45 protein-coding genes and 5 pseudogenes (1 of these 50 running past the window's edge) are annotated in these 41,114 nt (G+C 62.0%); 27 read left to right on the plus strand and 23 right to left on the minus strand.

The annotated features are described in order from the left end of the window. The 10 genes in view from AAIO73_RS15550 to AAIO73_RS15595 are tightly spaced (at most 28 nt apart) and all read left to right on the plus strand, a layout consistent with a single transcriptional unit that may run on beyond the window. Positions 1-81, plus strand: the final stretch of a protein-coding gene (locus AAIO73_RS15550) for a TerD family protein (protein WP_345879103.1). Its footprint begins 1,080 nt before the window's first position; the window shows 81 of its 1,161 coding nt (coding positions 1,081-1,161); its start codon lies off the left edge, out of view; it ends in the stop codon at positions 79-81. 28 nt (positions 82-109) lie between these two features. Further along, entirely contained in the window at positions 110-1,219 is a 1,110-nt protein-coding gene (locus tag AAIO73_RS15555) for a DUF475 domain-containing protein (protein WP_345879104.1), read from the plus strand. A 15-nt stretch (positions 1,220-1,234) separates the two neighbouring features. Beyond that, entirely contained in the window at positions 1,235-1,813 is a 579-nt protein-coding gene (locus AAIO73_RS15560; RefSeq protein ID WP_345879105.1) for a TerD family protein, read from the plus strand. Between the two features lie 25 nt (positions 1,814-1,838). Continuing rightward, positions 1,839-2,414, plus strand: a complete 576-nt coding sequence (locus tag AAIO73_RS15565; RefSeq protein ID WP_345879106.1) for a TerD family protein — start codon at positions 1,839-1,841, stop codon at positions 2,412-2,414. A 24-nt stretch (positions 2,415-2,438) separates the two neighbouring features. Continuing rightward, complete coding sequence (locus AAIO73_RS15570) at positions 2,439-3,590, plus strand: trypsin-like peptidase domain-containing protein (protein WP_345879107.1); 1,152 nt, start codon at positions 2,439-2,441, stop codon at positions 3,588-3,590. After that, on the plus strand, positions 3,584-4,687 hold the full coding sequence (locus tag AAIO73_RS15575) for a phosphoribosyltransferase domain-containing protein (RefSeq protein ID WP_345879108.1): 1,104 nt from the start codon (positions 3,584-3,586) through the stop codon (positions 4,685-4,687). The genes AAIO73_RS15570 and AAIO73_RS15575 overlap by 7 nt, the downstream gene beginning before the upstream one ends. Further along, complete coding sequence (locus AAIO73_RS15580; RefSeq protein ID WP_345879109.1) at positions 4,684-5,433, plus strand: HAD family hydrolase; 750 nt, start codon at positions 4,684-4,686, stop codon at positions 5,431-5,433. The genes AAIO73_RS15575 and AAIO73_RS15580 overlap by 4 nt, the downstream gene beginning before the upstream one ends. Next, on the plus strand, positions 5,423-6,511 hold the full coding sequence (locus AAIO73_RS15585; RefSeq protein ID WP_345879110.1) for a cysteine protease StiP domain-containing protein: 1,089 nt from the start codon (positions 5,423-5,425) through the stop codon (positions 6,509-6,511). Before AAIO73_RS15580 ends, AAIO73_RS15585 begins: the two co-directional genes overlap by 11 nt. Next, a complete protein-coding gene (locus AAIO73_RS15590) occupies positions 6,508-7,452 on the plus strand; it encodes an HpcH/HpaI aldolase/citrate lyase family protein (protein ID WP_345879111.1) in 945 nt (314 codons plus the stop codon). The genes AAIO73_RS15585 and AAIO73_RS15590 overlap by 4 nt, the downstream gene beginning before the upstream one ends. Further along, a complete protein-coding gene (locus tag AAIO73_RS15595; RefSeq protein WP_345879112.1) occupies positions 7,449-8,240 on the plus strand; it encodes an AIM24 family protein in 792 nt (263 codons plus the stop codon). The genes AAIO73_RS15590 and AAIO73_RS15595 overlap by 4 nt, the downstream gene beginning before the upstream one ends. On the opposite strand, the gene AAIO73_RS15600 is transcribed toward AAIO73_RS15595, so the two are convergent. From AAIO73_RS15600 to AAIO73_RS15610, 3 genes are all read right to left on the minus strand, one after another. Next, positions 8,237-8,695 (minus strand): hypothetical protein, encoded by a 459-nt coding sequence (locus tag AAIO73_RS15600; RefSeq protein ID WP_345879113.1) that lies wholly within the window; start codon positions 8,693-8,695, stop codon positions 8,237-8,239. The genes AAIO73_RS15595 and AAIO73_RS15600 overlap by 4 nt on opposite strands. 75 nt (positions 8,696-8,770) lie before the next feature. Beyond that, positions 8,771-9,586, minus strand: a complete 816-nt coding sequence (locus AAIO73_RS15605; RefSeq protein WP_345879114.1) for a hypothetical protein — start codon at positions 9,584-9,586, stop codon at positions 8,771-8,773. After that, the gene (locus AAIO73_RS15610; protein ID WP_345879115.1) at positions 9,544-10,158 is read right to left on the minus strand and encodes a hypothetical protein; all 615 of its coding nucleotides are present in this window, start codon (positions 10,156-10,158) and stop codon (positions 9,544-9,546) included. The genes AAIO73_RS15605 and AAIO73_RS15610 overlap by 43 nt, the downstream gene beginning before the upstream one ends. Positions 10,159-10,169: 11 nt before the next feature. Between AAIO73_RS15610 and AAIO73_RS15615 the strand changes: the two genes are divergently transcribed. From AAIO73_RS15615 to AAIO73_RS15640, 6 genes are all read left to right on the plus strand, one after another. Beyond that, complete coding sequence (locus tag AAIO73_RS15615; protein ID WP_345879116.1) at positions 10,170-10,331, plus strand: hypothetical protein; 162 nt, start codon at positions 10,170-10,172, stop codon at positions 10,329-10,331. Positions 10,332-10,956: 625 nt separating this feature from the next. Further along, positions 10,957-12,528 (plus strand): recombinase family protein, encoded by a 1,572-nt coding sequence (locus AAIO73_RS15620; RefSeq protein ID WP_345879117.1) that lies wholly within the window; start codon positions 10,957-10,959, stop codon positions 12,526-12,528. Next, on the plus strand, positions 12,525-13,418 hold the full coding sequence (locus tag AAIO73_RS15625; RefSeq protein ID WP_345879118.1) for a plasmid partitioning protein RepB C-terminal domain-containing protein: 894 nt from the start codon (positions 12,525-12,527) through the stop codon (positions 13,416-13,418). Before AAIO73_RS15620 ends, AAIO73_RS15625 begins: the two co-directional genes overlap by 4 nt. Continuing rightward, positions 13,415-14,308, plus strand: coding sequence for a plasmid partitioning protein RepB C-terminal domain-containing protein (locus tag AAIO73_RS15630; RefSeq protein ID WP_345879119.1), 894 nt, complete (start codon positions 13,415-13,417; stop codon positions 14,306-14,308). Before AAIO73_RS15625 ends, AAIO73_RS15630 begins: the two co-directional genes overlap by 4 nt. Before the next feature lie 53 nt (positions 14,309-14,361). Further along, positions 14,362-14,868 carry a hypothetical protein gene (locus AAIO73_RS15635; protein ID WP_345879120.1) on the plus strand — a complete coding sequence of 169 codons (507 nt, stop codon included), beginning with the start codon at positions 14,362-14,364 and terminating at the stop codon, positions 14,866-14,868. After that, entirely contained in the window at positions 14,868-15,701 is an 834-nt protein-coding gene (locus AAIO73_RS15640) for an NYN domain-containing protein (protein WP_345879121.1), read from the plus strand. The genes AAIO73_RS15635 and AAIO73_RS15640 overlap by 1 nt, the downstream gene beginning before the upstream one ends. A gap of 19 nt (positions 15,702-15,720) precedes the next feature. Here AAIO73_RS15640 and AAIO73_RS15645 read toward each other — a convergent pair whose 3' ends face one another. Further along, positions 15,721-16,368 carry a hypothetical protein gene (locus tag AAIO73_RS15645; protein WP_345879122.1) on the minus strand — a complete coding sequence of 216 codons (648 nt, stop codon included), beginning with the start codon at positions 16,366-16,368 and terminating at the stop codon, positions 15,721-15,723. Between the two features lie 236 nt (positions 16,369-16,604). Between AAIO73_RS15645 and AAIO73_RS15650 the strand changes: the two genes are divergently transcribed. The 3 genes from AAIO73_RS15650 (at position 16,605) to AAIO73_RS15660 (ending at position 18,476) form a co-directional block, all read left to right on the plus strand. Continuing rightward, positions 16,605-17,216, plus strand: coding sequence for a hypothetical protein (locus AAIO73_RS15650; RefSeq protein WP_345879123.1), 612 nt, complete (start codon positions 16,605-16,607; stop codon positions 17,214-17,216). Between the two features lie 8 nt (positions 17,217-17,224). After that, positions 17,225-17,890, plus strand: coding sequence for a hypothetical protein (locus tag AAIO73_RS15655; RefSeq protein ID WP_345879124.1), 666 nt, complete (start codon positions 17,225-17,227; stop codon positions 17,888-17,890). A 235-nt stretch (positions 17,891-18,125) separates the two neighbouring features. Then, a complete protein-coding gene (locus AAIO73_RS15660) occupies positions 18,126-18,476 on the plus strand; it encodes a hypothetical protein (protein ID WP_345879125.1) in 351 nt (116 codons plus the stop codon). 237 nt (positions 18,477-18,713) lie between these two features. Here the strand turns inward: AAIO73_RS15660 and AAIO73_RS15665 are convergent, their stop codons facing one another. The 6 genes from AAIO73_RS15665 to AAIO73_RS15690 form a co-directional block, all read right to left on the minus strand. Further along, positions 18,714-18,890, minus strand: coding sequence for a P-loop NTPase family protein (locus tag AAIO73_RS15665; RefSeq protein WP_345879126.1), 177 nt, complete (start codon positions 18,888-18,890; stop codon positions 18,714-18,716). Between the two features lie 324 nt (positions 18,891-19,214). After that, positions 19,215-19,919 (minus strand): hypothetical protein, encoded by a 705-nt coding sequence (locus tag AAIO73_RS15670; protein ID WP_345879127.1) that lies wholly within the window; start codon positions 19,917-19,919, stop codon positions 19,215-19,217. Positions 19,920-20,083: 164 nt separating this feature from the next. Next, entirely contained in the window at positions 20,084-20,578 is a 495-nt protein-coding gene (locus AAIO73_RS15675) for a hypothetical protein (RefSeq protein ID WP_345879128.1), read from the minus strand. 67 nt (positions 20,579-20,645) lie between these two features. After that, positions 20,646-20,882, minus strand: coding sequence for a hypothetical protein (locus AAIO73_RS15680; RefSeq protein WP_345879129.1), 237 nt, complete (start codon positions 20,880-20,882; stop codon positions 20,646-20,648). Then, positions 20,879-21,409, minus strand: coding sequence for a hypothetical protein (locus tag AAIO73_RS15685; protein WP_345879130.1), 531 nt, complete (start codon positions 21,407-21,409; stop codon positions 20,879-20,881). The genes AAIO73_RS15680 and AAIO73_RS15685 overlap by 4 nt, the downstream gene beginning before the upstream one ends. Before the next feature lie 176 nt (positions 21,410-21,585). Continuing rightward, positions 21,586-22,245 carry a hypothetical protein gene (locus tag AAIO73_RS15690; RefSeq protein ID WP_345879131.1) on the minus strand — a complete coding sequence of 220 codons (660 nt, stop codon included), beginning with the start codon at positions 22,243-22,245 and terminating at the stop codon, positions 21,586-21,588. Between the two features lie 117 nt (positions 22,246-22,362). On the opposite strand from AAIO73_RS15690, the gene AAIO73_RS15695 reads away from it, so the two are divergent. From AAIO73_RS15695 to AAIO73_RS15705, 3 genes are all read left to right on the plus strand, one after another. After that, on the plus strand, positions 22,363-22,887 hold the full coding sequence (locus AAIO73_RS15695; RefSeq protein WP_345879132.1) for a hypothetical protein: 525 nt from the start codon (positions 22,363-22,365) through the stop codon (positions 22,885-22,887). A 274-nt stretch (positions 22,888-23,161) separates the two neighbouring features. Beyond that, entirely contained in the window at positions 23,162-23,908 is a 747-nt protein-coding gene (locus tag AAIO73_RS15700; protein ID WP_345879133.1) for a PDDEXK family nuclease, read from the plus strand. A 205-nt stretch (positions 23,909-24,113) separates the two neighbouring features. Next, positions 24,114-25,193: a tyrosine-type recombinase/integrase gene (locus tag AAIO73_RS15705; protein ID WP_345879134.1), complete on the plus strand. Its 1,080-nt coding sequence runs from the start codon at positions 24,114-24,116 to the stop codon at positions 25,191-25,193. A 298-nt stretch (positions 25,194-25,491) separates the two neighbouring features. Here AAIO73_RS15705 and AAIO73_RS15710 read toward each other — a convergent pair whose 3' ends face one another. Then, positions 25,492-26,616 carry a DUF4062 domain-containing protein gene (locus AAIO73_RS15710; RefSeq protein ID WP_345879135.1) on the minus strand — a complete coding sequence of 375 codons (1,125 nt, stop codon included), beginning with the start codon at positions 26,614-26,616 and terminating at the stop codon, positions 25,492-25,494. Positions 26,617-27,010: 394 nt separating this feature from the next. On the opposite strand from AAIO73_RS15710, the gene AAIO73_RS15715 reads away from it, so the two are divergent. From AAIO73_RS15715 to AAIO73_RS15725, 3 genes and pseudogenes are all read left to right on the plus strand, one after another. Further along, positions 27,011-27,385: a hypothetical protein gene (locus AAIO73_RS15715; protein WP_345879136.1), complete on the plus strand. Its 375-nt coding sequence runs from the start codon at positions 27,011-27,013 to the stop codon at positions 27,383-27,385. After that, the gene (locus AAIO73_RS15720; RefSeq protein ID WP_345879137.1) at positions 27,364-28,698 is read left to right on the plus strand and encodes an ImmA/IrrE family metallo-endopeptidase; all 1,335 of its coding nucleotides are present in this window, start codon (positions 27,364-27,366) and stop codon (positions 28,696-28,698) included. Before AAIO73_RS15715 ends, AAIO73_RS15720 begins: the two co-directional genes overlap by 22 nt. A gap of 283 nt (positions 28,699-28,981) precedes the next feature. Then, positions 28,982-29,918: pseudogene (locus AAIO73_RS15725) on the plus strand (IS630 family transposase). Between the two features lie 29 nt (positions 29,919-29,947). Here AAIO73_RS15725 and AAIO73_RS15730 read toward each other — a convergent pair. The 6 genes and pseudogenes from AAIO73_RS15730 to adh form a co-directional block, all read right to left on the minus strand. After that, positions 29,948-30,699 (minus strand): annotated as a pseudogene (locus tag AAIO73_RS15730) (IS5 family transposase). A gap of 237 nt (positions 30,700-30,936) precedes the next feature. Further along, positions 30,937-32,141 (minus strand): annotated as a pseudogene (locus AAIO73_RS15735) (IS701 family transposase); the annotation flags it as partial. A 140-nt stretch (positions 32,142-32,281) separates the two neighbouring features. After that, positions 32,282-33,225 (minus strand): IS630 family transposase gene (locus AAIO73_RS15740; protein WP_345879176.1). Its coding sequence is split into 2 segments (ribosomal slippage): positions 32,282-32,887 and positions 32,890-33,225, totalling 942 coding nucleotides; the frame shifts between segments, so codons are not numbered across the junction. Between the two features lie 533 nt (positions 33,226-33,758). Then, the gene (locus AAIO73_RS15745; RefSeq protein WP_345879139.1) at positions 33,759-34,190 is read right to left on the minus strand and encodes a hypothetical protein; all 432 of its coding nucleotides are present in this window, start codon (positions 34,188-34,190) and stop codon (positions 33,759-33,761) included. Between the two features lie 464 nt (positions 34,191-34,654). Continuing rightward, positions 34,655-35,479, minus strand: a pseudogene (locus tag AAIO73_RS15750) (zinc-dependent alcohol dehydrogenase); the annotation flags it as partial. Between the two features lie 68 nt (positions 35,480-35,547). Further along, positions 35,548-37,059 (minus strand): aldehyde dehydrogenase, encoded by a 1,512-nt coding sequence (gene adh / locus AAIO73_RS15755; protein WP_345879140.1) that lies wholly within the window; start codon positions 37,057-37,059, stop codon positions 35,548-35,550. A 149-nt stretch (positions 37,060-37,208) separates the two neighbouring features. Here adh and AAIO73_RS15760 point away from each other — a divergent pair, with 149 nt between their 5' ends. Further along, a complete protein-coding gene (locus tag AAIO73_RS15760) occupies positions 37,209-38,282 on the plus strand; it encodes a sigma-54-dependent Fis family transcriptional regulator (RefSeq protein WP_345879141.1) in 1,074 nt (357 codons plus the stop codon). Positions 38,283-38,516: 234 nt separating this feature from the next. Here the strand turns inward: AAIO73_RS15760 and AAIO73_RS15765 are convergent, their stop codons facing one another. The 5 genes and pseudogenes from AAIO73_RS15765 to AAIO73_RS15780 all read right to left on the minus strand — a co-directional run bounded on the left by AAIO73_RS15765 (position 38,517) and on the right by AAIO73_RS15780 (position 39,945). After that, positions 38,517-38,720: an alpha/beta fold hydrolase gene (locus AAIO73_RS15765; protein ID WP_345879142.1), complete on the minus strand. Its 204-nt coding sequence runs from the start codon at positions 38,718-38,720 to the stop codon at positions 38,517-38,519. A gap of 92 nt (positions 38,721-38,812) precedes the next feature. Continuing rightward, a pseudogene (locus AAIO73_RS20315) lies at positions 38,813-39,115 on the minus strand (alpha/beta fold hydrolase); the annotation flags it as partial. Beyond that, the gene (locus AAIO73_RS15770; RefSeq protein WP_345879143.1) at positions 39,085-39,447 is read right to left on the minus strand and encodes an alpha/beta fold hydrolase; all 363 of its coding nucleotides are present in this window, start codon (positions 39,445-39,447) and stop codon (positions 39,085-39,087) included. The gene AAIO73_RS15770 and the pseudogene AAIO73_RS20315, both read right to left, overlap by 31 nt. 1 nt (position 39,448) lies before the next feature. Beyond that, the gene (locus AAIO73_RS15775) at positions 39,449-39,652 is read right to left on the minus strand and encodes a helix-turn-helix transcriptional regulator (protein ID WP_345879144.1); all 204 of its coding nucleotides are present in this window, start codon (positions 39,650-39,652) and stop codon (positions 39,449-39,451) included. Continuing rightward, positions 39,649-39,945 carry a hypothetical protein gene (locus tag AAIO73_RS15780; protein WP_345879145.1) on the minus strand — a complete coding sequence of 99 codons (297 nt, stop codon included), beginning with the start codon at positions 39,943-39,945 and terminating at the stop codon, positions 39,649-39,651. Before AAIO73_RS15780 ends, AAIO73_RS15775 begins: the two co-directional genes overlap by 4 nt. Before the next feature lie 205 nt (positions 39,946-40,150). Between AAIO73_RS15780 and AAIO73_RS15785 the strand changes: the two genes are divergently transcribed. Then, the gene (locus AAIO73_RS15785) at positions 40,151-40,666 is read left to right on the plus strand and encodes a hypothetical protein (RefSeq protein ID WP_345879146.1); all 516 of its coding nucleotides are present in this window, start codon (positions 40,151-40,153) and stop codon (positions 40,664-40,666) included. Positions 40,667-40,870: 204 nt separating this feature from the next. On the opposite strand, the gene AAIO73_RS15790 is transcribed toward AAIO73_RS15785, so the two are convergent. After that, positions 40,871-41,114: alpha/beta hydrolase (locus tag AAIO73_RS15790; protein ID WP_526023813.1), on the minus strand; the 244-nt coding region annotated here is incomplete at its 5' end.

Consider the following 41,114-nt stretch of genomic DNA (forward strand, 5'->3'; position numbering starts at 1 on the left):
GTCGATTACGTCCGTGACCAGCAGGTGCTGGACGAAAAGTTGGGCTGGGGGCTGCGCTGGGTAGCCGGTCGCAAGGATTGAGCCGGCAACGGACGCAGGGGGAATTGGAGTGCTGAAATACTACAAGGGATCGTTCCTGTTCACCGGTCTATGCCTGCTGCTCGGCGCGTGGCTGGGCTGGTCGAGCACACAGACGGTTATCGGGACGCTCGGAATTTTATGGATCATCGCCGTGCTCGGCGTACTCGAGGTATCGCTGTCCTTCGACAACGCCGTAGTCAACGCTACCGTATTACGCGACATGGACCCGGTGTGGCGCCGCCGGTTCCTGACGTGGGGCATCCTGATCGCGGTGTTCGGGATGCGGATCGTCTTCCCGCTCGCGATCGTCGCCATCGCCGCGAAGCTGGGACCGATCGACGCGGTGAAACTTGCTGCGACTGATCCAGTCACCTATGAGCGGATCATCACCGGCGCGCATGTCGGCATATCCGGGTTTGGTGGCGCGTTCCTGGCGATGGTTGGGTTGACCTTCTTCCTCGACGAATCCAAGGACTCGCACTGGATCGCTCTCGTCGAAAAGCCCTTCGCCGCGCTGTCGCGCGTTTCGGGCCTGGCGATCGGCGTCGTGTTGGTCGGGCTGTATGTGATTTCCCGTATGATCGGTCCCGAGGAGGCGATGACCTTCATAGTCTCGGGCATCTTCGGCCTACTTGCCTATATCGGCGTACAGGCAGTCGGCGCGCTGCTGGAGCGGGAGGAGGAGACGAATCCGGGTACCGCCACGACGGTTGTCGTTGCCAAATCGGGCTTGGCGAGTTTCCTATATCTGGAAGTCCTGGATGCCTCCTTCTCGTTCGATGGGGTGATCGGCGCGTTCGCACTGTCGAACAACCTCTTCATCATTGCGCTCGGCCTAGGCATCGGTGCGATGTTCGTCCGATCGATGACGATCATGCTGGTCGATCGTGGCACGCTGACTGAGTACCGTTATCTGGAACACGGCGCCTTCTACGCGATCATCGCGCTTGCCGCGATCATGCTGCTGTCGGTCCGGTTCGAGATTCCGGAAACGGTAACCGGGTTGATCGGCGCCGGGTTCATCGGCCTCGCCTTCCTCGCTTCAGTCCGCAGCAATCGCGCCGATGGCGGCGGAGAGTCGGATCTCAGCGAAGCCGATCCAGTCGCGCCCACCGGCGAACACCTCAACCGCGCATAATTAGGGAGCGCATCCATGTCGGTAAGCCTGTCCAAGGGCGGAAACGTCAGTCTGTCAAAAGAAGAACCGAACTTAACGAAGATCCTCATCGGCCTAGGCTGGGATACCAGGACGACCGACGGGACCGATTTCGATCTTGATGCCAGCGCCTTCCTGCTGACTTCAAGCGACAAAGTCCGTGCCGATGGCGACTTCATCTTTTACAACAACCTGCGGTCTAGCGACGGCGCTGTCGAGCATACCGGCGACAACCGCACTGGGGAGGGTGAAGGTGACGACGAGGCGCTGAAGGTCGAACTGACCCGCGTGCCGCCCGACGTTCAGAAGATCGCGATAGCGGTGACGATCCACGAAGGCGAAAGCCGTCGCCAGAGCTTCGGCATGGTCTCCAACGCCTTCATCCGGATCGTCAACGACGCGACCGGACGTGAGATTTCGCGCTACGACCTCGCCGAGGACGCCTCGACTGAGACTGCGATGATCTTCGGCGAAGTGTATCGCCATAACGGCGAATGGAAATTCCGCGCTGTCGGGCAAGGCTATAAGGGCGGCTTGGCCCCAATGGCTCGCAACTACGGCGTCAATATCGGCTGAACGCGGCCACAACGGGAGAATTTACATGGCAGTTTCGCTTTCCAAGGGCGGCAACGTCAGCCTGAGCAAGGAGGCTCCGGGCCTGAAGGCCGTGCGCGTTGGGCTAGGCTGGGATACGCGTGTCACCGACGGCAGCGCGTTCGATCTGGACGCCAGCGTATTTCTGCTGGGCGATACCGGGAAGGTTCGCTCCGATGCCGACTTCGTGTTCTACAACAACAAGAACGGCGGCAACGGATCGGTCGTCCACCAAGGCGACAACCTGACGGGTGAAGGCAGCGGCGACGACGAGGTCGTGGCGGTCACGCTCGACCAGCTGCCCGCCGACATCCAGAAGCTGAGCTTCGCTGTCACGATCCATGAGGCCGACGGACGGCGCCAGAATTTCGGCATGGTGTCCAATGCATTCATCCGCGTGCTGAATGCTGATGGCGGCACCGAGATTGCACGCTACGACCTGTCTGAGGATGCCTCAACCGAGACCGCGATGATCTTCGGCGAGCTTTATCGTCATAATGGGGAGTGGAAGTTCAAGGCGATCGGGCAAGGCTTTAACGGTGGCCTCGGGCCGTTGGCGCAGTCGTTCGGCGTCAATATCTGATCGTCCCGATCGGATCGCCCGCACATGCATGACTTGATCGCGGGCGAACGGGCCGCCATTGCCGGCGGGCAGACGTTCGTTCTTACCGGCGATGGCGGTGATCCGCCACTTCTGACGCTTTTAGGCCTAGGCACGGATCGTCGCACCGCACCGACTTTCGCGCCGATCGACAGCTGGACGCGGGAACTCCGTCCTGCGGTAAAGGTCGAGACGGAAACGACGATGCGGATCGATCTAGCTGCGATGCCGGCGGACGTTGATCGGCTCGTGCTCGTCGCGTTCGATCCCGGCAATCGACCGCTCGCGCGTAGACTTGCCGTCGCTACGGACGCGCTGCGCTTCTCGGTCGACCTGCGCGACCGAGCCGATGCCGCGGTGATCCTGATCGAATGCTATCGCCATCAGGGTGCCTGGCGGCTGGCGGCGAACGGACAGGGCTTCGCCACCGGACTATCCGCGATCGCGGTTGCCTATGGCATCGATCCTGCCTGGGCTGCGCGCTTCAATCCGCGACTGGGTGGCGACACGCAGGACGATATCCCTCCGCGTAACGGATCAGGGAGCGGCAGCGGCGTTGCCGTCGAGCGTAATCATATCCTGACCAACGCGCATGTCGTCGAAGAAGCGCGAGCGGTCAGCGTCCATGTCGGCGGTCGGTCGTGCGTCGGCGAAGTTGTATTTGCCGATCCGCGCAACGACTTGGCGTTGCTCCATGTGGCTACGACGCTGCCCGGGGTCGCACAATTCCGCTCGCAGGTCGGGCTCCATCTGGGTGAAGATATCGTCGCGCTCGGCTTCCCGCTTCAGGGATTGCTCGGCACGGGGCCACAGGCGAGCGCAGGCAACATCGCCGCGCTGACGGGAATCGGCAACGACAGCAGCCTGTTTCAGTTCAATGCGCCCATCGCCAGCGGGAACAGCGGCGGACCGATACTAGACATGGCCGGTCATCTTGTCGGCGTCGTGTGTTCGTCGCTCAATCTCGACCGCATCCGACAATCGGGGGCGAACGGGGAAAACATCAATTTTGGGATCAGGGGCGCGATGATGCTCAGTTTCCTCGATGCGTTCGGCATTGAGCCGCACATGGCGCGGGCGACTGACCAGGCGATCGGGCGCGCAGCGGTCGTTCGTAAGGCTCGCGACGTGATCGCGCGGATCACCGTCGAATGTTGATTAAGCCCGATATTGGAGAAAGGTCGATCACGCTGCCGACCGGGCGGCTCGACATCGCCGTCGAGGAAGCCGCTTGGCCGCTCGACGCCCTATGCGATTTCGCCGCGAGGGAAAATCCGAAGCGCGGCTTCCTCGTCGTCTCGCGGGTGCTTGGCCGTCACCTTCCGGCTACGCCACAAATGATGAGACGGAGCGTTCGCGATCTCGCCGCCCGCCTGCCGACCGATCTTCCCGGTCCGGTAATGGTGGTCGGCCTAGCCGAGACTGCGGTGTGCTTGGGGCAGACATTGCATGAGGAGCTTCGCGCGGCGACGGCCCGCGACGACATCTATTTCGTTCACTCAACACGGCAGCGCCTGGACCATCCTCTACTGTGCCGGTTCGAAGAACCGCACAGCCATGCGTCGGCGCATCTCATCTACCGTCCGAACCTGGTATCACCGCGGTCGCTGATTTTGGTCGATGACGAGATTTCGACGGGGACGACGCTCGTCAATCTGGCTGAAGCACTAATAGGCGCTTGGCCGAGCGTCGAGGCGATCCTCGTGGCGACGCTGACCGACTGGTCGGCGGGCAGGGACTGGAGGACGCGGATGCCACGGTCGGCCACGACCGTGTCGTTGCTGCGCGGCCGGCTGGAGTGGATCCAAGGGACGCGAACTACCTGCGATGCAACATTCGATACGGTGGCGACTTCGCTAGGGCAGATGGCGGCGCACCGCAATTTCGGTCGTCTGGGCATAGTCGCACCTCTTGCGCCGCAGCCGACCACCGCGCTGCCCGATATCACAGCACCGCTCCGCATCGTTGGGACGGGCGAGTTCACATATTTGCCGTTCCGCCTCGCCGAGACACTGGTCGAGGCAGGGCACGATGTCGTCGTCCAAGCGACCAGCCGCAGTCCGGCTCGGCTTGGGGCGGCGATGAAGAACAAACTGTGCTTCTCGGACAACTACGGAACAGGTGTGCCGAACTATCTCTACAACGCCGTGCGGGACGGACGCGCGACTTGGATCGCGCATGAAACCGGTACCGCAACGATCGATCCTGCGCTGGTCGCCGAACTCGACGCCACTCTGATCGGCTGGGCGGCATGACTCGCGCCATCGCGCTCGTCGACCTCGACGACACCTTGTTCCAGACGTTGCGGAAATGCCCCGAGGACGTGGCGGTAAAATATTTGACCCCGCTCGGCTTCGCTCGCGACGGATCGCCACTAAGCTACGCAACGCCACGGCAGATGTCGTTTCTGAATTGGCTGGTCGATACCACGCATCTCGTCCCCGTGACGGCGCGAAGCCTCGATGCGCTGCGCCGGGCGCACATTCCGTTTCGCGCGGCGATCTGCGCGCATGGCGGCGTGGTGCTGGGCGAAGACGGCGAAGTCGACCGCGCATGGGAGGCGACGATAGCCCATCGGGCGCAGGGCTATGCCACACCGCTTGCGACGCTTTCGCAGGCCATTGCCGATACGGCCGATGGGCGGGGCGTCGCGATCAACGTGCGGGTGCTGACCGAGGGTGCCTTGCCGCTCTACGTACTGGCGAAACATGCCGATGCGGACGCGGCGACTCTTAACGCCGTGGTCGACGCAGCCGTGCGGAACCTGCCGGAAGGGTGGACCGATCACCGCAACGGTAACAATATCGCGTTGATGCCGCCCTATCTGGGCAAGGCGCATGCGGTCGCACACATTCTCCCTGGTCTACGTGCCAGATTTCCGAACGCGCCGGTGATCGGCATCGGGGACAGCCTGACCGACGGACCGTTCATGGCGAGGTGCGACTTCGCGATGCTGCCGACGCGCTCGCAACTGGCCGACAGGTTCCTCGATGTTCAGTAGTCGGGGCTTTTCGGGAAGCTATGAGCCGTCCGACGTCACCTTTTTACTGAAGCCGGTGTCGATCGCCGCTACGGCCATCGACATCAAGGAAGCCGCCATCCAGTCAGGTCGGCGGCACTATTCCGAAATGATCGCGCCGGAAGCGGTGCCGTCGGCAATCTATCTCGACCTGTATCACGCTGCGCTCGCCCGCAACGGCGCTCGGCTTGCTGAGGATGTGGCCAGCCTGGCTGCCCATTTGGCGCAGCGCAGACCGGGGCGCGAGGTTGTGATCGTCTCACTCGCGCGTGCTGGTACGCCGATCGGCGTGCTGCTCACTCGGACGCTGCGCGCCTGGGGGCACGTCGCGCACCATTATTCGATCAGCATCATCCGAGACCGCGGCATCGACCAAGTGGCACTCCGCCATATTGCTGAACTTCACGACACGGCGGATGTGGTGTTCGTCGACGGCTGGACGGGCAAGGGGGCCATCGCGGGCGAACTTCGTGCAGCACTGGCCGACCGGCCGTTCGGCTTCGCTCCGGAATTGGTCGTCGTCGCCGACCCGGCGGGACAGGCGGATATCGCGGCGACTGCCGATGACTACCTGATCGCATCCGGCCTGCTGAACGGGGTCGTTTCAGGTCTGGTCAGCCGCTCGATCCTGAACGCTGATGTCGTAGGTCCCGGCGACTTCCATGCCTGCGTCACATATCCGGAACATGCGGCCGCAGACATGTCGCGCGCCTTCGTCGACACGATAGCGCCGCTCGCGGCGGCTGCCGCGCCGCGTCCGATCGACGGCCAGGACGGACGGCAGGCTGAACTTCGCGCCACCTGCGATGCCATGCTGGAGGAGCTGTTGGAGCGCAGCGGAACGCGAGACCGTAACCGTATCAAGCCCGGCATCGCCGAGGCGACCCGCGCGTTGTTGCGCCGGATGCCGGAGCGACTGTTGGTGAGGGACGGCAACGACGCGGACGTGGCGCATCTGCTCCACCTCGCGACCGAGCACGCGATTCCCGTCGAGCCGCTGGGCGAGGCGTCTCATTATCGCGCGGTTGCTATCATCCGTAGTCTGGGAGACGATGTATGACCGACCGACCGCTCTCTGCGCTCGAGCTCGGCGCGACGCTCTATCTGCCCTGCACGCGCGAGGACTTGGTCCCGGTGCTGCTGGGACAGCGACGGATCGCCGGGCTACGATCGGCGGTCCTGTGCCTCGAAGATGCGGTCCTGGAGCGAGATTTGCCCGTCGCATTGGCACGGCTGTCGGCGTTCCTACGCGCACTGGTCGCAAGGCAGTGTACTCCGGGCGATCCCTTCGTCTTTGTCCGGCCGCGCGACGCTTCGATGCTCGACCATATCCTGCATATGCCGGGCGCCGAGCAGCTCGACGGTTTCGTGCTTCCGAAGGCACATGCCGACACCATGCCCGCCTATCTTGCGCTTCCGTTCGTCGATCGGCATCGCCTGATGCCGACTTTGGAAACCCGCGAGGCATGCGATGCGCACGACATGCGTAGGCTGCGCGACCAGCTTTTGGGGGTCCAGGACCGTATTCTGGCGTTGCGCATCGGTGGCAACGATTTGTTGCGATCGATGGGCCTGCGACGTGCCGCCGGCCGAACGGCCTATGATGGGCCGCTCGGTCAGGTCATAGGCTCGCTCGTCGCCGGTTTTGCGCCATGGGGTTTCGCGCTCAGTGCGCCGGTGCTCGAGCAGTTCGCCGACCCCACGCTCCTTCGCGCCGAAGTAGCGCGCGATATCGAGCACGGATTGCTGACCAAGACCGCGATTCATCCCGATCAAGTGGCGGTGATCCAGTCCGCGCTGGCCGTCTCGGCGGCCGAGTTCGAGGATGCGCGCTTGATTCTCGCCGACGATGCGCCCGCCGTATTCGCGCGCGATGGCACGATGTGCGAGCCTGCGACCCACCGCGCCTGGGCAGAGCTGTTGCTTGACCGTGCCGCGATCCACGGCATCGTCGGTACTGGTTCAACTGCGCTGCGTCTTATTTCAGGAGCCGATCTATGAGCGATTTCCGGACCAAAATCGACGAACAGCAGGGCGCCGGCGTCCGTTTTGAGGTTCATCAATGCTTACGCAAGAGCCATGCGCTCGCGAAGCCGCTGGTCGTGCCGGCGGCAGGCGGAACGGCAAACGCACCGGCCATCCATGTTCACGTGCCGCACCCAGCAAGCGCACGGCAGGTCCGCATCGTCCTGGACGGCGGTGCTGCGCTGCTGGAACCCGGCGCATTGCAATATGCCCGGGGGCGTTTCGATGTTGAGATACAGAAGAACGCTGGGGCCGGTGGTTTCTTTCAGCGTGCGATGACATCGGCCGGCACTGGCGAAAGCGCCTATGCGACGCGCTATTCCGGTCGGGGCGAGATCTGGACCGAAGTCACGACCAAGCATTTCATCCTTGCGGCAATGGACGGTCCACAAGACTCATTGATACTTGATGACGGCGCCTTCTATGCTTGCGACGCGAACATCGCGGTGTCGACGCACGTGCATCGTTCGGTCCAAGGTATTCTGTCTGGGAACGGGCTGATGCAACCGAAGCTGACCGGGGCCGGGGCGTTCGTGGTCGAAGCGCCGGTTCCGGTCGACGAGATCGAGGTAGTGGAACTTGACGGGCAGGACGACCTGCTCGTGGATGGCGATCTGATGCTGATGTACTCGGCCGGGCTGCAGGTCGAGTTGCGACCGTTGGTTCGTGGGCTGCGTAATGCGCTGCGCAGCGGGGAGGGGCTGGTCTATCGGTTCACCGGCCGCGGCACGGTATGGCTGACGCCGACGATGCGGCTCGGCTAGGGTTCGCGTAGCGGATCATGGTCGCCGTAGCGTTGCTCTATGAAGCGTAAATTATCGGCGAAGCTGTCGATATCCTCTTGCGCAAGATCGCGCGACAAGAACTCGAGGCGCGCGATCATTTTCTCAAATGCCTGATTAAGGTTGTAGCTTGCCGACCGACCCGTCCGGCGAAAAATCTCCGCGCGATGAGAAGCCGGAATTTCGGCGTAGCTTTCGATCAGCCGCGGCAAGTGAGTGTCACGCATCTGGCGAACCTCGGTCAGAGCAGATACCATGAGAGCGTCGTCTTTCGTCCGCGCCTCGATATCGGTAGCGAGCAGAAGCAGGTGGGCGACCAACGGTCGGGAGGTATCCGGCAGACGCCCGTCCTCGGCCGACACCGAAGGCCCGGTTGGCGACGGCAAGTTGGCTTGTACAGGCTCGGTCGAAGCGATTCCGCCCAGCCAGCGCGCCAATTTCTCAAATAATGTTACCACCATCGCTTCCAGAAGTCCTCAGGTCAGATGGTATGTCGGCGATGACCCATCGCGCTAGAGGGGAGACGGCCATCTGCTTTCGGCAATGTCGATTTCGAGGCGCGCCTCGCGCAAGGCCTGCTGCAAATCGGCTCCCACTTCCCGCGCTGAGGTAGCCTCCTTCGGTGAAGCGTCGATGAAGCGCTCAATCTTTTCTGATCGGCGTGGCAGCTCCGTTGCATCATCGACGCTACGCCGGGCGGCCATGGTCGTGCGAAGCGCTGCGATCGAGATGTCGCGCGCACGTATTATGGCACGGTTCAAGACATTCTGACTATCGGCCAGAATCTGCAGTGTCAGGATGGCTTGTTGAGTTATTGCAATCTGCATCAGGATATCTCGCTCGCGCTCCTGCAAGCGCGGGGTGACGACGTGACGAAAAAAGTCGGCACGGTCTGGACGATCGATGGATATCTCGCGCGCTGCTGCCGCGACGGCAATTGTACAAGCGACGATAACGGTTCGGCTATTCTGGAGCGCAGCCTCTGCTTCCTTGACCTTTGCGGTGGTGCTATTCAGTTCGATCGCCGACAGGGTTAGGATATCGAACTCGCGGCTAAGATTCTCGACCAGTTTGCTAACGCGCTTCGCTAAACTAGCGGTACCCGAAGTTGTGCGCTTGAAGAACCCTTTACCAACCTCTTGCGACGACATCGACAGGTCTGCAGCTAATTCGTCAAGCGCTGCCAGTGCCGTATTGGTGATTTGCTTGCAGGACACTCGATCCAGACGGATGCAGGACTCCGCAGCATGACCTATCGACTTGGCACCAATTCTGTGGACGACGGCTAGAACATCGTCCTCATCATCATTAACCCACTGCCGGACCATTTGACGAGCGTCGTTGCGGAATTGCCTTTCAAGATTCGACAACCTGCTTCGCCTTCGAAATCAGATCGCTGACAAGCAACAGCGATACCTGCCCGATGGGTTAGCGAGTGATTCGCCCTTCTGGAAGAACGTCGTTCGGGAATAGGCACGGAAAAGTGGAGAGTCCCCTTGAGGTGACAGGCGAGATCGATGCCGAAGTAGCGATGGTTCGCGAAGGAGCTATAGCACGAGGCGGTATGGCCGATTGCAACCAGCGGAGGCGCGTAGGCCGAGACATCGAAAGACTTGTCCGTCGGTTTGTCGACGCTGGCGTGCTGATCGGACGTAACCTGATCGTCTGGTAGATACGCTCGATCACCGGCGCAGGAGGATATGTTTGCCAAGTTGACGCTTCTTCGGTGGGAGAACGAGATCGTCCGGCAGGATCGTGACATATTGAAGCGGGCAACTGCTTTGTTCGTCCGGGAAGAAGATTGATGAGGTTCCAGTTCATCGATCGGGTGAGGAAGGGTTTCCCGGTCCACCGCCTTTGCAGGATGTTCGGCGTCAGCCGGAGCAGCTACGCGATGCATCGCGATGAAGGATGACCGGGCGCTGTGAGGCACGGTTGCAAGATGGCCGGATGCACCTTGCCGTCGGTGACGGTTCTCGCCACTGGACCGTCGGCGCCATGGAGGTCTCGACCGAGACCTGCGGAAGGGAGGTCGGGCAGGGGCCGGAATACGTCGAGGCAGCAGGCGCGTAGGAGCTGACTGAGAACGGACGTAGCGGATTCTGGCAAGGGCGCATCAGCTGTAGAACTTTATGCCGCGTTCGTGCCCGCGCAATTAGCTACGCTCGGCGTAAAACAGCCTGCTTCGCTTCATCTGGATCAAGACTTTGCAATTGTAGGCAAGCCTTCCGACGGGTCTTATCCTGATGAAAGGCTCCAGCTATGGCCCCAGAGTGCGCTGGCGCTTGAGTATCTCCAAGGCACCCACGGCCTTCGCCAATGCCACCTCCGCGGCATGGATATCCGCCAGAAGCGTCATTTCGGCGCGGTCGCTCAGTGCGAGCAACGTGCAGAGGACGGAATCCGACTCACGCGCGAGGCAGACGAGATGGTAGCCGCTAGGTCCGGCCGACCCACTCATCCAGTTGCGTGCCGTCCGTTCCGACGCCCCTGTCCATCGCATGATGGTCTTCGTGGCTGCGCCCGATCCGCCCACCTCTTCCCGAAGTGCATCGCGTATCCTCGTAAGATATTCCGCTTCGCTAGGGGGCGTTCTTGCGGGGGGCAGTCTTCTGCCGGTTTTCGGAAACATGTTGCCGACCCTTTCCGACTATAGAGTAGGAGCAGCATAGAGGGCTGCCAGGGCGATCTTCAGGCCATGATGGTAATTAAGTGGAACGAGCCCGTCAAAGCACAACCGCCGCCGGTGAGGACAAGGGCGGCGCAGTACGTGCGCATGTCGACGGACCAGCAGCAGTTCTCGACTGACAATCAGGCGGCGGCGATCGCCTACTACGCCGAGCGTCACGGTTACGAGATCGTCCGCACCTATGCGGACGAAGGCAAGAGCGGCCTGAACCTCGGCGGGAGATCAGGCCTCCAGCAAGTACTTGCCGATGCGGAACACGGCAAGGCCGACTATGCGGCGCTCCTTGTATACGACGTCAGTCGTCTTGGTCGGTTTCAGGATCCCGACGAGGCGGCCACGTACGAACTCAGGCTGCGACGTGCGGGAGTCGCGGTCGAATACTGTTCCGAGCAGTTCGAGAACGACGGCAGCATGGGGTCTTCGATCGTGAAGACCGTCAAGCGTGCGATGGCCGGCGAGTACAGTCGCGAGCTGTCGGTCAAGGTCTTCGCCGGGCAAGCGAACCTGATACGCCTCGGCTATCGGCAAGGCGGTGCTGCTGGCTATGGGCTGCGGCGGCTGCTCGTCGATCAGAGCGGCTCGCCTAAGGGTCGGCTTGATCGAGGCGAGCAAAAGAGCATCGCGACAGATCGCATCATCCTGGTCCCTGGTCCCGACGACGAGGTCGAGATCGTGAGGGAGGTGTATCGCCTGTTCGTCGATGAGCGGCAGACCGAGTCCGAGATCGCAGAAGTCCTCAACCGGCGGGGCGTGCGGACGGATTTCGATCGACCATGGACGCGCGGGACCATCCATCAACTGCTGATCAACGAGAAGTACATCGGCAACAACGTCTGGGCGCAGACCTCCTTCAAGCTAAAGGGACGTCACGTCCGCAACGATCCTTCGGACTGGGTCCGCTCCGACGGCGTCTTCTCGGCCGTTGTGGATCCTGCTCTGTTCGCGGCGGCGCAGGCCATCATCGCGAAGAGGTCGGAACGGCTGAGCAGCGACCGGATGCTCGACCTTCTGCGATCCGTCCTGGCGGGCCACGGCACGCTGTCGGGTCTGATCATCGACGAGGCGGACGGCCTTCCGTCGAGCAGCGCCTACCGATCTAGGTTCGGCAGCCTGCTTCGCGCATACGCCTTGGTGGGTTTCGCACCTTCGACCGACTACCGCTATCTCGAAATCAATCGCAGGCTGCGCGATCTTCATCCGACGATCATGGAACGCATCGTCTCTGGTCTTCGCGGTGCCGGCGGTCACGTCTTCCGCGACGCCGAAACCGATCTGCTGAACGTGAACGACGAGTTCAAAGCATCGATCGTGATCGCTCGCTGCTTCCAGACGGCGGCCGGGTCGCTTCGCTGGAAGCTGCGGCTCGATAAGGGCTTGGACGCGGATGTCACGGTCGCCGTCAGGATGGACGAAACGAACGTCGCCGCTCGGGACTATTACGTGCTGCCCCGCCTCGACATGCGGGACGCTCTCCTGCGGCTGGCCGAGTACAATGGGCTCTCCCTCGACGCTTACCGCTTCGACGAACTCGAAGGATTCTACCGAATGGCGGCCCGCCGCCGATGGGAGAAGGCGGCATGACGGGCGTCAGCGCATCCCAGAGCATCGAGTGGATACCGATCGAGCGCATCAACGTACTGAACCCGCGCAGCCGGAGCAGGCGCGGTTTCAGGGACATCGTCGAGAACATCGCCGATGTCGGCCTGAAGCGGCCGATCACGGTGACGCGACGTACCGAAGCGGACGGTACCTATTACGACCTCGTGTGCGGACAGGGTCGGGTCGAGGCGTTTCGCGAACTGGGGCAGGCCGAGGTACCGGCGCTGGTCGTGTCCGCCGACCCCGAGGACTGCCTAATAGCGAGTCTGGTCGAGAACTGCGCCCGCCGTCATCACACCGCACTGGACCTTCTACAGGACATCGGCGGAATGCGTCAGCGTGGTCACTCGGTCGCCGAGATCGCCCGACGGACCGGCCTGACGCCGGAATACGTGAACGGCGTCGCCCGCCTGCTGGAGAAGGGTGAGCACCGTCTGCTGCGATCCGTCGAAGCGGGCGTCATGCCAATCAGCGTCGCGGTCGAAATCGCCGATGCCGAGCAGCAGGACGTCCAGCAAGCGCTGCAGACGGCATATGAGAAGGGGCTACTACGCGGGAGAAAGCTGATCGCGGCGAAGCGGTTGGTCGATGCACGTCGTCGCGGCGGCAAGTCTGTTGCTTCCCGAACGGCGCAGCCATCGGAAAAGCTGTCGCCGGCTGCCTTGGTGCGTGCGTACCAGGAGGATGCCGACCGGAAGCGCGATCTCATCAAGCGGGCGAACGCCTCGAAGGATCGGCTCATGCTAATAACCGAGGCGCTCCGCCGTCTTGCTTCCGATCCGTCGTTCATGACGGTGTTGAAAATGGAAGGTCTTGAGACGATGCCGGAGAAGATCGCGCTCCGCATCGTCCCCATGCCCGATCCATCATGACCGGCCCTTTTACGAAATCCACGCTTCGGATCGGGTTCGAAGAAACCACAGTCCGCGTCGCCGTTGCCGCGATCATGCCGCTTCGGGAGGTGAGCGACACAGTGCGCAAGTCGCTGAAGTACGGTCAGATCGCCGCGTCGATCGCCGAGGTCGGCATCATCGAGCCCCCGGTCGTGTCGCGCGATGCGCGCGACCGGGACCGGTTTCACCTCCTCGATGGCCATCTCAAGCTGGACATTCTGCGGTCACGGGGCGAGCAGGAAGTGGTCTGCCTGATCGGCATTGAGGACGAGGCGTTCACCTACAACAAGCGCATCAGCCGGATGGCGACCATCCAGGAACACAAGATGATCCTGAATGCGATCAGGAAGGGAGCTTCCGAGGAGCGACTGGCACGCGCTCTTAACGTGAACATCGGCAACATTCGAGCCAAGCGCAACCTGCTGGTCGGCATCTGCCCCGAGGTCGCCGAGCTTCTCAAGGATCATCAGATCCCGATGAACGTCTTCAGCGAGCTGCGTTTCTTGAAGCCGATCCGGCAGATCGATGCCGCGCAGTCGATGATTACCATGAACAGATTTACGCTGACCTACGCGAAGTCGCTCGTGGCAAGCACGCCGGAGGATCAGCTGGTGGAGGGGCGCAAGCGTCGCCGACGCGGGATGTCGGAGGAGCAGATCGCGACGATGCAGCGGGAATCTGAAAACCTGGATCGGGAAGTGAAGCTGATCGAGCACGGCTACGGTGCGGATCACCTCGATCTCGTCTTGGCGACTGGGTACGTGTCACGGCTTCTCGGCAGCGCACGGGTCGTGCGACACCTCGCGCAGCATCATGCCGACATACTAGCAGAATTCCAGAAGATCGCGGACTCCCGACGCGAAGCCTGATCGACATGTGCTCGATCCATAATGGATCTGATCGACGATATGATCTTCGTGTCATGTCGAACGATCGTCTGATACGCAGCGAGACGACGACGCGTACCGGCGCGAACGAAGCGTTTCTGATGTGCTTCGATCATCTGCGAGAAGGCGATATGTACGACGAGATCCTCCTGCTGCCTCGACAGGGCGATGAAAGTTGGGAGGACGATCATGCGGCCCTCGAGGCTGCGTGGCGTGCGATCGGCGTCTGCCCCGTTCCAGTGGCGCGGTTCTCGACTGGAGCGGATTTCGCCGGTCACTTCTACTTCATGGCGGTCGCGGCGGGTGCGGCGGGGGGCTTCATTCTACCTCGACGTGCCTTCGATGCTCTGAACATATGGCTGAAGGGGCGTGCGGACCGCCGCGTCCATCTGAAGCTCGCCGACGGAACCGAGCTTTCGGCCGCTACGACGGTGGAGATCGAACGCCTGGCCGAGACGGTCGAGCGTTTGCGCCGTGGAGGCCACGTGGAGCCTAGCGATGTTCAGGGCGCCGAACCGTCGACTACAGGGAACGGGTCCTGATGGGGCTCGATCAGCGACAGGTCTCCGCGTCCGATCGCAGGATCGCGCTGCTGATCGATGCGGACAACGTCTCGCACTCCAAGATTTCGGCCATTCTTGCCGAGCTGTCGAAGTATGGCACGGCGAACGTCCGGCGTGCGTACGGCGATTGGGCGAACACAGGCCTCAAGGGCTGGAGGGACAAGCTCCACGACTTCGCTATTCGGCCGATCCAGCAGTTCAGTTATTCGGTCGGCAAGAATGCCACCGACATCGCCCTCGTCATCGACGCAATGGAGTTGCTCTACACCCAGAAGCCGGATGCTTTCTGCCTCGTGTCGAGCGATGCGGACTTCACGCCGCTCGTCTTGCAGTTGAAGGCCAGTGGCCACGAAGTCTACGGTTTCGGCGAGCGCAAGACGCCGTCGCCGTTTGTGAACGCCTGCACGACATTCCTCTACCTGGACACATTGGACGGATCGGGGGAGCAGCCCGCACTATCGAACGATGCTTCCCCGAATGCATCGGTCGGCGAAGCGACGGGAGCGTCGTTTCATGACGGAGCCGATCGTGCTGCCGTCGTCCGCCGCCCGCTTTCCCAGGACACCAAGCTCGTCACCATTCTTCGCGGCGCCGTCGACGCCTCGGCGCACGACGACGGATGGGCTTCGATGTCCGCCGCGGGCAGCGCAGCGAAGCGGCAGGCGTCCATCGACCCCCGAAATTACGGCGTGAAGAACTTCCCGGCGCTGTTTGCCGCCACAGGGCTCTTCGACATCGTGAAGATGGAAAACGGTCAGGGATTTGTTGCGGACAGGCGCAACCAGGAAAGAACGCCGCGACCTGCAAGGTGACGTCCGTCGGAGGGGCGCCTCAGTCCTCGTAGTACCAGCCGTCCTCCCGGTCGCGAGCCGATCTGTCCTCGTTCTCGCCCCGATCGTGACAATGATCGGCATCGGAAACAGCGATGTCCCGTTGGATCTCGCGCTGGCGATCCGTTACATCGTGTTCGTCACGCTGGCGCTCAGGACGGTGCATGCGTGAGCGAGCCGCCTTATAGAGGTCGCGAATTAAAGGATGAAGGCTGGCGATCTGCTCGTCCGACAACGTGGGTTCAGGCAACAGCACGATGTCAGTCTCGCCGGCACCGATCCTGTCGATGTGCGCTGGATCGAAGGCGGTTTTGAACACCGCCTCGATTTCCAGAGCCTCGTCGATCGAGGCGACCTCTCTTTCAGCTACAACCTTCCAGTCGCGGTAACCGGCGCATGCGCGGACGAGATTTCCGCTTCTGGGGTTGCGGCCAGACAACCAGATTTCCCGGTCTGCAGGGTTCCAGGTCTCGCCCACCTTCACAGCTGGGCGACCATGTGTCCGGCCGGACCAGTCGAGCAGATCGGGGCTGGTAGCAATGTATACGTAGTGTGTCATGCCGAGATGATCGGCGGCGACCAATGAACGTCGCGTCGACAGAAATGGTTTATGTCTGTGGTAGCGGACGGAACCTCGTTCCATCGCCATGTCATCGGCAGATGGGCCCTTCTTCGAAGGGCACGAGAGGTGCGAACCGCGTCGATGGCTATCCGCGCTGAACGCTGATGCCGTCGCTCGTTGTCGGGAAACAATGGTTACCACGTTTTCTATCCTAAAAATGCTTCGCTATCCAGAAATGTCGACCTATATTCACCGGCGCACGGGACGTGGTTCTCGGGCCGGGGCGTGGAAACCCTGAAAATTGGAAGTCGGTCGAAAGACCAATGACGGTCGAAGAGCTCTTCGGCCGGGTGGCGGTGACGTATGTCCAGACCACCCGGTTAAAGGTTTCCGCGCCTGTTCCAATTCAGGTTTCCAACACCCGGCTCAGGGGGCCGGCATCCCGGTCTACGGGATGCCGCCGACTGGAGTGGCCTCCTTCTATCATGGAGGGCGAAGATGGTTGGGAAGCAGACCGGGCAGCTAGATTGGTCGGCCTTGGTGGCCGCTACGATGGGAACGATGCCGGCAGTCGAGAACTGATCGTGCCGGTTCAGACAGTGCCGTTCGTCCCGATGTTCGTCTTCGGCACGTTCTTCCTGATCGTGCCGGGCATGATCGTGACGCTATTCTTCAACAACGATCCGCTGGGCTTCGCCGTCTGCATGGCAACGGCGGTCGGCGCACTTGTCCGCCCGACCGCGTCCTGGATACTATTCACGGTCCTATGCTCGCTGCGAACCGTTCCCTTTATCATCGCCGCACTGACCGCGGTCGCAATGCGGATCGGGCTTGCGAGCGAAGGCCTTCCCTACCTGATCGCCTACCTGGTCATGGGCGGCATTGCACATCTGCGCATTCGCGCACTGCGCCGGTCAGGCGCGATCGAAATCTGAAGGGAAGCATGATGAAGCATGTGATGGCGCTGGTCCTTGCGGCGGTACAGCCGACTGCTGCCGGACAGATAGGCCTGGACGCGGCCGCGGGACAAACGATCAAGGGCGTACCGGCCACCTTCGATCTTGCCGGCTTTCGCTTGGGAATGGCCGAGGAGGAGGCGGAGCAGGTGTTGAAGACGCGTGGAATGACCGTCACGCGACGGTCCCGGACGAATACGTTCGAGGACCGTGTCCGCAAGCTGGTCAATCTGCGTGGCGGACGGCTGCCCATGAAGGGTGGGAGCGTACTGGAAAGCGCGGACATCGACGACGGCAAGGGCGGTAAGATCATGATCCGCATGTTCGCCTGGCCGGACGGCGCTCGCATCCGCAGCGTGACGTACCTGCCGCTTGGCGGAACCGATCCAGCCGTATGGCGGACGCTGCTTGTCGACAAGTACGGTCCTCCGGCGCGGGACGGCGACAGCATCAATGCTGATGGGCTGCATGCAAATTGGTGCGGCCGCTTGGAGTGTATCATTGGAGGAAAGGCATTTAGTCTTAGCGCCGGCGTAGGTCTGCGCGGCGGCAGCATCGCGCTGTCCCAGCCTGAGGGAACGTCCAGCAAACTGACGGCGCTCGTTGAACAGGAAGCGTCGAGGCACGGAGCGCAAGGCACGCCGGCGCTATAGTGGAGGCGTACCTTCGACGATCGATCGAGCCCGAAGATCGTCGTCGCCGTCGGGGAAAGATGGGGCCGGAGGTCACATTCGCGACACCTCGGGTGGTGGCACGGGATCAAGGGTAGGCTTCGGAATGAGTGATGGTTCAGGGAAAGGCAGGAAAGTGCCCGCAATACTCGTTCTGTTCGGATTATTGGCCAGCGCGTCGATCGAAGCTCCAGCGGCTACACGCCAAAGTCCAGCGATGCCGCTGCAGACGATGACGTTCGATGAAATACAAGCTGCCGGGGCAGCGGGCACCGGCTGTACGTGGCTCGGCGGAGACGGTCTGACCGTCAGGGTTGCGATGAAGGAAGATCGCGGAGCCGTTAAACGACAGGGGCGCATAATCCGGTTGCGTCCTGCTTCTGGAGCGCCGGAGGTGTTTCCTTATACGTACCATCATTGGCAGGGCGGCGGGATGGACATCCAGATCAGGGATGACAAAAAGGTCGTAGGTAGAAGGTACGAGCACGTCGAAACGACTGCGCTCCTGATCCTGAGCGAAAAGGGGCGTAGGGAGTCTTGGCAAGGTCGTCTAGATTGCGGCTCATGAATGAGCGGGTAGAACAATGAGCGGTTCCGAACGGCTTGGCGCTTGATCAGGGGGGCGGACAACGGCATTACCTTACCTTGTTATCGTCCGTTCAGCGCCAAGCATCGGAATAAGATGAAAATGTACGACCTGATTGATCAAGAATAGTATCCGGAGTTCAGTCGAAAAAATTTTCCATATTGCATCAAAACCTTAGCTGTTCTGTTGAGACTTCTGTTCCTTGATTAGCGCGAACTGTTATTTGATCTCCTGTAGGGTGCCACTCTGCACCCCATAGATTCGAGAAGCTGCCAAGATAGTTTCGAGCCGGTGAGCGATCATGATGCGCGTAATTCCCAGTCGGGCAACCGCCGCATTGACTGCCTGTTCACGGGCAGGGTCCAGCGCCGGCCTTCCCTCGTCCATCAACAGCACGCGCGGTCGGCGATAGAGGGCATGCGGTAGCAGGAGGCGCTGCTTCTACCCTCTCGACAATGCCGACCCCATGTCCCCGTATCCTATGGCATCGCCAAAATGTCGTCGTGAAGCGCAGCAGCGGCTGCAGCTTCCTCGATTCGCACCGGATCGGAATTGTCGTCGAACAACGCCATGTTGTCTGCCAGCGAGCCCGCGCATGTGTCTCGACCGACTTGCGCAGGCGATTGGAATTCTACCAATCCAAGCCTCAGTCATCGCGATCGACGCCGCTACGGCATCGCAAAGTTGGCGGCCTGTAGGTAACCGGACCGCGCTGGTCACCTACGCCGGAGCGTCATGGCTCTCGCCTCGTACGTAGGTGAGCGCGGGCCGTTCTTCAGGACGCTTATCGTCGCTATCAGCCCGCCAGTGGCTGTTACCCGCCACGATGAGCACCAGGAGGTGCTGGGTGAAGGCTGAGGCGCCGTATCTCAGTACTCGCTCGCCCCACCGCGTCCATAGGTCAGAACGGTCAAGCATCCAACTGAACGCTGCGTCTCGCATCCGTGCGTTGGGCATAGGCAGATGCCAGACGGTGCGGGCGAGCGGAATTGCGTCCTTGGGGTCGCGATGCAGCATTGAGATGGATGGCGTCCCGAAGACGTCTTCGCGTACGATCGCGAATGGAAACATATGTGCATTTCCTTCCGCGGCCTCGAAACGCTTGCGATCGCATTCCTCGTTCGTATCGGCTTCACCGAAGAACGCCACCGCAGCGGGACCGACGGGAACTGCATTCAACTCGATCGGCCTGGTGGCGACGAGCATCCGCAGTACCGCAATGCCTTCTTCAGTCGGCTTCGCAGCCAGCGGATCACTTTCGGGCGCGGGACCGACGAGGCGCTCATTGTGCATCCAATAGTGCCAGAGGCGTGTGAGACGAGGTTCATCGAAGAAGATGGCATGATCCCGTTCTCGTAACGTTACGATGCCGCGATGCATGGACGCCAGTCCCGCAAGCATCAGTTCGAGCTGCTCGTCTCTCACCGATGGTCGTATCGAGCTCATCCTTAGGCGACCCGACCAGAACGCGTCTCGTATTGAGGGCCATTGCCGGCCGTGCTCATCGACGATCAAAATTCGGCCCCTTTGGGACTTTGCAGTTCGCATCCAACAGCCCCATGGCAGGTCCGAGGAATGGGGATAGTCGCTCACCGCGCTTCTCCTGCCTTGGCGAGGTCGTTGGCCAGCTCTTCGCAGCGGGACAGGACATACTGAGAATCTCTGTACGTTTGCGTGAGCCCCTGTGTACGGGCCCTGGCGGCGTGGCCGGTATTGTCAGGAACGAGGTCCTGCAGTTTGTCGCACGAGAAGCCGAACCACCAGGCATCGTCGTGACTTTCGACGTTGTGGGACCTGACGTGGCAGATCGAGATCGCCTCCGGGCCGCTTTCATCGCATGGTCTGGCATAGTCGAGACCGCCATGGGAGCGTACCCGTTCCGAAGGCACTGCGTGCGCCGACCATCCGTAAAGCGGATGGCCAGCCGGCACGCCGACGAACCCGGACAAATACCCCCCGGGCATGCGGCGGATGATGCAAGGAAGGCCGGTATGCAAGTCCGTCCACGCGTATTTGTCCGCCTCGGCCTGCCAAGGACCTGCCGCATTCGCAGCCAGCTGAGGCACGCAGTAGGCGGCATCCATCCTATGGCCGCTGATCATGAGGTCGGTCCGGGGAACGATAGCAGCTGCACCCGGTTTTTTGCCGCGCCTATTCATAGATACCGCCTTTCACCTGGGTGGTGATATCGAGCGAAGTTATCGTCACGCCCATCGCGGCGATGAAGAGATTTGCCGCAATGAACCCCGCGACGGCGGCAGAACCCATTCGGATGCCTGAGATGTTCGGGTCTACGATCGTTCTGCGCCAAGCGCGGATCGCTACGGCAACGCCGCCGACGCCGAAAATTATCGCCCCGATGGCAGGGGCGCTGGACGCACTGATCATTCGGCATCCTCCCATCGCAAGGTTTCGTCGCCATTCTGCGCGTGTCTGTCCGAGGCCTGTTCCCAGTCCACTTGGGAAAGAGTCGTCGGGTTAAGCAGCCCACCCATTTCGCCGAGCCACGTGGTCGCAACCGATAGGCGGACCTCCGGCTGTGCGGATATGTAGGGCTCGCTAAGGCCTTTCAGCGTGCGCAGGAGCCCCAACGGATCGAAATCTGCGGCTGCAAGCGCGCTGCTGCTGCCCGCTACTTCCCATAATATGCCCAGTTTCATGGCGTCCAGGCAGGTGAAATGGCGGGCGAGTTGGTTGTAGACCCAGGTCTTTTCCTCGGCTTCTGCCGTAAGCATGGCGTTGACGAGGTCGCGTGGCGCGAGCCGACTGGCCGCGACGACCGAAGCAACGGCAGCTTCGACGATCGCACGTTCCGCAATGAATGTGGGGGCGGGCAGGGTACGCCACCATATGAGCGGCGGCGCCCGGTGTTCGGAATGGGCCGAAAGCTCGGCCTCGAGCTGAAGGTTACGCATGGTGCATGCTCCGTGCTGGGGCGTCGATGAGCCCCGTGAATTACGGATGGGAGGACATTGTGTCCGGCATGCAGAACGTAGATAGAACGAAAGGTTTCCCCGGAGAGAAGGATTTTAGGATGGGACTCCCACGTTTCAGGATGGACTAAATCGATATGGCGTTCAGATCGGAGCGGCTACGCGTCGGGGCGGTACAGCTTGGATCTGTCGACGAGTACCCAGTTCCTACCTGTCTTCGCTACCCGGCGCGCATGCTCGAGCTGCCGGATGACCGGATAGATGCTCGTCATTGGTATCTCACGACGATGCCGCCTGGCGATCGCCTCTTTGATGGCGGGCGGAGGCAATCCACCATCGTCTGCATTCTCCAAGGCTTCTATGATCATCGCCTTTATCGTGGGCGCTTCGTGCATCGCCGAAAGCCGGGTCAGGTCTGCCGTCGGGGCGAAGTATCGAGTTCCTCGATCGAGGATGCGGCCTTCTGCGACAAGCGCGAGCAATGAGTTTTTTACCGCGATCTGGTCCACGCTTCTGCCGTATCGGTGGCGTAGCGCGCTATGGACGTGCGCCACGGCGGCCCCGCTGTCTCCTGCTTCGAGAACGGATAGCAGTACCATGTCCAATAGCAGCGGCGGCGTTCTGGAATCGGTCAGGACGTGCAAGGTTGTTGTGGCACTGGCCAAAAGGACCGTTCGGTCGGCAGCATCATGCATCCGCCGGATCGCAGCCAGTCTGCGGTCGATCAGATCCTGCGAGTGCTCCACGGCGGCGGCGATCGCACGGGTAAGGTTCTCAACCTCCGCAATCGCGGTCTCGATGACCTGGTTGTCGGACATTCGTGGTTCTCCGGCATAATATGAAAGGAGGAAAATAGGCTATTGACTAGGTAGTCTACTGGAACGCATGATCGCGGAATGAGAAGTGCTGATTCAGAATCCTCCCCGGGCCACGTCATGATCGACGTTTCAGCCCTGCTACTCCGGAAGCGGGCGATCGAGAGCGAGAGGGCCCCCCTTGTCGCGAAGCTCGGGCAGCTGGATGAGGAACAGCAGAGGATCGACGTAATACTGAGCTACGCCAGCGACACGCGCTTCACAGTCGGCCAGCCCCTATCGGGGGCGGGGGGCGGTGCTCCGACAGGCAAGGAAAAGGCACCTCGGGTGACGCATCGGGTCATCTGCCTCCTGGCCCTCGACGTCAGCCAGGAGGGGGCGTCAGTGAGCCGCATCGTGAATTGGGGGATCGCAACCGGCATGGCTGACAAGACGGTCACCAAGACTTCCATCTCGCCGCTTCTCAAGAAGCTGGCGGACCCGGAGCGCAGGATGATGGAGGTTGAGCACGATCAGGCCGGACGTCGCTGGATAATCACCGATAAGGGGCGCGCTACCGCTGACGCTTTCCGCCGCGAATGGATCGACGCGGGATGTGCGCCTTTCTGGGAGGCCGCCTCAAACGCTGCGGATGCAGTGGAATGAGGGAAGTCGCCATGGAGCCCGGCTTCCTTCGGGCTGATGCCACCAGCGGTTGACACTCAAAGTAGGATGGGACTCCAATAAAGTAGTCCCATCCGGAAACCGTTCTCATTATGTTCGTTTAGTAGCTTCCGCCGAACGGCGGCTGGCGCACGTCGAAGGCGTGCGAACGATACCCCATGCCTGGAGAAGTTACATGTCAATCGACACTCTTGTCACGTCTGCTCCGCTTGTTTCCGCGCCGGTAGACAGCGTTCTTCCGCGGTGTCTCGCCTACATGCCGGACCATGTCAGGCAGGCTGACGGCAGTTACATGATGCGAGGTCTGCGGTCGGGATCCATCGTATCATGCGCTACCGTCCTCGAACTCGCCGTCTGCCTCCGACTGGAAAGCTGTAATGGATTGCGATCCATCGTCCGCCCGGACCAATTCGTGTCCGGCTCTCCGAACGACTTGAAGGACGCCGCCCGGCGGGTCACTTCGGCTGCGCTGACTCCGACCTTTCTGCTGCAGATCGAGGCGGCGGGGCGGCCGATGGTGCAAGCTGTCACCATCCTTGCCGAGGCCGATGCACGCGCTGTCGATCGCCAGGCGATGCGGTCGGCGTACAGGTCGTGCGGGATGTCGTGGACACTGCTGACGGAAGGATGGGCGGAGTGGCGCGATGCTGCGACGCGCCTGTTTCTTGCTGAATGCGGACGAACGTCCGCAGTCGTCGCCGGCCGGGCGATCGCCGTCCGAAACGCGGTCCTCCACGCTGCGGCCGAAGCGCGTCGCGACGAAACGCTGGCGGACGTCCTGATAGAGGCTTCGCTTCAGGCGGGGGTGCAGCCGGGCGTAGCGATGCGCGAGTACGGCAGGCTGATCGCAAGCGGCAAACTCCCGTTCGATTTTGCCGCCGGATTTATCAGAACCGATCGACCGCTCGGCGCGACGTGCGGCGACGACGGAGCGGAAGATGAAGTTGCGGACGCGTGGAGGCTGGCGTTCGAGGAGGAACGCACAGTCGGCAGGGCATCGTGAACCGGGAGCGTCGGCGATGTCGAGCGAAAGGACGCGTTACCCGCGGAAGGCGGTGATTGAGCGCATGATCGAGGTCGCGCGGGCGTCGGGCATCAAAGTCGACGGCTTTGAGGTCGGTCCCGACGGCAACATCAGGATCATTACGGCGACGCCGGCGCCGACAGCGTCGGCGTACGATCGATGGCATGCAGGAAGGAAATAGCGAATGGCAGCGGGCATCCACATCGTGACGAAGCGTCTCGCGACGGGTGTAAAGACCCATTACGTCTATGCGTGGCGTGGTGGCCCGAAGATCCATCAGTCCGAGGGCGAACGCAAGCCGAAGCTCACGGCCTCAATTCAGACCGCGGCGGCGGATGCTCGCCGAACACGACCTGATCCTGGTGCCGTCTGCATTCGGCACCTGACTGAAAAGTTCATTGGGTCCGGCGATTATCTGCGGTTGAAGAAGGCCACCCAAAGTCACTACAGGGCGTGGATACCCCGTATCGACGAGAAATTCGGCGACATCCCGCTCACCGTATTCAACGATCCTCGTATGAGGATGCACATCTTGGACTGGCGTGATCAGTGGGCAGCCAATCCAAAGAAAGCAGACGATGCAGTGCGACATTTGTCGCGTATTCTGAGCTTCGGAATCGACAAGTTTATGCTCGATATAAACTGTTCGGCCCGCATACCGATGCTCTATGAAACCGACAGGAGTTTTATCGTCTGGACTAAGGAAGACATCGAGGCCTTCCGGCATAAGGCCAAGGAGTACCTACAGGATATCATAGATCTCGAGTCTTGCACGGGTCTTCGTCGCACTGATCTGGCAGCCATAACCTGGGATAGCGTCGGGGAGCACACGTTGAGTTGGCGGACGTCGAAGAGTAACGGCAAGCGTCTCGTTATTATTCCGATCCTGCCGGAAACCCGCAAACTTCTCGGCAGGATCAAAGCTCGTCATGCGGCGGACATGGTTCGTAGGCCTGCATCCGAACGGGTTCCACTACCGCCGACGATACTGGCTACGCAGAGCTGGCGCCCGTGGTCCGTTGAGGGACTCTCGACCATGTTCAGTCGTGCCCAGATCGAAGCAGGTATTGACAAGCATCTTCACGACCTGCGTGGCAATTTCGTGACGCGTCTGGCCATCGCCGGACTAACATCTCACGAGATCGCCAATATCGTTGGCTGGAGCTCGAAGGACGTAGAGGAAATGATGCGAAGATACATAAATCGTGACGTTGTCGCCCGATCACAAGCGGAGCGGATCGCGATGGTCACGATTGCTGGATAGATGGTCAGCTGTAAACCAGATTGTAAACTATCTGACAATTTTCAGGATAGCATAACGCGAACAAAAGTTCGTCTCGAGATACGAGCGGAAAAAGTAGCATAAATTCAGAGGCATGGGCTCGATCGGATCGGCCGAAAACAGGTAATAGGATTTCAGAAATCAGCATCGAGCATTCGTTTAGGAATCCAGCGTTCACTCAGGTTTTCTGCGCGTCTCACTGTAAACTGACGTTCGATACAACGAGAGAGAATTTTCTGGATAGCCATATGTGCGTAAACCAGAATGCCATCGTATTTCGTTAGTTCGCGGTCGGATACTGCCGTCGCAGTGGTACCAGCAAGTCCTCGATTAGCGCACTTCGATCCAGCCCCAACGCAGCACGACGAGCCAGCAAGTTGATGGGATCACGCGCTTGCACGCCGCCATGGCCCATCTGTATGGAGTTCGTATTGGCAGCGTGTTGCGCCCGCGTCCGCCACCCTCGATGATCCGCTCCAGCGACACGCAGGGCAATCGCAAGATGGGTCAGGCGTTGTGTCCGGTCGATCCGGTCGAGAACCGCGGCGACATAGGCAAGCGCGATGCTGATCCTTTCCTTTACCGTCTCCTCGACCAGCACCATGCCGCTCATCGGATCGAAGCCTCGTGCGCTCCGCGGTTCGTCCAGCGGCAGGCGTACCACGATCGATCCTTGCTCGGTAAGGCGGATGGATGCACCTCGTTCCTGCCGCAAGAGAAGGTCGGAACCGTCTAGGCCACTTATGACGCCGAGCGACCGGTCGAACATTCGGCTTTCACCGTAGAGTGCCGTCTGCTCCAGGTGCTCCACCAGTTGGGGAGCTTCCATCTCCGCTGGGCGCAAGATCCGCTGGTTGGGGCCACCGACGACGACCAATTCCAGCATCGTGGGTACGACCTGATTGCGGTTTTCCGGCGCGAACATGGCAAGGGCGCGCGTCATCATGTCTCGTTCGTCGACCGGACCGGTAGCGTTAGCGAGCGTGACGTCGTGCAACGCGCGGGTCACGCCGTCCTGAAGATCGTCGGGTTGCCGGAAGGTGCCACGGAACAGGCCGCCTTCCCACGCCTGGACTTCGGCGATGAACGCCGCCTGCTCCGGGCCAGGACTGATCCCCTCCTGAAGGAAGGCAAGAACGGGCTTCGTCTCGCGTGCTTCGCGATATTCCTGATGTGTCGCGGAAAGCGTCGAGCCTGGCGGTACGAAGCCGTATCCTTCGCCGAGGATCAAGACGACCATGTCGGATTCGCGCAGACCCCGGAGGCATGCAATCTGGGGAGAGTTCGGCTGAGCGCCAAAGTCTTCGGCCATGACGGCTTCGTGCCGGAGAGCGGTCACGGCACGGCGTGCCGCGGCGCGCTGCTGTTCGAACCCGGATATGAGCGAGCTGATGAAGATGCGCATAGCCTTATGCTAGTCGCGCCGAAGACGATGTCCAGGGTTCAAGGTTCGGCGCTCGTCACAGCCTGTAAGCGGTTCTACCCGAATACGCTGATGGACCGTACACGGACGACGGCAGAACCAGCAGGTGGGTTCTAAGATCGCGCTCGGGATGCCGTTCCCGCTACGCCGGTGGGATGTCTTGTTGTCTGCCGGAACGCCTAAACGATTGGTTAGGCAGGCATGGCATACGCGGCGCTTGCGGCCTGCTTCGGATTCATGCGAAGTAATCGAGGCATCGGGGGTGGTCGGTACGAATGTTTTCTAGATTTTATTCCTGTGCGGTTCTCCAATGAGCGTTCGCAGGCGGGAAGGCAATCGTCCCGACCGGCGGCTTGCTGAGGATACATTTCTAGATATGGAAGCGCGGGATGCGTTGATGGAACGTGTTCGCTACGTCGGCTCCGCAAACCACAAGCTGCGTGCAGGCGATTACGGTTTTCAGCCATCACATAACCCCCGGCCATCGAAGTCACCCTGCGATGCAGTGCGCGCCGTACTGCGTGCAGAGGCATCAGCGCTCATGATGAACGGAATACGCCGCGGAATGGTAAGCCGGTTTGCGGATGGCGCGCTGCCGAAGTACATATGGGCGATCGACGATGCGGGTGACGTGTTCGAGGCGAAGGCCAAGCCGGAGCGTGAAACCGACTACCATGGATATCGATTGGGCGATGACGAGTTCGAGCTGCGTGCGTACCTGGTGAAGGAGTGGAAGCGGCGGTGCCGATAGGTCTGGAATTTGATCTACTGCCGGAGCGGATAGATGAAGGAAGTGCGGAGGAACGCGCAGCCTTCGGTCTGTTCTCCGTGCGCACCGCTGCTCAGACCCTGACCGAGGGCTTCGACTCCTTTCTGAACAGCTATCGGAAAGGTCCGCTGGTATCGGGCTATCATGCGGCGGAGTGGCTGGCCTGGAACTGGTGGCGACTGTGCTACGAGCCTAGGACTAAGGCGGCCGACTGGGCGACGGCGCACAAGATGACTTCGATCGGAGAAGGCTACGTATGGCCCAATCTCGAGATATGGTCGGACGGTGTTCGCACGATGTTGATTTCGCGACCGTCGGAAAACCCTGAAGCCAAGCCGTTCCGGTACCTCGGAGCGGTGCCAACGATCGTTCCATCCAGCCTTTTCCGTTCCGCCATCGACGAGTTCATGCCGCGAGTACTGACTCGTCTTCGGGACGAGCGCGTGCCCGATACCAACTTGGATCGTCTCTGGCATGATATCCTGGCCGAACGATCGGATGGAGAGGTCGCAAGACGCCGCAGGATCGAGGCACTGATGGGCCGTGACCCCGACGCAGTCGAGGACGATGCCGTCGAAATGCTGATCGCGGACTCGGCGAGGCTCGGTGAGGATGCGGTAGAGGAGATCGCTGCGGAACACGTGGGTGTCGGCGAGAATGTTCATGTTCTGACCGCAAGTGATCTCGACGATTTCGCACGGAGCGTCGGCCATGGCGCCTCACCCGCAGATGCTGTGCGGCTAGCGTCCGCAGAGCGGCTGCCGCTGCGGGCAGACGTGCCTGCATGGCGCCTCGGCACCGATGCGGCGCGGGCCGTACGGCTACAGGAACGACTGGGAACTGCACCGATCGCGAACGGTCGGCTTGCGGAGATGGCAGGTACTTCCACTAGGGCGGTCACGCACTCGAAAGGCGACGCGGCGTTTGCGTTCTCGCTGAAAGATAGGGTTGGAAGTCGGTCGCGAATCGTCACGTCAGGTGGACGTGCGACCACGCGGCGGTTCGCGCTTGCGCGCATCATCGGCGATCAGATCATGCACAGGCAGGGCGCACTTCATCCGGCGACGCATGCAGCTACCTACCGCCAGAAGGCGCAGCGGTCCTTCGCCGCAGAACTTCTGGCGCCGTTCGACGAGGTGCGGACCATGCTTGGCGGCGACTACTCGGAAGACAGGCAGCAGGACATAGCGGATTATTTCCTCGTCTCGCCGATGGTCGTGAACACGTTGCTCAAGAACCATGGCGTGATCGAGCGCGATAACACCGAGTACGAGCCGTACGTCGTGGCCGCTTGAACGTTACGACGACAGACATGGCATGATGTCGAAAAGTGCGTGCAGGATGGTCATCGAAGTGATGGGAAAGTCCGGGGAGAATACAGTTCTCAACACTAGCCAGTGCGGGATCGATCACCGGGCAGCACCAAACTGTTTCCCGTCTGAAGCCAACGAGTTGTTCTTTCATCGCCCTTCGAACCTTGTGGCATGAGAGCGTTTTCCGGCCGACCTGGGTCGAAGAGGGATTCACACGGGCGCGCTGATCTGATTCACGGTGCTGGCTGGATGGAGGCCGGCATGGATGGGCAAGCCGTTGTCGATGGATCTTCGGTCGCGAGCGCTGGCCGCGGTTGACGAGGGAATGAGTTGCCGGGCTGCGGCACAGCGGTTCGGAGTTGCGGCCGCGACGGTGATCCGGTGGTACGATCAGTGGCGCAGCACGGGTAGCTATGCGGCGAAGGCGCAGGGTCGGGATACGCGGTCGCGGCGGATCGAGATACGGTGCTGGCGCTGCACGAAGCACGGCGCGACATCACGCTGGAAGAACTGCGCCGCGAGTTGGCCCAGGCGGGCGTGACGGTGGCAATCTCGACGCTGCACCGCTTTTTCGCCCGACACGGCATCACGCGCAAAAAAAGACCGGGCACGCGGCTGAGCAGGATCGCGTCGACGTCCTGAGCCAGCGGGAGGCTTGGTTTGATGGTCAGCTCGAACTCGATCCTGCGCGGCTGGTGTTCATCGACGAGACCTGGACGGCGACCAACATGACCCGCAGCCACGGCCGCTGCCGGCGGGGCGAGCGGCTGCGGATGGGCTACCTGCATGGGCATCGCAAGTCCACCACGCTGGTCGCTGGCCTGCGCATGACCGGCATGGTCGCGTCGATGGTGCTCGATGGCCCGATCAACGGCGACTGGTTCGAGGCCTATGTCCGAGAGATCCTCGTGCCCGACCTCAGGCGCGGCGACGTGGTGATCATGGACAACTTGTCCAGCCACAAGCGTGCCAGCGTCCGCGAGGCCATCGAAGCCGCCGGCGCCCGCCTCATGTTCCTCCCGCCCTACAGTCCCGATTTCAACCCGATCGAGAAGGCGTTCGCCCGCCTCAAGGCAATGCTGCGCAGGGCCGGCGAGCGCACCGTATCCGGTCTCTGGTCCCTCATCGGCAGACTGGTCGATCTGTTCCAGCCGCAAGAATGCGCCAACTACTTCAGCTCCTGCAGCTATGATCCAGACTGAATGGAATTCGCTCTAGGGTCCAGACTCAATCAGAGCCAGAATGCGAGGGCGGTTGCTATGGCGACGCCTGATAGGAAGTTGGCGGCGAGCTTGTCGTAGCGGGTGGCGACGCGGCGGAAGTCTTTGAGACGGCAGAAGGCGTTCTCGATCAGGTGGCGGCCACGGTATCGGTCTTTGTCGTAGCGGATGGCGCGTTTGCGGTTGCGTCGACCGGGGATGACAGGAACGACGCCGGCGTCACGTAGCGAACGGCGCAGCCGGTCGGCATCGTAACCCTTGTCAGCGAGGAGGTAACGCATTCGGCCAGCTCGTTCGAGAAGCGCAGGTGCCGCTTTCACGTCGCTGACGTTGCCCGCCGTCAGCATCAGGGCGTAGGGACGACCGATGACATCGGTGAGCGCGTGGACCTTGGTCGTCCATCCGCCGCGCGAGCGACCGATTGCCTGGATCTGGCGCCCCCTTTTCCGCCGAAGGCCGCGCGTTGTGCCTTGATGTAGGTGCTGTCGATCGCGGTACTCTTCTTGACCACGCCGGCATCCACCAGCGCGTCGAGCAGTTTGAGCCAGAAGCCACGGCGCGACCAGCGGTTGAACCGGTTGTAGATCGTCGTGGATGGCCCGTAATCGGCCGGGCAGTCGCACCAGCGGCAGCCCACCTTCAGCACATGCACGATCCCGGAGATCACCCGTCGGTCGTCTACCCGCCGCGCTCCGGGCTGGTTCTTCGGCAGATGCGGCTCGATCGCCGCCCACGCCTCATCCGACAACCAGAACAGCGCCATGCCTCACTCCTCCTGATCCACGCGCCAGTGAATCAGGAAAACCAGCATCCCTCAAGATGCTAATTGAGTTTGAGCCCTAGCATTACAGTTGCGTTCTTGATCGGACATGTGCCCGTTGAGCGGCGGCTTGATGGGCACGTCGCCAGCATGACCAAGCGATAACGTGACGAGGCTCGATGCGTCGCTGTGCCAGCCTGATGACGATACGGCGGATTTCCTGGACGGACCAGCGGATCAGGCCCGTGGCCTCGTCCTGGCTCTTTTTGGGGGGGCGGCATTGGCGCGGGTACGGATGGCCGCCAGCATCGCGAAGGCCAGCATGACGAGCGAGACGTGCCGGTGCCAGCCATGCCAGGAGCGGGTTTCGTTGTGGTCGAGGCCGAGTTCATTCTTGGCGGTCTCGAAGCTGTCCTCGATGGCCCAGCGATGACCTTCCACCCCGACCAGGGTTTCAATGGTCGTACCGGCCGGGCACCAGGTGGTGAAGAAGGCAAGGTCATCACCGGCGACGTGGCGGCGGATCAGCAGCCCCCTGGTCCATGTGCCGGACGCACCGTCAGCGTATTCATCGGCCTCAAGGTCGGCGAGCTCGAAATAGGTCCAGTCGTGGAGGCGTTCGCCCTTGGTGCCCTGACCCGCTGACAGACGCTGCCAGGCAGTAGGATCAAGGTCGTTTGCGATCTGCGCGGCGGTGCCCGCGACGACCGGTTTGTCGCCCCACGAGCCGAAGCGATGGTCGCCCTTCACGCCCAGCACATAGCCTTTGCCAGCACGGCGCAGCACCTGCTCGATGTCGCCGACACCGTAGACCGCATCCGCTGCGACCCAGGCGAACGGCAGGCTGGCCGCGATCGCGCGTTCGATCATCTTCGCTGCCAGCGCCGGCTTGGTTGCGAAGGCCGTGCCCTGCGGCACATGCGCAGCCGCCAGGCGTGCCGGGTCAGCCGTCCAACTCTTTGGCAGGTACAGCGCCCGGTCGACGAAGGCATGGCCTTTGGCAGAAACATAGGCGGCGAACACGCCGATCTGGCAGTTGGTCACCTTGCCCGCCGAGCCGGTATATTGGCGCCCCACGCCGCACGATGCCTTGCCCTGCTTTAGAAATCCGGTCTCATCGATGACCAGCACCGCATCATCAGCGCCCAGCTGCTCCAGCGCGTAATCGCGCACGACGTCGCGCAGGGCATCCGCGTCCCACCGTCCGCGGCCCAGGATCGCCTGCTGTCGCCATGGCCCCGTATCGCCGGCCGCCTCGGCGCGCATCCACCCCGTTTTGCGGCGCTCGTCGCCCAGCAGGCCATCCAGAAAACTGTTCGCCGATGCCGCCACACGCGCCTGGCTGAACAAGGGCCGCATCCGCGCCTTCACCTCGCGCAGCGATGACGCCCATAACTCCAGCGTCGCTTCAATCGATGCTCCCGTCACCACGACCTCCTCGTCATGGTGACACATTGATTCAGAACACGATCAAAAACGCAACTGTAATGCTAGTTGACATCTCTGCAAACGGGTCAGCGTCGAAGTGCGTCGTGCGGCAAACGCATCCGCTGCTTCCGACGGCGCGACTTAGAGTCTGATCCATTCAACTTGAAGCGTATCCGCTGTTGCGAAGATAGTTGGCGCATTCATGGGGTAGGAAGGCGTCGAGAAGCGAGCCGATCTGCTTCCATGTTGCTTCGACCGATCGGGTGTTGGCCTTGCGAAGCAGTGTCTTGAGCTTGGCGAAGACCTGCTCGATGGGATTGAGGTCGGGCGAGTAGGGCGGCAGGAAGAGGAGCCTGGCGCCGACGGAGCGGATGAGCTGGCGGACGGCCTTGCCCTTGTGGCTGCCCAGATTGTCCATGACGACGATGTCGCCGCTCGAGAGGGTGGGGAGCAGGAACTGCTCGACATAGGCTGTGAAACTCTCGCCGTTGACGGGGCCGTCGAGCACGAGCGGCGCATCGATGCGATCATGCCGGAGCGCGGCCAGAAAGGTGAGCGTGCGCCAGTGGCCGTGCGGTACCTTGTCGACCAGCGGCAGACCGCGAGCACACCAGCCGCGCAGGCGCGTCATGTTGGTCTTGGCCCAGGTCTCGTCGATGAAGACGAGCCGACGCGGATCGATCCGGCCCTGATACTTACGCCATTGCGCCCGACGTCTGGCGATCGCCGGCCGATCCTGCTCGCGGGCGATCAGCGTCTTTTTTTGAACGTGATCCCGGCCTCGCGCACGATCCGCCACACCGAGCCGTAGCTCGTCACCACGCCGCGTTCACCCAGTTCCGCCACCAAGCCGCGCAAGGTCACGTCCGGCTTGGCCGCCAGCCGCTGCAGCAGCCAGTCGCGTTCTGCCGCCAGCGACCGTGGATGGCGGTAGCCTTGCGGGCCGATCGCTGCACTCCCGGTTGCCCGATATCGCTGCGACCAGCGCACTACCGTCGCCACGCTCACCCCGAACAGCTCCGCTGTCGCCCGGCACGAACGTCCCGCTGCAACCGAACCCGCCACCCGCTCACGCAGATCATTCGAATAACCTCGACCCACAGCTGCCGACCTCCGCACGGCCAGCAACATGAATCATAGCTATACCCCCTTGGGAATCCCCCCAACGATTCTCGTCGGTTGAATCGGACTCTAGAGTTCAGGGCCCGTTATGATGTAGTTGGAATGCGGCCTCCCGACAATTTGGCGGCACGATGCGACAGTCACCGACCGCTCCATTGGAGCCGTGCTGTTTTTTGGATGGGATGCCTTTTCATGCGACACGTGCGCGGCTATCATGGTCGACGAGCCCCAGACGTTCTGCCGTGAATTCAGGCGCTTAAATAGTTAACATTCTGGCGTGACGGTCCTGCCGCCCCAGCCATCTGCCTGAAATCCCAGCCAATTGGCTGCTAAGTGTCTGAAGACGCTGGCTGACTATCAGGGTCGGCTGTTGGCACCTGCACAATTGTGCATCGGATTGTGCCAATGCGCTGGCCGGGAAGGCCGCGGTTTTGGACTGTCTTCAACACGTTTACCGGCGCGGGCACATTTTCTGGTGGCGCCGAATTCACCGTTTATTGGATAATGGCACCCTAGATATTCGGCTGTCGCTGCGAACCACCGACCGGAAGGCAGCGCGCAACATGGGGGCGGCGCTCACGGCGGTGACGCCGAGGGTGCTGGACATGCTGGACCGGCGGGCCAAGCAGAAGACCAATATCACCGAGCAGGAGCTCCAGGCGATCGCCAAGGCGATGTACGAGGAGCGACTGGCCGAGGTGTGCACCCTGCAGCGATCGACGCCATACGATGTCGAGACCCACTCGGCCGCCAATTTGGCGTTCGTCGATTATTTCGAGCGACTGAAGAACCAGGGCGGCCATATGTCCTTCCTGCCGGCCGAAGAGCGCAAACTGGAGGCGGAGGGCTGGAGCGCGCAGCGGATCGTCGACCTGCGCAGGATCATCGCCATGCGAGAGGAGCGCGGCATCGACCCGATCCGGCAGGAGGAGATCGATCGCCATCTTGCCGCCGCCGGTTTTGCGGTCGATGACCGGCTGCGCTGGATGCTGGAGCTAGCGCTCTATCCGGTCTACCGCGACGCCTATGCCGCCGCAGAGGCGCAGCTTCGAGGTGCGGCCATGCCCGGGACGGTGGCGCCTAGCAGTTCGCCCACGCCTGCACCGGCGCAGCCGTCGGCTTTGCCGGTCGCTGGCGTTCATCCGGCGCCGGTCGGTGCCACGCCAGCGGTGCCGGACGACTGGCTGCATTGCACCCCAGTCAAGGCAGCGGAGCGGATGATCGCCACGACGCTCCGCCTGCTGGAGCATCGCAAGGGCGGCAAGCGCGAGAAGGATAGCGTCGGCGAACAGACGCTGCGCCAGATCCGCTGGGCCGCCGTGCTGCTGCAGAAGTCGCTGCCGCCCGGCACGCCGATGTGGCGGGTTTATATCGCGCCGAGCGTGCCCGACCGGAAGCGCGGTCAGGCGAGCGGAAAGTCCCCCGGCGGCAGGCCGTTGAGCGCCACCGTGCCGCCCCGCGCCATCATGCCCACGGCCTGGGCGAACGCCTTTTCGCTGACCGCGGTGACGAGCGCACCTTGCGCGCCACCGCCGGTCTCGCGCTTGATCGCCGTCGCCGGGTCCGCTTCGGTCCGGGCATTGACCGTCACCTTCGCACCCAGCCGCCGGGCGAGGTCCAGCTTGGCGTCGTCGACATCGACCGCCGCGACGTTCAGCCCCATGGCGACCGCATATTGCACCGCCATATGGCCAAGCCCGCCGATCCCGGAGATGACGACGGTATCGCCCGGCTTGGTATCGGTCATCTTCAGCCCCTTATAGACCGTCACCCCGGCGCAGAGCACGGGCGCGATCTCGGTGAAGCCGATACTGCCGGGCAAATGGCCGACGAAATTGGGGTCGGCGATGACATAATCAGCGAAACCGCCATTGACCGAATAGCCGGTGTTGAGCTGGCTCTCGCACAGCGTCTCCCACCCGCCCAGACAATGCACGCAGTGGCCGCAGGCGGTATAGAGCCAGGGCACACCGACCCGGTCGCCTTCCTTGATGTGCTTGACGCCCTTGCCGACCGCCGAGACATAGCCGACGCCCTCATGCCCCGGGATGAAGGGCGGGTTGGGCTTGACCGGCCAGTCGCCCTCAGCGGCGTGCAGATCGGTATGGCACACGCCCGAAGCCTGGATCGCGACCTGAATCAGGCCGTCGCCGACCTCCGGCACGGGGACTTCATCGATGGTCAGCGGTTGGCCGAACGCGCGCACGACGGCGGCCTTCATCATCTTCGCCATGGTGTTTCTCCTATCGGATGTGATGGGGCAGAGATGGGCGCACCCGCCGACCCCTGCCTTGACCGGTATCAAAAGAAGCCGAGCTTCTTGGCCGAGTAGCTGACCAGCAGGTTCTTGGTCTGCTGATAGTGATCGAGCATCATCCGGTGCGTCTCGCGCCCGATGCCCGAGCGCTTGTAGCCGCCGAACGCCGCGTGCGCCGGATAGGCGTGGTAGCAGTTGGTCCAGACGCGTCCGGCCTGAATGGCGCGTCCCATCCGGTAAGCGCGGGTGCCGTCGCGCGTCCACACGCCCGCACCCAGGCCGTAAAGCGTATCATTGGCGATACTCAGCGCCTCTTCACCGGTCTTGAAGGTCGCGACCGAGACGACCGGGCCGAAGATTTCCTCCTGAAACACGCGCATCTTGTTGTGGCCGCTCAGCACGGTCGGCTTGACGTAATAGCCCTCCAGCCCCTCCGGCCGGTTGCGGGTGCCGCCGGTCAGCACCTCGGCACCCTCGTCGCGGCCGATGTCAAGATAGCCGAGGATCTTGTCCATCTGCTCCTGCGAGGCCTGCGCGCCGACCATGGTGGCGGGGTCGAGCGGATCGCCCTGGATCATCGCCTCGACCCGCGCAACCGCCTTTTCCATGAAGCGGTCATAGATGGATTCGTGCACCAGTGCGCGGCTGGGGCAGGTACAGACCTCGCCCTGGTTGAGCGCGACCATGGCGAAGCCCTCGATCGCCTTGTCGAGATAATCGTCATCCTCGGCCGCCACGTCGCCGAAGAAGATGTTGGGGCTTTTACCACCCAGCTCCAGCGTCACCGGGATCAGATTTTCGGACGCGTAGGACATGATGAGCTGGCCGGTCGTCGTCTCGCCGGTAAAGGCGATCTTGGCGATGCGCGGGTTCTGGGCGAGCGGCTTGCCCGCCTCGACGCCATAGCCGTTGACGATGTTCAGCACGCCCTCGGGCAGCAGGTCGGCGATCAGTTCGGCCAGCACCATGATCGAGGCGGGGGTCTGCTCGGCGGGTTTCAACACCACGCAATTGCCCGCCGCCAGCGCGGGCGCCAGCTTCCAACAGGCCATCAACAGCGGGAAGTTCCACGGGATGATCTGCCCCACCACGCCCAGCGGCTCGTGGAAATGATAGGCGACGGTGTCGTGGTCGATCTCCGAAATGCCGCCTTCCTGTGCGCGGATGCAGCCCGCGAAATAGCGGAAATGGTCGATGGCCAGCGGCAGGTCGGCGGCGGTCGTCTCACGGATCGGCTTGTCATTGTCCCAGGTCTCGGCAGTGGCAAGCAGGGCGAGATTCTCTTCCATCCGATCAGCGATGCGGTGGAGGATCAGCGCGCGCTCGGCGACGCTGGTGCGGCCCCAGCCGTCCTTCGCCTTGTGCGCGGCATCGAGCGCCAGTTCGATGTCGGCGGCCTGGCTGCGCGCGACCTGGCAGATGACCTGCCCGTCGATGGGGGATCGGTTTTCGAACCAGCGTCCGTCCACCGGATCGACCCAGCGGCTGCCGATGAAATTGGCATAACGCTGTTTGAACGGCGCGGTGCGGGCCTTGATGGCTTCCTGGATCGTCACACTCTCTCTCCTTGGTCTGTTATGGGCCAAGGCTCTGCCTGTGCGGCTCTCGCGACAAGGTGATCCGCGACGAAGTGCGGGTGAAGTGATGGACTTTGCAGGGCCGAGGCGTAGCATGTGTCGCACGGCGCGACGCCAAAGCTGCGCCAGTGTCGCAACTTGCGACAATAGGAGAGGATGCGGCGATGGACGGCGCCGGGATAGAGCAGGGGCGGCGAGCCTATTTCGACGAGGGGCAGTTGCCGCTGGAAAGCGTGCGCCAGCCGGTGCTGCGCTCCTGGTTGCGCTGCACTGACATGGGGCTGGCGCAAGGGCGGCCGCGCGGCGACGGGCCGCTAACCGAAAGCGAGTTGAATGCGCTGCGCCAGCGTCGCGAGTCGCTGCGCCGCCTGTGCCGCCCCGAGCTGGAGATGCTGGCGGGCGAAGCGCGCGAGACGGGCAGCGTCGTGATCCTGGCGGACGCCGACGGCATGATCCTGGACAGTATCGGCGACACCGGCTTCTTGTCGCGCGCGGCGCAGGTGGCGCTCAGGCCCGGCGTGTCCTGGACCGAAGCGAGCACCGGCACCAACGCGATCGGCACCGCCATTGCCGAGCGTCGACCGATCGCGGTGCATGGCCCCGAACATTTCTTCGCCGAACATGCGGTGCTGAGTTGTGCCGCGACTCCGATTCTCGACCCGCGTGGGGCCATTGTCGGCGCGCTCGACATCTCCGGCCCCTCGGTCAGCGGGCATGGCCATGCGCTGGGGCTGATCCGGCTGGCGGTCGACCAGATCGAGCATCGCCTGTTCCGTAGCGGTTTCGCAGATTGCCGGGTTCTGCGGATGCATGACGATGCGGCGATGCTGGGCACGGCGCGCGAGGGCGTGCTGGTGTTCCGCGACGACCGACTGGTGGCCGCGAACCGACGCGGCTTGTCGCTGGTCGGGCGCAGCTGGGAAGCGCTGGACGATACGGCACTGGGCGAGCTGGTCGATATGCAGGGTCCCACGGCGCGGGGACGATTGCGCCTGACCAACGGCGCGACGCTGATCGGCGGCTGGGATGCCGAGGGGCGGGGCGATGGGATCGAACTGTCGGTCGTGCGGCCGCTGGCCGACGATCGGGCAGAAGCGATCGACGCGGCGCTGGCGGCGCATGACGGCAATGTTTCAGCGGCTGCGCGACTACTGGGCGTTCATCGCAGCACCATTCACCGGCACCTTGCCCGCCAGCGCTGAGGGCTGCGGCAGGGCGCTTTGATCATTGTTAATGCGGGGTCCGCCTCGCTTCGTCACCAGGGGGGGCGAAGGAGAAGACCCGCTTTGGACCGCAACCCACTTCAAGGCAGCGTCGTGCCGTTCGCGCGGCGCTGGCACGTCATCAAGCAATTGACCTGATGCGTCTGCTCCAAAAATGTCGTCGTCAGCTGTCTGTGAACGGATGCTTGATTGCAGGCATCCGCTTCACGATGGTCAGGACAGAAATTCCTCAACTGCTTGCCGGAACCCGGTCGGCTGATCGAACATCACGAAATGGGCAGAGGGGCCAATGCCCTTGAAGTCGATATTTGCTGTTCCGGCGAATTGCTGGCGGAAGAAGGCTTCCGCGCGCTCTTGCCGAGAATAGGTTTCGTTCCAAGCATAGACGACCGTGACCGGAGCGCGCACCTTCGACAACCAGGACGCATATCGGTCGTGAGATCCTCGTACATCGCACGGGCCGCCACTCGCGGATCCGAGGCCATCGCCCATTCGATCAACCGGGGATGATAGCTGGCATTGAGTGCCATGCCGGTAACCTGCGCGGCAGCGGCGGTGCGATCGGGCGTCCTGCCGTAACTGGCCGCCACGGCATCGCGCATCTGTGCGGCGCGCGGTTCGACCATTGTCACGGTGACCGCTGTACCCGGAGGGGCCATGGTCGCTGCAAAGAACGGCAGGGAATCGACCATCATCAGCTTGCCTACGTCCGCCGGATGACGCGCGGCGAGCATGAGACCAACAAGACCGCCCATAGAGTGGCCGATGAATACGGGCCGCTTCAGACGGCGCTGTGCAATGGTCGCATGAATGTCCGAACAATGCCGTCGAGTAGGCCAGGCGCAAGGTTAGCCCGCGGATCGTCGCCACCGAAGCCATTGACCTGAACGAGCAGCACGCTGTGCCCCTTCGCGAGTTCGGGCGCGATATCATCCCAAACCGCACGCGGGCTCGACAAGCCAGGGATCAGAATGACCGGAGCACCCCGTCCGATCGTTCGGATGGAAATATGCGTTATCTGGACAGTGTCGGACTGTGGCGCGTGGGCCGTCGACAACTTCGCGGTTTGTGCCGGGGTGGACGCGGTGAACAGGCCGCAGGCAAGCACGGCAGCGGCGAGGCGATGAAAAGTCCCGATTGGCATGTCACTTTTCCCTTGAAGGGCTGACGAAGACAGCTTCGATCGAAAGCTCGAACAATTCGGCTATCTTGAAGGCGAGGGGTAGCGAGGGATCGTAGCGGCCGGTTTCGATCGCATTGATGCTCTGACGGCTGACCTCGAGCTGGTCGGCGAGATGCTGCTGGGACCAACCACGGGTTGCCCGGAGCTCGCGGAGGTGGTTGATCATGCCGTCCGCCGTTCAATCAGTATGTTGACGCAGATGCCGACGCCCAACCCGGCGAACCACATGATAGGCCACGCGTAGCCGACCAGATGCGGAAGGAGGTCGAAGCCTTCGAGGAACCCCCAGAAGGTAGCGGCGGTCATCGCCAGCCCGGTCGCGACCAGCGACTGGCGTACGAGCAGCATGCGCAGATATTCGTCGCGTTCCTCGACCATATATGCGCCGATCGCGACGAAGAAGCCGATCACCGGAAGCGGCGGCAGCACGCCGATCAGGTAGGCGACGGGTGCCGTCACCAGATGGCGATCGAGCAGGTACACCGCCGGGAACAGCAGCGCGACTTAGACGAGAGAGAGGATCAGGACGCGGCGGTTGTAGCGTCGTTGGGCTGGGGAGGCGGCCACTGTGAAGCTCCTTCTATTCATTGTAAAGGAAGCTTGTCATGGAAAGCGAACTTGACGTCAAGTGTGCTTTCCATAATTTGATGGTACGCCAATCAGCTTGTTCATCTACGTAAGAGATGACCCGAAGAAAGCTGCACCGGGTTGGAACCTGCCCGATGATCCGGGCGCTCCAGGTCCCGGAAGCAAAGGGAAGAACATGGATGATTTTGCACGGATAATGGGGATGGAGGGCGTACGTCGCTTGGAACAGCCGAAGACTGCTTCGTCCCCCAAGAGCAGGCCGCGCCCGGTCCCCAGTCCGCGTCACATCACCATGCCCGAACCGGCCGGTTATACATGGGTAACAGGCTCGCGTGCGCGGATCGCACTCGAGACCGCACTCGAACGTCTCGCTCAGGAGATACGGGATGGACGGCGTGGCTGGGCAACCGGCATCCGGCAGGATGGTACGAACGTAACCTTGTCGGCTTCGGCGGGTGCGGCATCATTGCTTGGCACGGCGGATCGTCAATCGCTGCGGCTGATGATCGTTGGTGGCGATGGATGGACTTTTGTAATGCATCCCCTGATGGGTGTCGCCACGTTGGACGAGGATTTAGCGCAACCTGCTTGACCCCCCGAGGGCTTGGGTTGCGGCTACCAACATTCCGCAAGGAGGGTCCCGCAACAGAAATTCCTTTCACCAGTCTTGTCTTGGCATTCTCGCAGGTTGAACCGGCGGCTTAGCTACGATGAACGAATGGCAGAAGTTGGGAGTGAAAAGGCAGGTCTGGACGTCCACATTTGGGTCCAATCGGAACATCTTTCCGGCCCGATTTTAGCGAGGGTGGGCGTCATCTGCTCGAACCCTTAACTGTATAAAACGGGAAACGTCGTCCAGCACCGGTCCACGACCCCGAAACGGCCGGGCGAGCGCGAGCAGGATGCCGATATGGCCGAGCCTAGGATAGGCATGTTGTTCGACCGCCACGCCGCCGGCGCGCAGTCTGGCAGCCAGCGCATCGCTGTTCCGGGGGCGTACGACGCTGTCCTCCGTCCCGTAGAGCAGAAGGGCGGGCGGG

This window comes from Sphingomonas epibiotica (assembly GCF_039615155.1).
Lineage (GTDB): Bacteria > Pseudomonadota > Alphaproteobacteria > Sphingomonadales > Sphingomonadaceae > Sphingomonas.

Excerpts from the sequence above, each read along its gene's own strand:
- AAIO73_RS15605 (WP_345879114.1), bottom strand. The coding sequence starts at position 9,586 with ATGGTCCGGCAGTGGGTTAATGATGATGAGGACGATGTTCTAGCCGTC.
- AAIO73_RS15620 (WP_345879117.1), top strand. The coding sequence starts at position 10,957 with ATGATGGTAATTAAGTGGAACGAGCCCGTCAAAGCACAACCGCCGCCG.
- AAIO73_RS15575 (WP_345879108.1), top strand. The coding sequence starts at position 3,584 with ATGTTGATTAAGCCCGATATTGGAGAAAGGTCGATCACGCTGCCGACC.
- AAIO73_RS15570 (WP_345879107.1), top strand. The coding sequence starts at position 2,439 with ATGCATGACTTGATCGCGGGCGAACGGGCCGCCATTGCCGGCGGGCAG.
- AAIO73_RS15610 (WP_345879115.1), bottom strand. The coding sequence starts at position 10,158 with ATGCATCGCGTAGCTGCTCCGGCTGACGCCGAACATCCTGCAAAGGCG.
- AAIO73_RS15715 (WP_345879136.1), top strand. The coding sequence starts at position 27,011 with ATGGAAGCGCGGGATGCGTTGATGGAACGTGTTCGCTACGTCGGCTCC.
- AAIO73_RS15585 (WP_345879110.1), top strand. The coding sequence starts at position 5,423 with ATGTTCAGTAGTCGGGGCTTTTCGGGAAGCTATGAGCCGTCCGACGTC.
- AAIO73_RS15580 (WP_345879109.1), top strand. The coding sequence starts at position 4,684 with ATGACTCGCGCCATCGCGCTCGTCGACCTCGACGACACCTTGTTCCAG.
- AAIO73_RS15590 (WP_345879111.1), top strand. The coding sequence starts at position 6,508 with ATGACCGACCGACCGCTCTCTGCGCTCGAGCTCGGCGCGACGCTCTAT.
- AAIO73_RS15560 (WP_345879105.1), top strand. The coding sequence starts at position 1,235 with ATGTCGGTAAGCCTGTCCAAGGGCGGAAACGTCAGTCTGTCAAAAGAA.
- AAIO73_RS15745 (WP_345879139.1), bottom strand. The coding sequence starts at position 34,190 with ATGGCGATCGATCTCCTCCTGCCGGATCGGGTCGATGCCGCGCTCCTC.
- AAIO73_RS15640 (WP_345879121.1), top strand. The coding sequence starts at position 14,868 with ATGGGGCTCGATCAGCGACAGGTCTCCGCGTCCGATCGCAGGATCGCG.
- AAIO73_RS15635 (WP_345879120.1), top strand. The coding sequence starts at position 14,362 with ATGTCGAACGATCGTCTGATACGCAGCGAGACGACGACGCGTACCGGC.
- AAIO73_RS15630 (WP_345879119.1), top strand. The coding sequence starts at position 13,415 with ATGACCGGCCCTTTTACGAAATCCACGCTTCGGATCGGGTTCGAAGAA.
- AAIO73_RS15650 (WP_345879123.1), top strand. The coding sequence starts at position 16,605 with ATGACGGTCGAAGAGCTCTTCGGCCGGGTGGCGGTGACGTATGTCCAG.
- AAIO73_RS15675 (WP_345879128.1), bottom strand. The coding sequence starts at position 20,578 with ATGGATGCCGCCTACTGCGTGCCTCAGCTGGCTGCGAATGCGGCAGGT.
- AAIO73_RS15700 (WP_345879133.1), top strand. The coding sequence starts at position 23,162 with ATGCCGGACCATGTCAGGCAGGCTGACGGCAGTTACATGATGCGAGGT.
- AAIO73_RS15705 (WP_345879134.1), top strand. The coding sequence starts at position 24,114 with ATGGCAGCGGGCATCCACATCGTGACGAAGCGTCTCGCGACGGGTGTA.
- AAIO73_RS15615 (WP_345879116.1), top strand. The coding sequence starts at position 10,170 with ATGACCGGGCGCTGTGAGGCACGGTTGCAAGATGGCCGGATGCACCTT.
- AAIO73_RS15710 (WP_345879135.1), bottom strand. The coding sequence starts at position 26,616 with ATGCGCATCTTCATCAGCTCGCTCATATCCGGGTTCGAACAGCAGCGC.
- AAIO73_RS15695 (WP_345879132.1), top strand. The coding sequence starts at position 22,363 with ATGATCGACGTTTCAGCCCTGCTACTCCGGAAGCGGGCGATCGAGAGC.
- AAIO73_RS15680 (WP_345879129.1), bottom strand. The coding sequence starts at position 20,882 with ATGATCAGTGCGTCCAGCGCCCCTGCCATCGGGGCGATAATTTTCGGC.
- AAIO73_RS15690 (WP_345879131.1), bottom strand. The coding sequence starts at position 22,245 with ATGTCCGACAACCAGGTCATCGAGACCGCGATTGCGGAGGTTGAGAAC.
- AAIO73_RS15685 (WP_345879130.1), bottom strand. The coding sequence starts at position 21,409 with ATGCGTAACCTTCAGCTCGAGGCCGAGCTTTCGGCCCATTCCGAACAC.
- AAIO73_RS15645 (WP_345879122.1), bottom strand. The coding sequence starts at position 16,368 with ATGGCGATGGAACGAGGTTCCGTCCGCTACCACAGACATAAACCATTT.
- AAIO73_RS15770 (WP_345879143.1), bottom strand. The coding sequence starts at position 39,447 with ATGCCAATCGGGACTTTTCATCGCCTCGCCGCTGCCGTGCTTGCCTGC.
- AAIO73_RS15660 (WP_345879125.1), top strand. The coding sequence starts at position 18,126 with ATGCCGCTGCAGACGATGACGTTCGATGAAATACAAGCTGCCGGGGCA.
- AAIO73_RS15595 (WP_345879112.1), top strand. The coding sequence starts at position 7,449 with ATGAGCGATTTCCGGACCAAAATCGACGAACAGCAGGGCGCCGGCGTC.
- AAIO73_RS15655 (WP_345879124.1), top strand. The coding sequence starts at position 17,225 with ATGATGAAGCATGTGATGGCGCTGGTCCTTGCGGCGGTACAGCCGACT.
- AAIO73_RS15775 (WP_345879144.1), bottom strand. The coding sequence starts at position 39,652 with ATGATCAACCACCTCCGCGAGCTCCGGGCAACCCGTGGTTGGTCCCAG.
- AAIO73_RS15625 (WP_345879118.1), top strand. The coding sequence starts at position 12,525 with ATGACGGGCGTCAGCGCATCCCAGAGCATCGAGTGGATACCGATCGAG.
- AAIO73_RS15565 (WP_345879106.1), top strand. The coding sequence starts at position 1,839 with ATGGCAGTTTCGCTTTCCAAGGGCGGCAACGTCAGCCTGAGCAAGGAG.